At 39.8% G+C, this 57,671-nt stretch carries 44 protein-coding genes, 3 tRNA genes and 1 riboswitch (1 of these 48 running past the window's edge); of the genes, 23 read left to right on the top strand and 24 right to left on the bottom strand.

The window, feature by feature from the left end:
- The 6 genes from AAC073_RS11535 to AAC073_RS11510 all read left to right on the top strand — a co-directional run.
- On the top strand, window positions 1-189 hold the 3' portion of the coding sequence (locus AAC073_RS11535) for a DUF2357 domain-containing protein (RefSeq protein WP_339923987.1). Its footprint begins 2,094 nt before the window's first position; 189 of the gene's 2,283 nt are visible here — the last part of the coding sequence; its start codon lies off the left edge, out of view; it ends in the stop codon at window positions 187-189.
- 98 nt (window positions 190-287) lie between these two features.
- The gene (locus tag AAC073_RS11530; protein WP_339923986.1) at window positions 288-965 is read left to right on the top strand and encodes a response regulator transcription factor; all 678 of its coding nucleotides are present in this window, start codon (window positions 288-290) and stop codon (window positions 963-965) included.
- Window positions 962-2,275: a HAMP domain-containing sensor histidine kinase gene (locus tag AAC073_RS11525; protein ID WP_339923985.1), complete on the top strand. Its 1,314-nt coding sequence runs from the start codon at window positions 962-964 to the stop codon at window positions 2,273-2,275. The genes AAC073_RS11530 and AAC073_RS11525 overlap by 4 nt, the downstream gene beginning before the upstream one ends.
- Window positions 2,276-2,288: 13 nt before the next feature.
- Window positions 2,289-2,537 carry a transposase gene (locus AAC073_RS11520; protein WP_339923984.1) on the top strand — a complete coding sequence of 83 codons (249 nt, stop codon included), beginning with the start codon at window positions 2,289-2,291 and terminating at the stop codon, window positions 2,535-2,537.
- Between the two features lie 307 nt (window positions 2,538-2,844).
- Window positions 2,845-3,297 carry an IS200/IS605 family transposase gene (gene tnpA, locus AAC073_RS11515; RefSeq protein ID WP_339923983.1) on the top strand — a complete coding sequence of 151 codons (453 nt, stop codon included), beginning with the start codon at window positions 2,845-2,847 and terminating at the stop codon, window positions 3,295-3,297.
- 687 nt (window positions 3,298-3,984) lie between these two features.
- Window positions 3,985-4,617, top strand: a complete 633-nt coding sequence (locus tag AAC073_RS11510) for a hypothetical protein (protein WP_339923982.1) — start codon at window positions 3,985-3,987, stop codon at window positions 4,615-4,617.
- Between the two features lie 528 nt (window positions 4,618-5,145).
- Here AAC073_RS11510 and AAC073_RS11505 read toward each other — a convergent pair.
- The gene (locus AAC073_RS11505) at window positions 5,146-6,387 is read right to left on the bottom strand and encodes a PQQ-binding-like beta-propeller repeat protein (protein ID WP_339923981.1); all 1,242 of its coding nucleotides are present in this window, start codon (window positions 6,385-6,387) and stop codon (window positions 5,146-5,148) included.
- An 84-nt stretch (window positions 6,388-6,471) separates the two neighbouring features.
- Window positions 6,472-8,460: a beta-galactosidase gene (locus AAC073_RS11500; protein ID WP_339923980.1), complete on the bottom strand. Its 1,989-nt coding sequence runs from the start codon at window positions 8,458-8,460 to the stop codon at window positions 6,472-6,474.
- A gap of 294 nt (window positions 8,461-8,754) precedes the next feature.
- On the opposite strand from AAC073_RS11500, the gene AAC073_RS11495 reads away from it, so the two are divergent.
- The 3 genes from AAC073_RS11495 to AAC073_RS11485 all read left to right on the top strand — a co-directional run bounded on the left by AAC073_RS11495 (window position 8,755) and on the right by AAC073_RS11485 (window position 12,182).
- Window positions 8,755-9,054, top strand: a complete 300-nt coding sequence (locus tag AAC073_RS11495; protein ID WP_339923979.1) for a TfoX/Sxy family protein — start codon at window positions 8,755-8,757, stop codon at window positions 9,052-9,054.
- Between the two features lie 106 nt (window positions 9,055-9,160).
- On the top strand, window positions 9,161-10,288 hold the full coding sequence (locus tag AAC073_RS11490; RefSeq protein WP_339923978.1) for a DUF922 domain-containing protein: 1,128 nt from the start codon (window positions 9,161-9,163) through the stop codon (window positions 10,286-10,288).
- 109 nt (window positions 10,289-10,397) lie between these two features.
- Complete coding sequence (locus AAC073_RS11485) at window positions 10,398-12,182, top strand: alpha-L-rhamnosidase C-terminal domain-containing protein (protein ID WP_339923977.1); 1,785 nt, start codon at window positions 10,398-10,400, stop codon at window positions 12,180-12,182.
- A gap of 88 nt (window positions 12,183-12,270) precedes the next feature.
- Here the strand turns inward: AAC073_RS11485 and AAC073_RS11480 are convergent, their stop codons facing one another.
- Both AAC073_RS11480 and AAC073_RS11475 read right to left on the bottom strand, forming a co-directional pair.
- Window positions 12,271-14,670: a ribonucleoside-diphosphate reductase subunit alpha gene (locus AAC073_RS11480; RefSeq protein WP_339923976.1), complete on the bottom strand. Its 2,400-nt coding sequence runs from the start codon at window positions 14,668-14,670 to the stop codon at window positions 12,271-12,273.
- 30 nt (window positions 14,671-14,700) lie between these two features.
- The gene (locus tag AAC073_RS11475) at window positions 14,701-15,681 is read right to left on the bottom strand and encodes a ribonucleotide-diphosphate reductase subunit beta (protein WP_339923975.1); all 981 of its coding nucleotides are present in this window, start codon (window positions 15,679-15,681) and stop codon (window positions 14,701-14,703) included.
- Between the two features lie 591 nt (window positions 15,682-16,272).
- Between AAC073_RS11475 and rplU the strand changes: the two genes are divergently transcribed.
- The 3 genes from rplU to raiA all read left to right on the top strand — a co-directional run bounded on the left by rplU (window position 16,273) and on the right by raiA (window position 17,315).
- Complete coding sequence (gene rplU / locus AAC073_RS11470; RefSeq protein ID WP_339923974.1) at window positions 16,273-16,584, top strand: 50S ribosomal protein L21; 312 nt, start codon at window positions 16,273-16,275, stop codon at window positions 16,582-16,584.
- Window positions 16,585-16,618: 34 nt separating this feature from the next.
- On the top strand, window positions 16,619-16,879 hold the full coding sequence (gene rpmA / locus AAC073_RS11465) for a 50S ribosomal protein L27 (RefSeq protein WP_339923973.1): 261 nt from the start codon (window positions 16,619-16,621) through the stop codon (window positions 16,877-16,879).
- Between the two features lie 127 nt (window positions 16,880-17,006).
- Window positions 17,007-17,315 (top strand): ribosome-associated translation inhibitor RaiA, encoded by a 309-nt coding sequence (gene raiA, locus AAC073_RS11460; RefSeq protein ID WP_339923972.1) that lies wholly within the window; start codon window positions 17,007-17,009, stop codon window positions 17,313-17,315.
- 15 nt (window positions 17,316-17,330) lie between these two features.
- On the opposite strand, the gene AAC073_RS11455 is transcribed toward raiA, so the two are convergent.
- The 6 genes from AAC073_RS11455 to lipB form a co-directional block, all read right to left on the bottom strand.
- On the bottom strand, window positions 17,331-17,960 hold the full coding sequence (locus AAC073_RS11455; RefSeq protein WP_339923971.1) for a rhomboid family intramembrane serine protease: 630 nt from the start codon (window positions 17,958-17,960) through the stop codon (window positions 17,331-17,333).
- Between the two features lie 4 nt (window positions 17,961-17,964).
- A complete protein-coding gene (locus AAC073_RS11450) occupies window positions 17,965-18,951 on the bottom strand; it encodes a polyprenyl synthetase family protein (RefSeq protein ID WP_339923970.1) in 987 nt (328 codons plus the stop codon).
- Window positions 18,941-21,118 (bottom strand): ribonuclease R, encoded by a 2,178-nt coding sequence (gene rnr / locus AAC073_RS11445; RefSeq protein WP_339923969.1) that lies wholly within the window; start codon window positions 21,116-21,118, stop codon window positions 18,941-18,943. The genes AAC073_RS11450 and rnr overlap by 11 nt, the downstream gene beginning before the upstream one ends.
- A 70-nt stretch (window positions 21,119-21,188) precedes the next feature.
- Window positions 21,189-21,923: a 3'-5' exonuclease gene (locus tag AAC073_RS11440; protein ID WP_339923968.1), complete on the bottom strand. Its 735-nt coding sequence runs from the start codon at window positions 21,921-21,923 to the stop codon at window positions 21,189-21,191.
- A gap of 5 nt (window positions 21,924-21,928) precedes the next feature.
- Window positions 21,929-22,330 carry a hypothetical protein gene (locus AAC073_RS11435; RefSeq protein WP_339923967.1) on the bottom strand — a complete coding sequence of 134 codons (402 nt, stop codon included), beginning with the start codon at window positions 22,328-22,330 and terminating at the stop codon, window positions 21,929-21,931.
- Window positions 22,327-23,061, bottom strand: a complete 735-nt coding sequence (gene lipB / locus AAC073_RS11430) for a lipoyl(octanoyl) transferase LipB (protein WP_339923966.1) — start codon at window positions 23,059-23,061, stop codon at window positions 22,327-22,329. The genes AAC073_RS11435 and lipB overlap by 4 nt, the downstream gene beginning before the upstream one ends.
- A gap of 41 nt (window positions 23,062-23,102) precedes the next feature.
- Between lipB and AAC073_RS11425 the strand changes: the two genes are divergently transcribed.
- On the top strand, window positions 23,103-23,459 hold the full coding sequence (locus AAC073_RS11425; RefSeq protein ID WP_339923965.1) for a YraN family protein: 357 nt from the start codon (window positions 23,103-23,105) through the stop codon (window positions 23,457-23,459).
- Here AAC073_RS11425 and AAC073_RS11420 read toward each other — a convergent pair.
- A complete protein-coding gene (locus tag AAC073_RS11420) occupies window positions 23,453-24,307 on the bottom strand; it encodes a hypothetical protein (protein WP_339923964.1) in 855 nt (284 codons plus the stop codon). The two genes, AAC073_RS11425 and AAC073_RS11420, sit on opposite strands and share 7 nt — an antisense overlap.
- 244 nt (window positions 24,308-24,551) lie before the next feature.
- On the opposite strand from AAC073_RS11420, the gene AAC073_RS11415 reads away from it, so the two are divergent.
- From AAC073_RS11415 to AAC073_RS11390, 6 genes are all read left to right on the top strand, one after another.
- A complete protein-coding gene (locus AAC073_RS11415) occupies window positions 24,552-25,754 on the top strand; it encodes a pyridoxal phosphate-dependent aminotransferase (RefSeq protein ID WP_339923963.1) in 1,203 nt (400 codons plus the stop codon).
- Window positions 25,755-25,808: 54 nt separating this feature from the next.
- Window positions 25,809-26,519 (top strand): glycosyltransferase, encoded by a 711-nt coding sequence (locus AAC073_RS11410; RefSeq protein ID WP_339923962.1) that lies wholly within the window; start codon window positions 25,809-25,811, stop codon window positions 26,517-26,519.
- Window positions 26,520-27,312: 793 nt separating this feature from the next.
- Window positions 27,313-28,329, top strand: a complete 1,017-nt coding sequence (locus AAC073_RS11405; RefSeq protein WP_339923961.1) for a DUF4421 domain-containing protein — start codon at window positions 27,313-27,315, stop codon at window positions 28,327-28,329.
- 345 nt (window positions 28,330-28,674) lie between these two features.
- Complete coding sequence (locus AAC073_RS11400; protein WP_339923960.1) at window positions 28,675-32,106, top strand: SusC/RagA family TonB-linked outer membrane protein; 3,432 nt, start codon at window positions 28,675-28,677, stop codon at window positions 32,104-32,106.
- Window positions 32,107-32,138: 32 nt separating this feature from the next.
- Window positions 32,139-33,797, top strand: a complete 1,659-nt coding sequence (locus tag AAC073_RS11395; RefSeq protein WP_339923959.1) for a SusD/RagB family nutrient-binding outer membrane lipoprotein — start codon at window positions 32,139-32,141, stop codon at window positions 33,795-33,797.
- Window positions 33,798-33,922: 125 nt separating this feature from the next.
- The gene (locus tag AAC073_RS11390) at window positions 33,923-34,999 is read left to right on the top strand and encodes a DUF6340 family protein (protein ID WP_339923958.1); all 1,077 of its coding nucleotides are present in this window, start codon (window positions 33,923-33,925) and stop codon (window positions 34,997-34,999) included.
- Window positions 35,000-35,066: 67 nt separating this feature from the next.
- Here the strand turns inward: AAC073_RS11390 and metE are convergent, their stop codons facing one another.
- The 7 genes from metE to AAC073_RS11355 all read right to left on the bottom strand — a co-directional run bounded on the left by metE (window position 35,067) and on the right by AAC073_RS11355 (window position 47,931).
- The gene (metE, locus tag AAC073_RS11385; protein WP_339923957.1) at window positions 35,067-37,388 is read right to left on the bottom strand and encodes a 5-methyltetrahydropteroyltriglutamate--homocysteine S-methyltransferase; all 2,322 of its coding nucleotides are present in this window, start codon (window positions 37,386-37,388) and stop codon (window positions 35,067-35,069) included.
- 183 nt (window positions 37,389-37,571) lie between these two features.
- Window positions 37,572-37,764, bottom strand: a riboswitch (cobalamin riboswitch).
- Between the two features lie 296 nt (window positions 37,765-38,060).
- On the bottom strand, window positions 38,061-39,128 hold the full coding sequence (locus tag AAC073_RS11380; RefSeq protein WP_339923956.1) for a 6-bladed beta-propeller: 1,068 nt from the start codon (window positions 39,126-39,128) through the stop codon (window positions 38,061-38,063).
- A 9-nt stretch (window positions 39,129-39,137) separates the two neighbouring features.
- Window positions 39,138-40,601, bottom strand: a complete 1,464-nt coding sequence (locus AAC073_RS11375) for a DUF1501 domain-containing protein (RefSeq protein WP_339923955.1) — start codon at window positions 40,599-40,601, stop codon at window positions 39,138-39,140.
- 8 nt (window positions 40,602-40,609) lie between these two features.
- A complete protein-coding gene (locus tag AAC073_RS11370) occupies window positions 40,610-43,876 on the bottom strand; it encodes a DUF1553 domain-containing protein (protein ID WP_339923954.1) in 3,267 nt (1,088 codons plus the stop codon).
- A 389-nt stretch (window positions 43,877-44,265) separates the two neighbouring features.
- Window positions 44,266-45,420 (bottom strand): DUF4221 family protein, encoded by a 1,155-nt coding sequence (locus AAC073_RS11365; RefSeq protein ID WP_339923953.1) that lies wholly within the window; start codon window positions 45,418-45,420, stop codon window positions 44,266-44,268.
- A gap of 101 nt (window positions 45,421-45,521) precedes the next feature.
- Window positions 45,522-46,679: a DUF4221 family protein gene (locus AAC073_RS11360; RefSeq protein WP_339923952.1), complete on the bottom strand. Its 1,158-nt coding sequence runs from the start codon at window positions 46,677-46,679 to the stop codon at window positions 45,522-45,524.
- Window positions 46,680-46,782: 103 nt separating this feature from the next.
- A complete protein-coding gene (locus tag AAC073_RS11355) occupies window positions 46,783-47,931 on the bottom strand; it encodes a DUF4221 family protein (protein WP_339923951.1) in 1,149 nt (382 codons plus the stop codon).
- 263 nt (window positions 47,932-48,194) lie between these two features.
- Between AAC073_RS11355 and AAC073_RS11350 the strand changes: the two genes are divergently transcribed.
- Window positions 48,195-49,292, top strand: a complete 1,098-nt coding sequence (locus AAC073_RS11350; protein WP_339923950.1) for a transporter substrate-binding domain-containing protein — start codon at window positions 48,195-48,197, stop codon at window positions 49,290-49,292.
- An 81-nt stretch (window positions 49,293-49,373) separates the two neighbouring features.
- Here AAC073_RS11350 and AAC073_RS11345 read toward each other — a convergent pair whose 3' ends face one another.
- Window positions 49,374-49,916: an RNA methyltransferase gene (locus AAC073_RS11345; RefSeq protein ID WP_339923949.1), complete on the bottom strand. Its 543-nt coding sequence runs from the start codon at window positions 49,914-49,916 to the stop codon at window positions 49,374-49,376.
- Between the two features lie 186 nt (window positions 49,917-50,102).
- On the opposite strand from AAC073_RS11345, the gene mutS reads away from it, so the two are divergent.
- From mutS to AAC073_RS11330, 3 genes are all read left to right on the top strand, one after another.
- Entirely contained in the window at window positions 50,103-52,703 is a 2,601-nt protein-coding gene (gene mutS / locus AAC073_RS11340) for a DNA mismatch repair protein MutS (protein ID WP_339923948.1), read from the top strand.
- A 134-nt stretch (window positions 52,704-52,837) separates the two neighbouring features.
- A tRNA-Gly gene (locus tag AAC073_RS11335) sits at window positions 52,838-52,910 on the top strand.
- 93 nt (window positions 52,911-53,003) lie between these two features.
- Window positions 53,004-53,087, top strand: a tRNA-Leu gene (locus tag AAC073_RS11330).
- 90 nt (window positions 53,088-53,177) lie between these two features.
- Here the strand turns inward: AAC073_RS11330 and AAC073_RS11325 are convergent.
- The 5 genes from AAC073_RS11325 to AAC073_RS11305 all read right to left on the bottom strand — a co-directional run bounded on the left by AAC073_RS11325 (window position 53,178) and on the right by AAC073_RS11305 (window position 57,549).
- Window positions 53,178-55,334 (bottom strand): transcriptional regulator, encoded by a 2,157-nt coding sequence (locus AAC073_RS11325; RefSeq protein WP_339923947.1) that lies wholly within the window; start codon window positions 55,332-55,334, stop codon window positions 53,178-53,180.
- 390 nt (window positions 55,335-55,724) lie between these two features.
- Complete coding sequence (locus AAC073_RS11320) at window positions 55,725-56,033, bottom strand: hypothetical protein (RefSeq protein WP_339923946.1); 309 nt, start codon at window positions 56,031-56,033, stop codon at window positions 55,725-55,727.
- Between the two features lie 269 nt (window positions 56,034-56,302).
- Window positions 56,303-56,686 carry a hypothetical protein gene (locus AAC073_RS11315; protein ID WP_339923945.1) on the bottom strand — a complete coding sequence of 128 codons (384 nt, stop codon included), beginning with the start codon at window positions 56,684-56,686 and terminating at the stop codon, window positions 56,303-56,305.
- Window positions 56,687-57,171: 485 nt separating this feature from the next.
- Window positions 57,172-57,438, bottom strand: coding sequence for a GIY-YIG nuclease family protein (locus AAC073_RS11310; RefSeq protein WP_339923944.1), 267 nt, complete (start codon window positions 57,436-57,438; stop codon window positions 57,172-57,174).
- Window positions 57,439-57,475: 37 nt separating this feature from the next.
- Window positions 57,476-57,549: transfer RNA gene (locus tag AAC073_RS11305), tRNA-Asn, on the bottom strand.
- Window positions 57,550-57,671: the final 122 nt, after the last annotated feature.

Genomic DNA, 57,671 nt, shown 5'->3' with positions numbered 1-57,671 from the left:
GAAAAGAAAGCCTACCCATCTCCTAAAGGAGATTTTTACCTGGTTTTTGAAATAGAATCTGTCTCGGATCAGGAATTCGAAAATGTAAAATGGGATTTTAGAAAGTTAAAGAACTATGTTTCTGGTCGAGCTTCGGCGGTTCCCTTTACAGCAAGCTTGACAGAGTTAATGAAAAGCAAAATTAAGTAGAACAGAATCATATTAAATGGAGGAGTTTAACTTATGCTTACCAGTAAAAAACCCACCAATTCCCATTTCTTTCCCAAATCTTAAAGCATATTTAGGGCGTGAAAATTTTAGTAATTGAAGACGAAATAGAACTGCAAAACAGCATTGTGGCATCCTTAGAGAAGGAGGATTTTTTGGTGGAAACGGCGGCGGACTATCATTCGGCCATTGAAAAAGTATTTGTCTATCAGTACGACTGCATACTATTGGACATTATGCTGCCCAATGGGAGTGGCTTGGATATATTGAACGAACTCAAAAAAGCAGGGAAGGCTGAGAATATTATCATTATTTCGGCCAAAGATTCGCTGGATGACAAACTTAAAGGATTGGAACTTGGGGCAGACGATTACCTGACCAAACCCTTTCACCTGGCGGAACTTAATGCACGTATCAAAGCGGTGCTCCGTAGGAAAAACCAAGGGGGTAAAAACACCATCGAATTCAAAAACATCGTTCTGGATTTAAATGAACGACAGTTTTTCGTCAATGACAAAAATATTCCCCTCAACAGAAAGGAGTTTGACATACTCAATTATTTCCTGCTCAATAAAAAACGGTTGGTCACCAAAACAGGTCTAGCAGAACATGTCTGGGGAGACAATTCTGACCAGGCGGACAACCTGGATTTTGTGTACTACCAGATCAAAAATTTGCGCAAAAAACTGCAAGAAGCCCAAGCCGAAATTGAAATAGAATCTACCTATGGGATAGGCTATAAATTGATTGAAAAATGAAGCTCCTCAACCAGTCACTGAAATACCTGTCCATTTCCATTTTGGGAATTGTTACTGTTTGGTCAGTGGTATTTTACATGAACATGCTCAACGAAATAAAGGGCAGTATTGACGAGGGGCTGGAAAACTACAAGCGCATCATCATACGGAAAGCCCAGGTGGATTCCTCCATTTTGACGAAAACTTATTTTGACGAAAGTTTCTTTACCCTTCGCAAAATAGGCACTGATAAAGCCCTAGGTATGAGGGACAGCTATATTGATACGGAAATCTACATGCAGGATGCCGATGACCAAGCTCCCGAGCCCGAGCCGGTAAGGATGTTGACGACGGCCTTTGAAAACAATGGGCAATATTATGAGCTCAAAGTGGCCAATTCAATGGTGGAGGAAGACGACTTGATAAATGAGCTCTTTTGGGACGTGGTATGGCTTTACATTCTCCTTATTGCCGGCATAATGGTTGTCAATAATATTGTACTGAAAAAGCTTTGGAAGCCATTTTATGATTTTCTCAAAGAACTGAAAAGTTACCGCCTCGGAAGTACCCAGAAGCTTCCCGCAACAAATACCCAAACCAAAGAATTTTTGGATTTGCAGCAGGCGGTCAGTACCCTTTTGCAACACAGCCTGGCCGCATTTGAACAACAAAAGGAGTTTATCGGAAATGCTTCCCACGAGCTTCAAACTCCATTGGCCATGGTCACCAATAAACTGGAACTGCTGTTTGAGCAGGATGACCTAAAGGAGGGAACTGCGGAAAAGATTGCTGAAGTTTTTCAAATCATCGAACGCTTGACTCGGTTGAATAAATCCTTGCTCTTGCTTTCGAAGATTGACAACAAGCAGTTTCTTGACAACCGAGAAATTTCCTTGAACGATATCGTGCGGCAGACGGTGAGTGAATTGGAGGAAATTTCCTCCTTTAAAGCCTTGACAACAACTGTTGATGAGCAGGATAAATTGCTCATTAACATTGACCCTACCCTAGCCAATATTATCGTTTCCAATCTGCTTAAAAATGCCATTTTTCACAATGCTAAAAAGGGAAGGGTAGCGATAATTCTTTCGAAAGACACCCTTCGGGTCAGCAATACAGGTGCTACTGAACCCCTAGACAGTGCAAAGGTGTTCAACCGATTTCATAAAACAGAAGCCCAGGTGAATGGGACAGGTCTGGGGCTTTCCATTGTAAAAGCGATTGCAGACTTGTACGGTTTTGCCATTTCTTACCATTTTGACAATGGAATACCAGCCAATCATAGTTGGAGGGTTCACAGACCATGTGCATATCTTATGCAATCTTTCTAAAAAAATTGCACTTATGAAACTTGTAGAGAGTGTAAAATCGCATTCTTCCAAGTGGATAAAAACCAAGGGGGAAGACTATAAGGATTTTTATTGGCAAGATGGATATGGCTCTTTTTCAATAAATCCAACACAAGTTGAGGCAGTGAAGACTTATATAGCCAACCAACATGAACATCATGCAAAAAAGACTTTTCAGGAAGAATACTTAGGGTTTTTAAAGAAATATGGAGTAGAATATGATGAACGTTATATTTGGGATTAAAACTGTTTTTTTATGTCACCCTTTCAGGGCTTGGAGTTTAGGGATTGCAATTAATCACAGGGCTGACACCCTGTGCTAATATATATCGCCCTTTCAGGGCTGGGAAATAGCTAGCTATAAAAAATGAAAGCGATGTTAAAGTATATAGGTTTCAATAATCTTTTTATTAGAGTTATACTGTAAAAAAATCAATTGAGGATTTCGAAAAACCAAGCCCTGAAAGGGCGGTGTAAAATAGGGATGGGTGTTAGCCCATCCACAATCGGCAAAAACGAAACCTTAAAGCCCTGGAAGGGTGTAGTAAATTATGGGACAGTCACTAGTACAAAACTTCATTCACATAATATTCAGCACAAAAAATAGGACGCCAAAGATACTGCCACCTATTGATAAGGAATTACATGCCTACTTGGGAGGTGTTTGTAATAAGATGGATTGTCAGTCAATCATAGTTGGGGGGGGTACAGATCATGTACATATTTTATGCAATCTTTCTAAAAAAATTGCACTTATGAAACTTGTAGAAAGTGTAAAATCGCATTCTTCCAAGTGGATAAAAACTAGGGGAGAAGACTATAAGGATTTTTATTGGCAAGATGGATATGGTTCTTTTTCAATAAATCCAACACAAGTGGAGGCAGTGAAGATTTATATAGCCAACCAACATGAACACCATAAAAAAAAGACTTTTAAAGAGGAATATGTTGGTTTTTTAAAGAAATACGGAGTAGAATATGATGAACGTTATGTTTGGGATTAAAACTGTTTTTTTATGTCACCCTTTCAGGGCTTGGAGATGGGGATTGGACTTAATCACAGGGCTGCCACCCTGTGCTGAGATATATCGCCCTTTCAGGGCTAGGAATGGATAACTATAAAAATTGGAGCCCTGACGGGGCGGTGTAAAATAGGGATGGGTATCAGCCCATCAACAATCGGTAAAAACAAAACCTTAAAAGCCCTGGAAGGGAGTGGTAAATTATGGGAGCACTTCATTTTAGCATAATTTTTCGCAAATCAAGGTGAGAGCAATATGTCACCCATTCAGGGCTTGGAGGATGGGGATTGGACTTAATCACAGGGCTGCCACCCTGTGCTGAGATATATCGCCCTTTCAGGGCTAGGAATGGATAATCTGGAAAAATTGGAGCCCTGAATGGGCGGTGTAAAATAGGGATGGGTGTTGGCCCATCCACAATCGGCAAAAACGAAACCTTAAAGCCCTGGAAGGGTGTAGTAAAATTATGGGATCATTCCATTTTAGAATAAAATTAAGGCCTTAACAAGATGTTGCCCTTCAACCCAGCAAGGGATTGTTCAATTATTGACCTCCTTTAAAGAATTAAAAAAAAACAACTTTAAGGTATAATGGAAATGATTTGGCTATAGGTTTTAATTGCGTCTATAATATGTTTAAATTTGGCAAGATTTTTAAAATAAAAAAACCATGAAGAACTTAAAACTAATTGCCTTAAGCCTTTTGTTGCTTGCTAATTTTAGTTGTAATAATGCCAATAAAAGCGCTGAAACTGAAACAGAGGCCGTTGCGGAAAGCAACTTTACTTTGGTAGAGGATTCTACTAAAGTAAGCTTTGTGGCCTATAAGACCACAGACAAAGCGCCTGTTGGTGGACAATTCACTAAAATTAATATCACCAACTACGGTGAAGGAGCGACCGCTCTTGAAGCCATGAATGGTACCAAGTTCAGCATTCCTGTAAGTAGCTTATTCACCAATGACGCTACAGGAACTAGAGACCCTAAAATCTTGGAATTTTTCTTCGGTGTAATGGAAAACACGGAATTGATCTCAGGTGTGTTTAAAGTGGAAGGTGGTAACAAGTGTTCTATCGATGTAACATTGAATGGATCTACGCAAAACATTCCTTTGGAGTATTCTACTGTCAATGACACCCAATTCATTTTTGACGGTGTAATGGAATTAGGAGACTGGGATGCTTTAGATGCTGTGGCTTCTATCAATAAGGCTTGTGAAGCATTACATACTGGTAAAGACGGTGTGAGCAAAACATGGAGCGAAGTAGCAGTACATGCAGAAGTATTGTTGGAGGAAAAATAAATTTCTTACCCTATACAGTAAAAGCCCCACAACAAATTTTGATTTGTTGTGGGGCTTTTTGTTTGGCTCGGGTTTGAGAGACGTTGAGATTTTGTCAGCATTGTTGCAGAAAAAAAGCAACAATACCGCCAAAATCAATTGAGGTTCGCCTATTTGACCACGGGCTTATGCCCATGGCTACAAAAATATCACCCCTGCCGGGGTTGCGCTTAATTCTATAATATGGCATTAGCTTAAGAATAGAAAGCGAAAGTTGTGTATTTCAAGGTCCGATAAAAGTTGGATTCTATTGCCATCTTCAGTCGTGATTTTGTCAGCATTGTTGCAGAAAAAAAGCAACAATACCGCCAAAATCAATTGAGGTTCGCCTATTTGACCACGGGCTTATGCCCATGGCTACAAAAATATCACCCCTGCCGGGCTTGCGCTTAATTAATTATCATCAATAAACTTAGGGCAGGTTTTAACGGGTAAAATAGTTTTCTAAGCATTACCTTCGACAAGCTCAGGAGAGGCGTCAGGTTAATGTTAATCTAACCTGGCTGAAACCAGAAGGCTTTGTTCGGTGGTATAATAGATTTCATCTCCATAAATTTTGAAATATTTTTCACCAAAATGATCTTCAAGACGATTGACGGCAAAGGAAATGGTGGCTATCTCAAACGGATAGAGTTCCTTTATTTCTCGTTCAGATATGGTCTGCCCATTTTCAACATCGATCTCATAAAGGAAATTGTTTTTTGTATAAAGAAAGAGCCTATCCTTTACCAGAAATAATTGGCCCACATCCCTATTCTGAAGCTGAGACTCCCATGTTTTGGAATGAGAGGGCCAATTAAAGGCCACGACTTTTCCAGTTTCATTGTCATGGTAGATCAGGGACTTCTTGCTTTCCAGGTGAAGCATATGAGAGAGGTCCAGTGAATTGTCATTGAAACCTTCGGGGTATTTCCATTCCGCTTCTCCTGTAGTGGAGGAGCGCAATAGGAAATTATCCAGGCTTACACTCAGGATTTTACTCCCAAGGTCCACAGCAAAAGAATTGTGGATGAGGTGACCATAATTGGGTTCATCATAATTGAAAACTTCCCAATATTCATTGCAGGTATTGGGATCAATGGATAGCAAATTCCTGCCCCCACGGATCACCATAAGGACGAGCTGCTCATCCTTGATGAGAAAGTTTCGAATATTGTCTACTATTAAGTCCCCACAAGCTACTTCGTCATTTCCCGTTTCCAAACTTACCTTATAAAGAGATGTTTCCCTTTTTCTTAAACCAAACCAGTTACCATCTACCTGCCCGGAAGGAAATGTTCCAGAAGGCTTTTCAAATAGTACATTGCCATCTGAAGGATCCACTTTAATTACAGTGGGGTTGTTGATGTCATAGGTCATGGCCCATAGGTGATCCCCGATTGTTTTCATGGTATAGGGAACCCCAATACTTTCTTTGGTAATGTTCCAGTTGGTTTCTTGAGCGCTTTTGTTCATGGAAACAATGCCTTTGCCACTGTAGGGGCTATAAATGTAAAGGTCAGTTTCTCCCACATGCAAAAAAGGAGAAAATGAGCCCCCAATTTCATCACCTTCTTTGTTGATGGACCATTCTACCGTAAATGGCAAGTCGGTGGGATCTTCCAATACTACCTCTTCCTCTTCTTCCTCCTCTTCGTCATCTATTATTTTTTTAGTGTCTTCAGGAAAAATGCAAAATTGGAAAATCAATAGTAAGAATAATGGGAAGAAAGTGCGTAGCAAAAGTTTCATGTCGGTTTTTATTTTGTGTCCGAAATAGCGTTATAATTGCAAATTATGAAAATGACCCTAAAATTCAGATAAACAAATGGTTAATTAAAACGGATTGACCCGGAAGATGACTGTTGATATTGCATCCATTTTTATATTGATCTGGTTGGTGGAATCTGACAAGACCTTGTTTGTCAATGGGTCAATTACCTGTGCATAATAGGGGAGTTGGATGTTTTTTTCTCCACCATCCACGGAATGTAAGCTCAGCCAATTTCTGCCTACATAACAGATGTCTTCCGAACTGATGTATTGGTGAACGCCAGCTTCCGTCCAGATTTTCTTCAGCTCAGAAGGCTTCCATTGCAATTTCCCAGGTAGAAATTCGGCTGCTTTTTTTGGGTAGTTGAGCTTGGTTCCTTTATTGCTGGTCCACATAACTGTTTTTCCCATTTTCTGCCATCGCTTGATCAGGGCAGTTTCTTTATCGGTTAATTGTAGCAATCCCATAAGCCAGATTACCTGGTATTGACTGTGGGCAATCTCTTGTAAATCCGTCCTTAGATAAAGGTCATAAGCGCTTCCTGTTTTGGCTATCGGATATCGGTTAGACAGTATTTTCTCTGCTAGCCTGCCATAACTCTTGTCCCAAAAGGAAAGTTCTTCATCTACAATCACCAATACAGAAGGCTTCATTATTTCTGGATTTTCAGACGGGTAGTCTTGGTGAAATTGCTGGGTTTTTTCCAATACCTGAAGCATTTCAGGATCGCTAAACCACCCTCCCCACATGTCAAACCACCAGCCCCCATAGCCATAAGTAAGCATTCTTGCTGCATTTTTCCATAGTAGAGCCACAGAAGTTTGAAGACTGTTTGGGCCAAGCCATACGCCATCTTCATATTGTCCGGAAGGGGCTATCCCGTCAGATTGATCTTTTAATAGGGTGGTTTTCGAAGTCCGTGTATCGTTCTCCGCTAACCAGAGCTTGCCATGCTTGTGAACTGAGTTTACCGCCACCATGGGAGGCCAGTCTTCGCCGATGGCGCGGTTGTATACATTTGGGCTAGAAAGGTAATCCAAGTCTGGACAATTCAATAACTTCGCCAAGGAACCATGCCCCCTCCTTGGGTCGGTGACAAAATAATGGTAGCCATAGAAAGCACCTGTTAACAATTTACCGTCACTTTTCTCTTTGACAATTTTGCAGAAATAAGCAATATTGTCCACCATGACCTCAGTATGAAAGCGATAGGTGTCGATGTAGTTTTGGTCTTTATTAGGGTCTCTCCATTCAATTTTATTGACAGGTTCATCTATGTTTGTCAATTGAGCCTTGTCAAAAGTGACGGATGAATTATGCCATGCTGTCCTTAGTGCTGAAACAGTAATGTATTTATTCTTTAACCAGTCACGGAAGGCTTGCAGTCGCACAGGGTTTTGGTCCTGGTACTGTTTAGGATGGTAAAACCATTCTTCTGTAAATCCACTGGCCACATGAATTCCCGCCAGATGGTTTCGGTATTTGGATTTGAGCAACCAATCCAGGCAATCCTCAAAAGCGACGCTGGTCTTTTCTCGCCACTCCGCTGAAGCAAAACTTTGGCGAAATAATGTGCCATCTGGTAGTTGTGCTGCTGCAGAGGGATTTGCTAAAGTCCACCAGCGAGGAGGGTCCAGATAGAAACGGATGACCACTTTTGCTTTTGGATCAGCATTGAGTATTTTTTCAAAATCTACTTCTATGCTTGAGAAGTCATATTCATTTTCACCTCTCCATATTGAATTTCTAAAAGCACCAATACCTGAGATGGTATTTATTCCCCCCTCTCCCAGGTAGACAGGAAGGTTGTAAAGATGTAGGCCGGTTGCAGCGATTTCTTCATAGTATTCTTCCTCCCCTAAGTAGGACATGTAGGCAAATGGAGGGTAATGCTCTCCATCAATAATCAAAGAAGGACGCCCCTTTTCCCAGTGAACTTCCGATCTTATTTGAGCACTTACTGAATGAGCTATGAGTTGGGGAAAAAGTAGGAGGACAAAAAGGTGAAATCTTTGAAAACTTTTGGTCTGTAAAATTTGGTCAATTATCATGAAAAGGGAGGTATGGCGCTTGTCAAAATTATAATGGCTCAGTTCATTAAATCAAATAGTCAGATAGAAATGAATTGCTTATCTGTTTTAAGACATTCTTTCCTTAAAAGTAACTGGAATAGCCATGCAATTCTAGATTTTCCCATCAAAAAATTCGCCTATTGGTATATTGCAAAAATTATTATAGTTGATAATAACCTTATTACTTAGGCAAGCCTTTTAAAATTACTTTCACAGAATATACCAATAGCAGTGTTTATTTGGTATTTTGAGGTTCAGCTAACGAAAATAAAAATGGCATATGACGAAAGGCTTGCAGATAGGGTTCGGGAATACCTCTTTGAAGTGGGACAATTGGAAGTAGAAGAAAAGGCGATGTTTGGTGGCCTGGCTTTTATGGTCAATGAAAAAATGTGTGTAAATGTAAGCGGCACAAAGCTGATGTGTAGGTTTGATCCTGAATTATTGGAAGAGGTGGCTGAAGTAAATGGTTTCCAAACCATGGTAATGAAAGGGCGGGTGTACAAGGGGTATTGTTATGTAAGTGCTGAGGCCATCACAACAAAAAGAGATCTGGTAGTGGCTTTGCGTTGAAAGTAAAAAGGAACAACTAATATATATTTTTATCCGTTATTTTTCTTGATTTGGCAAGAACCCAATAGTGGCCAAACGGGTTAAAGATACCATAGCTGATTTTCTAATGATAACTTCAACATTCTATAAAAGATATTTTTCGCACATTATTGCCGCGCCCATTGTTGTGTTGGCAATGTTGTCACCTATAGGGAATGTTTTTTCTCAGAAAGTTAGCCTGGAACCCATACCGTTAAGGGTAACTTCACAGGTTTTTAGTCCTGATGAATATTTTATCTCCAAAGTTGTAGATGAGAGAAAGGATCTTAACCCTACTGCATTTCTGGTTCCGGATGTTAAAAGCGGCAGCAATCTGCTAACCGTAAACTTGGAGGGGGGAACCATAGCAGCCTTGGAACAGTATATTTTTGGTGCTTATCCTAGCAGTCAGAAACTTCGTTCTATAGTGATCAAAATTAAGGATGTCAAAATAATTGAAAACATTAAGGATGCCCGAAAAGGTGTAGTAGAAGGAGATATTCACTTGGACTTTACCTTTGCTTTGGAAAGGGGGGATGAATTGGTTGATTTGCTAGGTTTTCAGGGAGGCATAAGTTACCAAAGAGGCGTAGGACAGTTTTACCTACTGGAACCTTTTCTCAGGCGGTCGGTGAATTTGGCCATGAAATATTTTGATGATTGGATAGAGAAAGATGCGCCGAATAACAATCTACTTGCACAATCGGTACGGTTGAAAATGAGGGACTATACACGTTCAAGTGAAAGCGATACTGTTTTCTATGCTACCGAGAGACCGCTAACTTGGAAAGATTTCACTGGTAGGCCTGCTTTCAATAATTATGCGGCATCAATCTTTGCAAGCATAGGTTATGAGTTGAATAGCAGCATGGAAAATGGTGAATTGATTGTTGACTTGGTGTTTAAAACCTACATGTTGAAGCATTCTTCCTGGGTGAGGTCAACCAATAATAGTTATGGCTTAAATCACGAGCAAAGGCATTTTGATATCGCTAAAATAATTATTGAGCGACTTAAAAATACCCTTCAGGAGTTGGAGCTTGATCCCAGCAACTATGAGCGAAAGGTTTCTCATCATTACCTGGAAGCCTTCAGAGAAATGAATCGGATGCAAGAAGCCTACGATGGGCAGACTTCCAATGGGTCTAATTCCTCGGCTCAAGAGAGGTGGAACAAAAAAATTGATGCCGAATTAAATCAGTTAGGTGTTGAATAAACTGCTTGAAAAAATATATCATTGAAAAATCACTTGGAGCAGGTACGCACAGGACAGGTATCTGTGCAAATAATTTTATCTTGGTTGATTAACCAAAATGACTATCCAAATGAGTTTCATCCAAAAGGCTATAAGGCCAGTTTTTACCGTAATCCTTTTTATAGCGATGTGTTCCCACGCCTTTGCCCAATTGCCACCCGCTTTTAACAATGGCAGGGACTATAAAGTGGCCGATGATTCCCGAACGCGTAAATACATAGCTCCGGTAAAAATATTTTGGAAATCAACTGAAAATCCTGATTTAATAAAAAATGAAAATCATCTCCTAAACCAACCAATTGGGCAAGCTATCCTTACCAATAAGCAGGATTTTTTGGTCATGAAAAGTACTGAAACTGAAAAGCCTGGCATTCTGTTGGATTTTGGAGTCAACCTGCATGGAGGGATTCAATTGGTAACAGGCATGATAGGATCCAAAGATCCTGTTCGTGTTCGTATAAGATTTGGAGAGTCCGTTACTGAAGCCATGTCTTCGATTGACACCATTCATGGGGCAACCAACGATCACGCCATGCGTGATTTTATCGTCTCCTTACCATGGCTTGGAAAGCTGGAAATTGGCAACTCTGGATTCAGGTATGCACGCATTGATTTGGTCGACCCCAATAAAGAGTTGCTGCTAAAAGAAGCCAATGCCCTATTGGTATATAGAGACATTCCGTACTTGGGTAGTTTTAAGAGCAATGATGATCGTTTGAATAAAATATGGGACATGGGAGCCTATACGGTTCACATGAACATGCAAGAATACCTTTGGGATGGCATCAAAAGAGACCGTTTGGTATGGGTAGGGGATCTGCATCCTGAGGTATCTACGATCAGTGCAGTCTTTGGATACAATGAAGTGGTGCCTAGAAGCCTAGACCTGATCCGTGACATTACCCCTATGCCCGAATGGATGAATGGGATCAGTACGTATTCAATGTGGTGGATCATTATCCACCGGGATTGGTACCTGCATTACGGGGATAAAACTTATTTGAAAGAACAAGAAAACTATTTGAAACTACTTACCCGACACATGGCAAGTAGGGTAGAGGGCAATAAAGAAAAGTTAGATGGCACTCGTTTTCTGGATTGGCCATCAAGCGAAAATCCTGAAGCCATACATGCAGGTCTGCAGTCTATGTTGATTTGGGCTTTTGATGCTTCTGAAGAAATATATACGGTTTTGGACAATCAGGAAATGGCCAAAGAAGCCAAGGACATGGCGGCAAAGTTAAGAACCTACCGTCCTGATGCTGCAGGGTCAAAGCAAGCGGCATCTTTAATGTCCCTGACAGGTATTATGGACCCCACCAAGGCCAATCGTCAGGTGATAGCAAAAAATGGCGTAGCAGATTTCTCTACTTTCTATGGCTATTATATGCTGGAAGCCAAGGCAAAGGCTGGAGACTATCAGGGAGCGATTGAAAATATCAGAGAATATTGGGGGGCTATGATTGATTTAGGAGCCACTACTTTCTGGGAAGATTTCAATATTGATTGGTTGGAAAATGCTGCTAGAATTGATGGTTTTGTGCCTGATGATAAAGTGGATGTTCATGCCAGCTATGGAGGCTATAGCTATGACAAGCTCCGTCATAACCTAAGTCATGGCTGGGCGTCTGGCCCTACCGCTTGGATGACTAAGCATGTCCTTGGTGTTCAGGTATTGGAATCAGGATCAAAGACCATACTTATTGATCCGCATTTAGGTGATTTGAAATGGGTGGAAGGCACCTTCCCAACACCTTATGGGATATTGTACATCAGGCATGAAAAACAAGGCGATGGTTCTGTTATGACGGAAGTATCAGGCCCTAAAAATGTAAACATCGTTTATTCAAAATGAGGGAAGTGTTTATTTCTTGACCTTACTAAAAGCAAAAAAGCAACTGCCCTAAGGACAGTTGCTTTTTTATGCATTTTATACCTGTTGATCAACTACCACAAGCCTCACACTCATCTGGATTGTCCAGTGAGCAAATAATGGCTTCTTGTTGTAATTTTTTGCTGTCAACATCTTCAATTGCTGCTTCAGGCTTGTCACCGTTCAATTGGGATTTGTCAACTGTAAACTGAATCGCACTACTAGCCGCTTTAGATCTTAGGTAGTAGATACCTGTTTTCAAGCCTTTTTTCCAGGCGTAGAAATGCATTGAGGTTAATTTCCCAAAATTAGGCTCTTGCAAGAAGAGGTTCATGCTTTGAGACTGACATACGTAAGCACCTCTGTCAGCAGCCAAATCAATGATCACTTTTTGAGAAATCTCCCAAACCGTTTTGTAAAGGTCTTTCAAGTTTTGAGGGATATCAGGCATGTTTTGAATTGAACCGTTGGCAGCGATCAGCCTGTTTTTCATTCCATCAGTCCAAATCCCTAACCTGATCAAATCTTTCATTAGGTGTTTGTTGACCACTACAAATTCGCCAGATAGCGTTCTCCTTGTATATATATTGGTAGTATAGGGTTCGAAGCACTCATTGTTGCCAAGAATTTGAGAAGTAGAAGCTGTTGGCATAGGAGCTACCAAAAGTGAGTTCCTTACTCCATACTTGTTTACTTTCTCTTTCAGTTCTTTCCAATTCCAACGACCTGATTTTGGAGTAACCCCCCACATATCGAACTGAAATAGTCCCTTAGATACTGGGGATCCTTCATAAGTTTCATAAGTACCATTGACTTTGGCCAGTTCCATGGAAGTCTCCATAGAAGCAAAATAAATGGTCTCAAAGATGTCTTCATTAAGTCCTTTGGCTTCTGGTGAATCAAAAGGCATTCTCAATAGGATGAAAGTATCCGCCAACCCTTGGATACCTAATCCAACAGGTCTGTGTCTAAAATTGGATTTTCTGGCTTCAGGAACAGGGTAATAATTGACATCAATTACCTTGTTAAGGTTTCTGGTAACCACCTTGGTCACTTCGTAAAGCTTGTCATGGTCAAAATATTTTTTACCATCTTTACCTGTAGAGATAAACTTCGGAAGAGCAAGGGAAGCAAGATTACAAACGGCTACCTCATCTGGTGAAGTGTACTCCATAATTTCAGTACACAGATTGGATGATTTGATGGTCCCCAAGTTTTTCTGATTGGATTTGCCATTGGCTGCATCTTTGTACAAAATGTAAGGGGTACCCGTTTCGATTTGGGATTCCAAAATCTCAAACCAAAGCTCTTGTGCTTTTATTACCTCACGAGCACGTCCTTCTTTTTCGTATTTCTCATAAAGTCTTTCAAACTCTTCGCCATAACAATCTGCAAGACCTGGTGCTTCATGAGGACAGAATAGAGACCATTCTTCATTGGCTTCCACCCTTTTCATAAATAAATCAGAAGCCCAAACTGCGTAGAATAAATCTCTCGCACGGAGTTCGTCTTTACCATGATTTTTCTTAAGGTCAAGGAAATCCTTGATGTCTGCATGCCATGGTTCAAGATATATAGCAAAGCTACCTTTTCTCTTTCCACCACCTTGATCCACATACCTAGCGGTCATGTCAAAGTTTCTCAACATTGGTACAATTCCATTAGATACGCCATTTGTACCACGTATGTAGGAGCCTTTGGCTCTCACATTGTGAATAGAAAGACCGATGCCTCCAGCTGATTGAGAGATTTTAGCACATTGTTTTAATGTATCGTATATCCCATCAATACTGTCGTCTTTCATTGTGAGTAGGAAACAAGAAGACAACTGAGGTTTTGGTGTACCAGCATTAAAGAGGGTAGGAGTAGCATGCGTAAACCATTTTTGAGACAGTAGGTGGTAGGTTTCAATAGCCGCATCTATGTCTTCTTTGTGGATGCCAATGGACACCCTCATAAGCATGTGTTGCGGCCTTTCCACAACTTTGCCATCCAATTTTATAAGGTAACTTCTTTCTAAGGTTTTGAATCCGAAGAAGTCGTAATCAAAATCTCTGGAGTATTCTATTACCTGGTCGAGCTTAGCAGCATGTTTTTTTACAATTCCATAAACATCTGGAGCTATCAGTGCTGCATTCTCATTTGTTATTGGATTGATATAGGTATACAGTCGTTTCATAGTATTGGAAAACGACTGACTTGTAGTCTTATGAAGATTTGATATAGATATTCTTGCAGCAAGAACGGCATATTCTGGGTGCTTCACCGTCAAAGAAGCACATACTTCAGCAGCGAGATTGTCCAGCTCTGTGGTAGTTACGCCATCGTATAGTCCATCAATCACTTTTTTAGCGATTTCAATTGGGTGGATGTAGCGCGCATCCAATTCATAGCAAAGATTTTCTATTCTGGCTGTGATCTTGTCAAACCTGACAGACTCTCTTCTACCGTCTCTTTTTATTACTAACATAACTACTGATAATTAATGGTTAAAAAATGATTAAAAGTCCTCTTCAACAGAAAATTTATCTGAGGAAGTTTCGTCTTTATTTTTCATTACCCCGGCTTTTTGATAATCTCCAACACGCTTTTCGAAGAAGTTGGTTTTTCCTTCTAAAGAGATCATGTCCATAAAATCAAACGGGTTTTTACTGTTCCATACTTTAGAACATCCCAGTTCAAGTAGCAATCTGTCTGCCACAAATTCAATGTATTGGCACATCAACTCAGAATTCATACCAATAAGTCTTACAGGCAATGCGTCTGTAACAAATTCTTTTTCAATTTCTACCGCATCCTTGATGATCTCTGTAACCTGTTCTTCAGGTAATTTATTAACCAAGTGTTTAGTATAAAGGTGGCAAGCAAAATCGCAATGTAATCCTTCATCTCTTGAGATCAATTCATTGGAAAAAGTCAAGCCAGGCATCAAACCTCTTTTCTTCAACCAGAATATGGAACAAAAGGATCCGGAAAAGAATATTCCTTCCACTGCAGCAAAAGCGACTAATCGCTCCATGAAATTGCCATTGTCAATCCAGCGTAAAGCCCACTCCGCTTTCTTTTTTATGCAGTCCATATGTTCTATGGCATTGAACAGGTGGTCTCTTTCCTCAGCATTCTTTATATAGGTGTCTATTAATAGACTGTAGGTTTCACTGTGGATGTTTTCCATGGCAATTTGAAAACCATAAAAGAACTTTGCCTCTGTATATTGTACTTCTGAGACAAAGTTTTCTGCAAGATTTTCATTAACTATTCCATCACTTGCCGCAAAAAATGCCAGTACATGTGATATGAAATGACGTTCCCCATCACTTAAGTTTTTCCAATCGTTAAGGTCTTGCCCTAAATCTATCTCTTCCGCTGTCCAAAAGCTTGCTTCCGCCATTTTGTAATATTCCCATATGTCATCATGTTGGATGGGGAATAATACAAATCGACTGTTATCTCCCTGTTCTAATATTGGCTCTGACTTCATTAGTAGAAATGGTTTTATCTGAATAAAAATTAATTGCTAGCCCGTACCGTATTTCTTCTTACTGTCTAGACAAAAGGCTTTTAGACTGAATTGGTAACAAAGACTTAACAAATATGGGCAAGAAAATTGAAAAAGTAAAGCCGGAATCTGCTAAAAACCCTAAAAAGTTGAATCTCGGTCAACAGACCATAATAAACTTAAAAACAGTATATTAAAATATTCTATGTTAAGTAAAGATTTAATCTAAATGGTCTTAATATGCAAGGTTAACTTTTTTTAAATAATTTTGAAATATTTAAAAACGGCCTAAAACAGCTGTTTTTTTGACTCCTGGTCAAATTTATGGTTTAAACGCTGGATTCATATGCTTTCTAAATTGCTGTCACTCAATATTATACTGCTCAATTGTTGGTGTTTATTGCTAAAATTGGCGTTTGGATACAATTAATTGGGTTTGGGCAGCGTGAATCACCTTTGTTTTTGGCCTTAAAGTGTATAAACTAAAATTAATATTGGATATTTATTTTAACTATTTGGTATATTTTCTTATATTTGCACCTCATTTTGATAATTGAATTATATCAAACCATTATGTACGCAATAGTTAACATTTCCGGTAAGCAGTTCAAAGTAACAAAAGATCAACACATCTTTGCACCAAAAATGCAAGGCGAAGTTGACGCTTCCGTAGAATTCGATCAAGTGCTTTTGGCAGATGACAATGGCACTGTATCGATAGGGGCGCCATTATTATCAGGCGCTAAGGTATCAGGGAAAATCCTTGAACATGTGAAAGGTGACAAAGTAATCGTCTTCAAAAAGAAAAGAAGAAAAGGTTACAAAAAGAAAAACGGTCACCGTCAGCAATTCACGAAATTAATAATCGAAAATATCACACTGTAATCCTTCGGGTTGCAACCTTAAATAATAATAAGTTATGGCACATAAGAAAGGTGTAGGTAGTTCTAGAAACGGTAGAGAGTCTGAAAGTAAGAGACTTGGTGTAAAGAAATTTGGTGGTGAATCAGTTATCGCTGGTAACATTATTGTAAGACAAAGAGGTACTAAACACCATCCTGGCGTTAACGTCGGATTGGGTAAAGACCATACAATTTTTGCTTTGGTTCCTGGTAAAGTTGCTTTTACTAAAAAGCACGATGGTAAATCTTTTGTAGGAGTCATTCCAGCAGAAGCTTAAGCTTACTAAGAAATTAATTATTTAAAGGTCATTCTAGCGGATGACCTTTTTTTTGTTCCTCAGTTTTAAGATATTCGTAGGATCAACTATCACTACTCCGGATTGATGGAGTTAAACTATTTAGAAAATGAATTTCACAGAAAACTACAATGGAATTAAGATTGATGTGCAATCAGTCAATATTGAAATCAATAATGCTGTACAAGAAGAAATAAGGTCTTCTATAGACAAACTCTCAAAATTTACTCAAAACATCAATGCTGTTGATGTGTATTTCAAGACTGAAGGAAGTGGTGGCAATGCTACAAGCATCGTTGGTATGCGCGTAGGAATCCCTGGTCCGGACGTATTTGCCGAAGAAAAGGGAGAACATTGGATTCCATTACTAAAAGAAGTGGTGGACAAACTGGTGAGGCAGTTGAAAAAAGCGAAATAATATAAAAGCTTCAGTCTAAAAAAGGCTGAAGCTTTTTATTTGTTCCCAGAATTGCAAACCATTCTCAGGGGAAATCAATACGATCACTACAATTCCAAACACGGCACCATAGAAATGCGCATCATGGTTGATATTGTCTCCTCCGGCTCGGCCTTTGTAAAAAGCATAGCCTAAAAAGAGTATTCCTAAAATGAATCCTGGCAGGCAAAATATGCCAAAGATGCAAATATCAGAAAGGGGCATCAAAATTATACTCGCAAAGACAGTTGCGGAAGTGCCACCTGAGGCACCTAGCGCATGGTATGCAGGGTTGTCTTGTTCTTTAAGATACGTAGGGATATCCGCAATCACAATGGCCAAAAGGTAAAAAGCCAAATAGGCAACTACACCCATTTCAAATCCAAACATATAGGTAAGGTAGGACTCTACTACATTGCCAAAGAAAAAAAAGGTAAACATGTTGAACAAGAGGTGGGTACCATCCTTGTGTATGAAGCCAGAAAACAGAAACCGGCCGTAGCTTCCCTCCCTTTTGATAAGGTAAGGAGTGAACAATTGTTTGTTTATAAATTCAGGGTTTTTCCAGCCATAATAAGAAATAAGACAAGTGATGATGATTATAATTAATGTCAATGATAATTCCATGTTTTTATTTTTCCCTGTTGGCTAGGTTTTGGGTTAAGTTTTGAAGTAACTGTAGTCCGGCTGAGTTTTTAACTTGAAGACTTGATAACTGCTTGAATCCTTTTTCGAAATAATCATCCATCAACACCATTGTTTTCTCCTTGATTTGAAGTTGGTCATATATAGCGGTTACAGCCTCGACTTTTTCTTCAGGATTGTAGGCATCTGCCTTAAGCCACTTCTGTAGGCTTTCATTTGGTGTTCCCGTCGCTAATTCATTGGCTTTAACCAAAAGATAAGTTTTCTTATTGGCTAAAATATCTCCTCCGACCTGTTTGCCAAATTTCTCCTTGTCTGCATAGACATCAAGTAAGTCGTCTTTTAGTTGAAAGGCAATCCCAATGTTTACGCCAAAATCGTATAAATGCGTTGCATCCTCCTTTGATGCACCTGCCAATACGGCTCCAAGCTGTAAGGCGAAACCCAGCAAGACTGCAGTTTTCAAACGTATCATATTTAGGTATTCTGCTTCGCTCACAGAATCCCTTTTTTCATAATTCATGTCCAACTGCTGTCCTTCACAAACCTCTGCTGCCGTTTTGCTAAATAACTGAAGGCTTTCCTTAAGATGCTCAGGTGTTATAGAGAAAAATAGGTCATAGGCTTTTACCAACATCACATCACCCGATAGGATGGCTGTGTTGTCGTCCCATTTCTCATGCACAGTGGCTTTACCTCTACGCAATGGCGCATTGTCCATGATATCATCATGCATGAGTGTGAAGTTGTGAAAAACCTCAATGCCAGCTGCTGGGGAAAGCACCTTTTTGTAATCTTCCTTGTACAAATTGTAAGCAAGTAAGGTCAATAGTGGTCTTATTCTTTTTCCTCCTAAACCCATCAGGTAGGTTATTGGGTCGTAGAGTTCGGATGGATTTCCCTTTAAGTCTAGTGCTTGGATGTGTTGCTCAAGGGTAGTTTTAATTTCCTCGAGCTGGTTGTCATTTATCATTGCTTACAAATTCCAAATCTATCGTTCTCCTATCGATATCAGTACGTGTTACCCTAACCTGTACCTTATCTCCTAAGGTTATTATTTTTTTGTTTTTGGCACCTACCAATCGCATGTTCTTATTGTCAAAGTCGTAGTAGTCATCTGTCAAATCCTGAACCTTGACCATCCCTTCACATTTGGTTTCAGAAATCTCTACATACACACCCCACTCAGTAACTCCGGTAACTATACCAGCGTAATCTTTGTCTTCAGCAAGTTTCATGTATTCAACCTGCTTGTATTTGATGCTGGCTCTTTCTGCATCGGCAGCTCTCTTCTCCCGCTCTGAGGAATGCAGACACTTTTCTTCCCATACCTGATTTTCTGGTGGTTTGCCTCCATCCAGGTAATGTTGGAGAAGCCTATGTACCATCATATCAGGATACCTTCTGATAGGAGATGTGAAATGCGTGTAATGGTCAAATGCAAGGCCGAAATGTTGCTTAGGCTCTGTCGTATACTTTGCCTTTGCCATACTTCGGATGGCTAGTTGCTCCAGGATATTTTGCTCTGGCTTACCAACTATCTCGTCCATAAGTTTGTTCAAGCTATTGGATACTTTCTTTTCATCCATAAACTTGACATCATGGCCAAATTTCGTTGCGAAACTGGCAAATGTGGCCAGCTTTTCAAGGTCTGGATAATCGTGAACCCTGTAGACGAAAGTACTTTTACCTTTGTTTTTATTATAAATATAAGTGGCGACCGTTTTATTGGCCAGCAACATGAATTCTTCGATCAACTTGTGAACGTCCTTTCGCTCTTTGATGATGAGTCCAACGGGAGTTCCAGCTTCATCCAAATTGAATTTCACCTCAACTGTCTCAAAGTTGATGGCTCCTTTCTTAAATCTTGCTCCTCGAAGTATTTTTGCCAAGGAGTTGATTTTCAATAAATCTTTGGCATAATCTCCCGCTTCTGCATCCATGTTTTCCTGTGCTTCCTCATAGCTAAAGCGCCTGTTGGAGTGAATAACCGTTCTGCCAATCCAAAAATCCTTGATTTCAGCCTGGTCAGTTATCTCAAATACACATGAGAAGGTGAGTTTGTCTTCATTAGGACGCAATGAACACAGTCCGTTGCTGAGTCGCTCAGGCAACATTGGGATGGTCCTGTCTACAAGATACACGGAAGTAGCCCTGTCAAAGGCTTCCTTTTCCATCAAAGTCTTGGGCGTTACATAATGCGTAACATCAGCGATATGTACCCCTATTTCCATGTTGCCATTTTCCAAATAGCGGAACGAGATGGCATCATCAAAATCCTTGGCATCTGCCGGGTCAATGGTGAAGGTTTCTACATTTCTAAAGTCTTTTCTTTTTTTGATTTCAGCTTCCGGGATGCGGTCAGAAATGGTCTCCGCTTCAGCTTCGATTTCTTCTGGGTAATCGAATGGGAGTCCGAATTCAGCCATGATAGAGTGAATTTCTACCTCATGGTCTCCGGCCGTACCCAGAACATGGATGATTTTCCCTGTAGGGTTTTTATCTCCTTCCTTCCAATCGGTAAGCTTTACGACTACTTTTTGGTTATGTTGAGCCCCTTCGAGATCAGATTTCTTAACAAAGATATCATGATGCATTTTTTTAAAGTCAGGAACAACAAAAGCAAATCGAGGGGAGATTTCTATCCGTCCCACAAATTCATCTCTGCTTCGCTCTAAAATTTCCAGCACCTTACCTTCTCTGCGGTTTCCTCTTCCTCTTTTTGGTAAGATCATTACCCTAACCTTGTCACCATCTAGTGCAGATTTTAAATCTGCTTCTTTGACCATGATATCGTCTTCTTTCTTTGCATGATCATCAGGGATCACGAATGCAAACCTGGCATTGACGAAATCTACTTCTCCTACGATGAAATCGGGATCTGCTGCTGAAGAATAAAGGTTTCTAGGGCTACAGCTTATCCTGCCTTCTTTCACTAGTGCCTGAAGGGATGGGCTTAAAAGTTTTTTAGTAGCTGCGTCCCGCAGTACTAGTTTTTTGATGAGTTGTTTTTCAGCGAAAGCTTCGCCGAAATTATTGTCAAAAAATTGCGTTAATTTTGATTTAAGTTGTTCTAAATCTGTGGCCGTGTTGCCCTTGCTTTTAAATCCTGATTTTTTTCTTCCTGAATTTCTTCCCATAAAAATATAATGTAATTATAAAGGTAAGGATATTTATTCTAAAATATTGGCCTTCCTTATGTTGTGATGTTTATTCTGCAGCTGTGTCTAGGTTGATGATTTCGAACGATAAGTCACCGGGCAAACCTTGGTAGGCAAGATAAATCCTGGCTGTAACCTCTACATCTCTTAGGCAGTATTTGCGAATGTTATCGAGGTCCTCTTCTTTGTAAAAAACAGTGTTGACCATGCTGCCGTCAATGCCTTCCTTTGAGCTGGGGATGTCAAAGATTGTCGCTAGCAAATCCAACCGGGTGTAATGTTTATAATCCCCAAACTTCCATAATTCTAAGGTATCTAGATGTCTTATTTCCCATGGCTTCTTTCCTGAAAGCTGCAATATTTCAGGAAGAGGAAGTTTGTTGATAAGCATCCTTCTACAAATATAAGGGATGTCAAATTCCTTGCCATTGTGGGCACAAAGCATCCAGTCCCGTTTTTCTAATAAGCCTCGGAATTCAAGCAAAGTTTCATGTTCCGTTAATCCTGCATAAGATTTGGTCCTATAAATAAGTTCGTCTTCCTCTATTTTATAGGTGAAATAACCTACTCCAATACAAATGATTTTACCGAACTCTGCGTAGATTCCTGCCTTTTCGAAATAGAGTTCATCTGCTTCCCTTTCGTCAGTTCTTTGTAATTGTAGGGCTTTTTTCTTCCACTCGTCTTGCATCCTAAGTGGTAAATCCTCAAGTTTTTCCGCTCCAGAGATCGTCTCAATGTCCAGAAAAAGGATGTCATTCAGATGTTCGAAAAAATCGGCCATAAGCTTTAGGTATGTAAGATGCCCTGCATGTCCAGTTCAGGAATGTAGGTCATGTGTTTTTCTTGAACGCTGCCTGCTACAAATATAAACTTTTTGTCAAATATTTGGTCTAGAATATAATAACTTACCCAGAACTCATTGTTTAAAAGAAATAAAGCTGGATCAATTGCTTCTACTCTGGCTATACTCGTTGCTTCTAACTTTTCTATCATGTGTCGCATGACAGAGGTTTTTTTTGCTTCTCCAGCTACCTCTCCGTAGCCCTTAGCCGTGATCATTAAGGTTTCCAACTCAATAAGGTTTTTATTGATTAAGTATACTGCCCAGCTTTCATCTGTTGCCTTACCTTCCTTTACGATGGCCATTTTTACCCCAGTCACAGGGTGGAATTTTATGTCTTTTTTCATTTTTGTTCTTCACTTATCAATAGCTCCATCTCGAATAATCGTCCAATATGAAACTTTACCTTATCCTTCACTTCTGAAAGGAGTACTTCTTTTCCAAGTTCCAATTGCATTGAAGTGACAGCTTTGTCGCTTATCCCGCAAGGAATAATATGATTGAAGTAGCTGAGATCAGTGTTTACATTGAATGCAAAACCATGCATGGTTACCCATCTGCTTGATTTTACACCTAAAGCACAGATTTTTCTCGGGTTTTTTTGTTCGATATGATCTATCCATACTCCTGTTAATCCTTCAATCCTTCCTGCCGCTATTCCATAGTCTTCAAGGGTAGCGATTACTGCTTCCTCGAGGAAGCGGAGGTATTTGTGAATATCCGTAAAAAAGTTGTCCAAATCAAGAATAGGGTAGCCTACAAGTTGTCCTGGCCCATGATAAGTTATGTCTCCACCTCGGTTGATAGGGTAATAACTTGCCGCATATTGTTTTAATCCAGCTTCGTCTAAAAGAAGGTTTTCCGGGCGACCACTTTTTCCTAAAGTATAAACATGTGGGTGCTCTACAAACAAGAGGTAATTGTCGGTGATTTGCTCCTGATCAGGGGTCGCTTTGCGATTAGAGATCTTAATATCAACCGTTTGTGCAAATAATTTTTCCTGATAATCCCAGGATTCCTGGTAATCTTTGGTGCCTAAATCCCGGAAAATAACTTTTTTATTTATAAATTGATTCACCTTATGCAATGGTTTTTTTCAAATATAGTCAATATCATACAATGGCTGAACACAATGACAAAGGAACGAGGGCTGAACAGCTCGCCAAAGATTGGCTGATAGCAAACGGTTATGTTTTTGTTACGGCCAACTACAGGTACAAACATGCTGAAATAGATCTAATTCTCGAGCAAAGGGGAATATTAGTCTTCGTTGAAGTTAAATTCCGCAGCGGAACTGGTTTTGGTTACGCTGAAGAATTTGTGGATTTTCGAAAAAGACAATTGATAATTAGAGCTGCTGACAATTACCTATACGAAAAAGACTGGAAGAAAGATATCCGATTTGACATAGTAGGGGTGTACCAAGACAAAACGGGGGCTATAGCTTTCAAGCACTTTGAGGATGCCTTTTATTGAACGTGGCTGTAAATTAGATTGCCTTCTTTGTCCCATTCACCCCTGATATAAGGTTTGAAGACATTGTTTAAAGCTTCATTCTGGTACTGAATTTCGCGCTTCTTCACCGTTTTGTTATTTTCTCTGGGCCAATATTCTGTCCATATGCCTATTCGCTCTCCAAATTTATATTCCCCAGCTACAGCAACTTGTCCGTCCGGGTAAAAATGGAAGAAATTACCCTCCTCGAGATCGTATTCAATAGGAGTTATCTTTTCTATCTTTCGCTCCCCTCGATTGTAATAGGTGATCCTTGAGGCTTTTGGCCATCCTTCTGAATATTTCCGTTTGTCTATAAGAATGTTTTTAGCATCGAAACTCATCCATCTGCCATGCTTTGTACCGTAAAAGTACATGCCAGTTTCAACTACATTCTCGCCAATTCTTTTTTCATATGGTCCATGTAACAAATAGCCTTGAGATGGGTTGAAGTTCCCGGTCTTGATGGCTTTGTTTTTACTGTCATACCAAAATATGTCCCTGATATAGGTGTCTATTTTTTTATTTCTAGAAGTGTAATTAAAATACTGATAAGTTACCTGATCCCTAAAGCTATTTTTTATTAACCCTTTACTGGTTTTTTCACCAAAGTGAAAGTTCTTTTTCTTTTTCTTCCTCTTCTTCTTTTTTTCTTCCTTGAGATTGTCTTCTGCATCGGAAAAGAGGAGTACAGGCGTAGAGGTGGGAAGGAGTATATTCTCTTCTACACCTGATGAGTCTACCTCAACCCTGGTAGAATCTTCTTGGCTAAATCCAGCTGAAGTGATAAAAAAAAGCCCTACAAATAATAAGTAAATGAGTTTTTTCATAACAAGTTTAAAACGAATATAAAGGCCCAGTTGTTGTACTTAGGTGTAAAAAACCAAAAGATCCAGCCTAATTAACCAAGATAACATTTCTCAAAACTAGTCAAAGATTTAGGAATCGTTGTCATTATGCTTATTTTTGCAAAATTAAAAAGGGGCGGAAAGGCCATCATTCATTACCAAATAATTTACTTGGACAAAAGGTCCTACTAATCTGATTATCAAACGTAATTTAAATAAAATATAAATGAATTCCATCCTATCTGATCGTATAAACAATATGGAAGAGTCAGCTACGCTGGCTATGGCCAAAAAGGCCAGGGAATTAAAGACTCAAGGAATAGACATTATAGGCCTGAGTCTTGGAGAGCCTGATTTTAAAACGCCTAAACACATTCAAGAGGCGGCAAAAGATGCCATCGACGAAGGAAAATATTTTTCCTACCCTCCAGTAGCTGGTTATCAAGATCTTAGAGAAGCGATTGCTAAAAAGCTAAGGGATCAAAACAATATATCAGAAGCGAAGGCTGAAAATATAGTGGTTTCTACAGGAGCTAAGCATTCTATTGCCAATATCTTCATGTGCCTTATCAATGAAGGTGATGAAGTGATCATTTTTTCTCCTTATTGGGTTTCTTATTCTGAAGTAATCAAATTGGCTGGTGGTGTACCCGTGCTTATTCAAGGTAGCTTGGAAAACAACTTTAAAGCTACCGCTAAGCAATTAGAGGAAGCCATTACGGACAAGACTAAAGCGGTGATTTATTCTTCACCTTGTAATCCTTCAGGTTCAGTTTTTAGTGCGTCCGAATTGGAAGCCATTGCTGATGTTATCAAAAGCAAAGAAAACCTTTTGGTAATAGCCGATGAAATCTATGAATTGATCAATTTCACTGGCTCTCACGCGAGTATAGCTTCTTTCCCTGGAATGTTTGAACGTACGATCACCGTAAATGGATTTTCTAAAGGGTATGCGATGACCGGATGGAGAGTTGGTTATATCTGTGCTCCTTTGTTCATTGCGAAAGCTTGTGAGAAAATTCAAGGCCAGTTTACTTCTGGTGGGACAGGTATTGCTCAGCGTGCAGCCTTAGCGGGTCTGGTTGGGGACCAAAAACCAACTGAAGAAATGGCGGCAGCCTACCTTCAAAGAAGAGACTTGGTATTGGACTTATTGCGCGATATACCTGGAATCAAAACACACGTTCCTGAAGGTGCATTTTACTTTTTCCCTGATGTTTCTGCCTTTTTTGGTAAATCAGCAGGTGATCAGAAAATTGAAAATGCAGATGATTTTTGCCTATATGTACTTAAAGAAGCTAATGTTTCATTGGTAACAGGAGCGGCTTTTGGCGCACCCGATTCCATAAGGCTTTCTTATGCAGCGTCTGAGGCTGAATTGAAAGAAGCGTTGAAGCGTTTAAAAGAAGTGCTAGCAAAATTGAATTAACAATAAATTTTATCCCTGGGAATTTTCCCAGGGATTTTTTCTTACATTTCCAAGATGCAGGCAATTGTAATCACACCCGTAAAAGACGCTCTGGAGGCTACTCTGGAAACCATTCAGGCCATTTCAGATGCCAATGGCCTATATGACTATTGGGTTTTTAACGATTACTCTACTGATCAAACCAAAAAGGCCTTGGAAACGGCAAGTAGCAGTAAAGACTTTAAGCTAATAAACTTGGAGGAGATAACTTCAAATCCTTCCCCCAATTATAAGACTGTCCTTCAGCTTGCCCAAAAAACAGCCTTGGAAGCTAGCTTGCCCCTGATCATTGTAGAATCTGATGTTAAAGTAAATCAAGATACGCTAGAAAATTTAGTGAATTTTGCGAATGATAATACTAAGGTGGGGTTGGTTGGAGCCATTACCCATGATGGGGAGGGAAAGGTAAATTTTCCCTACCTTAAGTTCAAACAATTAAAAACCAAAGATCCGACAAAAACTACAAGAAGCCTTAGTTTTTGCTGTACCCTGATTAATATTGACTTTTTAAAGGAATACGATTTTGCCGATCTGGACAACAGTAAGGACTGGTACGACACCCACATAAGTCAAAAATCTCTTGCCTTAGGTTTTGACAATTACATACTCCCTGATTTGCCTGTATGGCACAGGCCACACGGCAGCCGTCCCTGGAAGCAACTCAAATACAAGAATCCAGTGCTTTATTACTTCCGTAAGTGGTTTTTAGGCAAGGATAAAATTTAGAATAATTTCTTAATTAGAGAGCATTTTGCATTTGCTAACAATGAATACTTGGGTGCTTTCTATTGCTGGGGTGTCAATTAATTGAACAGACAATCCAATAGTGTCTGCTTTAAAACCCAAAGACCAAGCGATACTTAATAGCACGATTAGGTTTTGTTTTTTTAAGTTCTTTATGAATATGGGGTTTAATGAACACATCCGTTGAATTCCCATCAATTACCAATTTTGGTAAGGACCGGACCTACTTATGTGAAAGCCTACATAGCTAGATTAATTAATTGGATTATTTGAATAAATAATTTTTTTTTCCGCTCTTCCTTTTTATTGTATTCGAACCCGATCTCATTGGTCAGGATTTCAAGTTTATTAAGCTGTCCCAGTTGAGTTGCTATAATTATGCCTCTGAATTCTTGAAATGTAATTATTTGAGGTATTTTAAGCCTAAATTAAACTAAAAAAGACCCATTTTTGTCTAAATTTTGAATTTATTCTCCATTTATTGTTTGTAATCTTTTGAGAAAAGTGATGAGTTTTTTTTAAATCGAATTTTTTAATTTGTGATTATTTCTTTAAAATATCGAAGTATACTAAGAAGATTTTTTTGCTTTACTGGACGAAAATTCCGTATATTTGTTATGGGTGATTAAGCAACTTTTTATACTTATTCTTTTTTTAATAATTAAATGGAGGTTATTTCGAATTAATTTTTCCTAACCTCCCTTTCCTAAATGAGTTACGTTTTAATCTTGCGAACGAGTTGGTTTCATTTATTATGGGTAATTTAATTGTCTTTATGAAATATATCTTTGCCTTAGCCCTTCCCTTTCTTTTTTTTCATGCCACTGTAGTAGCGCAGGAGTCTTCCGATTCAACTGAATACTATAAAACCTTCCCCGACAAACTTGTGCTAAGAACCTATTTGTCTAGAAAATATACAGGAGTTGGTTTAAAAGTAGGCGGTGAAAATTATTGGTACCGGCCAAACTCCACTTTGAATATGGGAGTTGGCGCTACCTATAATGGGTTAACCTTGAACCTTGCCTACGGTTTTGGGTTTTTAAATCCAGATAAAAATCGAGGTGAATCCAAGTACTTAGATTTGCAGGCCCATGCCTACCCGGAAAATTGGGTAATAGATTTTTTTGGTCAATTTTATAATGGCTATTATTTAGAGAGGGGGAGTACTTCATCGTATACCAATGAATCAAGGATGTTCCCTGAGATGAAGCTCAGGATTTTAGGTGCTTCCGTTCAGTATTTGTTTAATGGGGATGAATTTTCTTATAGAGCAGCCTTTTTACAGAATGAGTGGCAAAAAAAGTCAGCAGGTTCTTTTATGGCAGGAATGGAAATCTATGGTGGGCAAGTGAGAAATGCCATGGGTATCCTGCATGCACAATCTGCTGCCAAAAATTTTGAACAGATAAAGTATTTTGAAGTAGGGCCGAATTTTGGTTACGCCTATTCCTGGATTATAAAGCAGCACTTTTTCATTACATTATCTGCAGCCTCCAGCTTGTCATTGGGCAGGACTTATTTGAGCTTTGAAGATGGTACTGAAAATAGTAACTGGTCTATTCGTCCAAATTATTTAGTAAGAGGGTTTACCGGATACAATTCCGATAGATGGTCTCTTAATGTCAATTATGTATACAATCAGGTTAATTTAACTCCGGTCAGTGGATATAAAATCAATTTGGGTACAGGAAATTATCGGTTAAATCTTATTTATCGCATTAGTCCTGGTCCCCGGCTGCAGAAAAAGTTAGGTCTAATTGATAAGTTAAAGGAAAAATTAGGCTCAAAATAGGCCGCAATTCTCATTATTTTAATCATTCTATTTTTTTGAAGTATCGGCAGGAGTTAAAATCCCCCTTTTTTCAATTCCTTTTAAACGCTTTAGCTTTTAGGTTAAAAAATAGTATAATCATTTGATCTATAAGGTATTTGGTAATACTTATTTTTAGGCGTAAAAATCAGAATAAACTCTTTAATAATCTACTGTTAACAAAATAGAAACATACATATAATACAATATGAGTTGTTAGATTTTTGATAATTTACCTATTTGCCAATATATATTGCGGAGATAATGGTATCTTTTTGATGTATTGTAGTATAATAAGAAATAGAGTTTAAACTATAAAAATAATTTATGGTGCAGAGGTTTACAAAAATCAGACACTGGTATTGTTTCGTAATGTTATGTATCCTGATAGGATCCATAGTTCCAGAAGCTTTGGCCCAAAGTAGAAGGGTCACAGGTAAAGTTATCTCTCAAGAAGATGGCTTAGGTATTCCCGGTGTGAATGTACTTATTCAAGGAGGTCAATCCGGTACAGCCACAGATGTTAATGGGGATTATTCCATATCCGTCGCAGACAACAGCGCGGTTTTGATATTTTCATTTATCGGTTTTGAGCCATTAAGTGAAGTGGTAGGCAACCGCTCAGTAATTAATGTCACCCTCAATGAAGATGCTTCAGAAATGAAGGAAGTCGTAGTTACTGCACTTGGTATAAAAAGGGAAGAGATTTCTTTAGGTTATTCTATAGAGCGCGTGGGTGGTGAAGAGCTTACCAGGGTAGTCCAGGAAAGTTTTCTTAATGGAATGGCTGGTAAGGTTGCGGGTGTATCTATTAATTCTACCGGAGGTACTGGTTCATCTGTAAGCATGGTCATTAGAGGTGCCTCTTCTTTAAGTAGCGATAATCAGCCACTGTTTGTTGTAGATGGTGTGCCGATTGCCAATACACTTAACAATGTGTCTTCGGTAGGCTCAGAAAATAGAGTGGATTATGGAAATGCAATCTCAGGCCTAAATCCTGATGATATTGCAGATATATCTATACTTAAAGGCCCAAGTGCAGCAGCACTTTATGGCTCTCGGGCAGGGAATGGCGTGGTTATCATTACTACTAAAGGTGGGAATGTAGATCGCCTAACCGTAAATGTATCCACCAATACTGTATTTGATGTTCCTTTTAAATTCCTGAAATGGCACAGCAAATTTGGCGCAGGGCAATTTTCTGCCATTCCACCAGAAATAAGTGGTACGCCATTGTCCAATCCATTTGGTAGCCTGGTACAGGAAAATGTGAATGCTGCCTTTGGTGCCGAATTGGATAAAGGTTACGAGCAGGTGCAATGGAACAGCCCTTTGGATGAGAATGGCAATCCTATTGCTATGCCTTTGGTTTCCTACCCGAATAACGTTCAAAATTTTGTCCAAACGGGAGTTACCACATCCAATAGTTTTTCAGTAGCCAATAGTAGTGAATCAATGAATTATAGGGTGTCTTATTCCAACATGAGGAATAAAGGTATCATACCTAATTCAGATTTATTTAGAAATACCTTAAACATCAATTCCAACCTAAAACTTAATGATAAATTAAGCATTAGCACCAATATAGATGTTAGTCGTAACAATTCGAACAATAGACCTGCAGGTGAGCGCGGAACAAACCCATTGCAATGGGCCTACGAAACATCTCCTCATGTCAATGTTTTGGATCTGAAAGATTACTGGCTACCAGGTCAAGAGGGACTGGAACAAAAAACCATGGATGCTGGTCAGGAAATCAGGGTTACTGATAACCCTTTTTTCCTTGCCAATGAGGTAAACAATAGCTTCAAAAGAGACAGGGTTTTTGGAAATGTAAAAGCCGATTGGCAGATTTCGCCATCGCTTAATTTCTTTGCTCGCTATTCTTTGGACCTTTTCAATGAAACCAGAGAAACCAAGATAAGTAGGAGTTACAGTCAGGAGCCTGAGGGAGCCTATGGTGTTACAGAAATTCAGCGTATGGAAACCAATGCTGATTTCTTACTTACTTATAATAAGGATGTAAATGATTTTGGGATTACGCTTTCTGGAGGAGGAAATATTCGATACCAAAATGGTAGTAATCTGTTTGCCGGCTCCAAATCGGGTGTTGGTTTGATCACTCCAGGTGTGTTTACACTTCAGAATATCTCACCAGATAATATCGAATATTCTAATAGTAGATTTGAAAGAGGTATCAATAGTTTATATGGTTTGGCAAACCTTTCCTACAAGGACATGCTTTACCTGGACCTTACTGCTAGAAATGATTGGTCAAGCACTCTTCCTGACGCAAACCCCTATTTCTATCCCTCTGCTGCCTTAAGTGTATTGGTCAGCGAAATGCTAGATTTACCGGAACCTTTCAGTTTGGTAAAGCTTAGAGGAGGTTTTGCCTCTGTGGGAAATGATGCCAGTCCATACCAGCTTTTAGCTGCATTGTCCAATGCAGGAGCATGGGGGAATATACCAAGGTTGACTTTACCTGGTAACATTTTGAATCCGTTTTTGAAACCGGAAATTGCAACCTCATTTGAAGGGGGCATTGATCTTCATTTTGCTAATGACAGGGTAAGATTTAGTGGTACCTATTACAAAGTAGAGAATGAAAATCAAATTATTGGAATAGGCTTACCTCCATCCACAGGTTATTCTGGAAAACAAATCAATGCTGGTCTTTTACAAAGTGAAGGGGTAGAGCTTTCACTTGGCGCAGATATAATCCAAAGTAAAAACTGGAACTGGACGACCAATTTTAACCTGACCAGGAACAGGACAAAGATTATTGAATTGGCAGATGAATTGCCTTACTATACACTTTGGACAGATGCCAGAGGTGGTGCCTGGACTTATGTAGGGGAGGAAATTGGCGACCTTTATGATGCTCAAGTGGTGACTGTAGAGGATCCGGAATCTCCTTATTTCGGTTTTCCGCTTTTGGATCAGACAGGAAAATGGCAAAGTATAGACGCTGTAAGTACCAGAAATAAAATAGGTAATTTTAATCCTAAATTTATTTTGGGTATGCAAACCTCACTGTCTTACAAAAACTTTCATTTGAACCTGACCTTTGATTGGAGAAATGGCGGAGATTTTGTTTCTCAAACGTATAGATTTGGAGAGGAGCATGGTAGGTCTTCAATCTTCTTAGACAAATTGATCAATCCAGGAGAAATGGAAGGCAGTGAATTGAAAGACTACCTGATCGATAACAAGGAATCCATGATCTTGATCAATGGCAATAACTTCCCATTGGTTGGAGGACCTACGCCTGAATACGGAGGTTACCCTTTCACATTTGGCCCATTTACTCTGCCCCATGGAGGCGTATTTATTCCTGGTGTATATGCAACAGAATTTGATGACGATGGCAATCCTACAGCCTACGCTGAAAACTTGGGCGAGAATATTGGACAGCCTGGAGGAACGCTAACCTTGCCTTATGCAGGTAGTACAGCCTGGAGCTTTTCAAGGGCCTTCTTGTATGATGCTTCATTTGTCAAGTTAAGAGAAGTTTCCTTTGGATACGACTTGCCTAAACGTTATGCCTCGGTTTTAAAGATGCAGAATTTGAGTTTATCTGTTTATAGCAGGAATATTATCCTGTGGACAGCTGCGAAAATCAATATAGACCCAGAGATGGCATTTCAACCATCTGGGAGCACCCAAGCAGGATCTCAATTCAAACAAGGGATAGAGCGATGGAACGTAATGCCTTGGGTGATGCCGATAGGATTTAAAGTCAATGCTACTTTTTAAGTATTAGTTTTCAACTGATAAACGAAAATATTATGATTATCAAGAATAAATTATTATTCGGTTGGGCACTTTTATTACTGTGTACCTTTTCCTGTAAGGAAGATCTCATAGAAATGAATATTAACCCAAATGGAGCAAGTCCAGAAACGGCGAATCCTAACTTGGTACTTTCGACGGTGCTGACAGAGGCGGGGAAATCTGTGCTAAATCTTGGGTATCAAGACATCGCAGGAGTCATGCAGCATACCCAAAAAGATGGATGGTCAGGAGCTCATAATTCCTATGACTGGAACCGAAGTAATAGCTGGTCGGGTTATTATGGCATCCTTAGAAACAACCAATTTGTATATGACAGGGCGGTAGAACTGGATCAGGAACTTCACCAAGGGGTAACTTTGGTAATAAGAGGGATGATGTTTGGTTTAATTACGGACCTCTGGGGAGATGCGCCTTATTCATTAGCCCTTAAAGGAAACGAAGTAACTCCTGAGACTACTTTTCCTGCCTATGATACCCAAGAGAATATTTATAGAGGTATACTCGACGAATTGGAGGTGGCCAACCAACTGCTTTCCCGACCAAAAGGAGATTACAACAGCTCAATCGATGGAGCGGATGTTTACTATAATGGAGACCCTTCAAAATGGCGAAAGATGGCGAACTCGCTTAAGCTAAGGTACTATATGAGAATTTCCGAGAAGTTGCCAGATTTTGCGAAACAAGGAATAGAAACCATTCTTGGGAACCCTGGCATGTACCCAATCATTACTAATCCTGGGGATGATGCCACAATGGCTTTTGAAAGTATAAGTAAGGAAAGTAGCTGGCCAAACAATACCAAGTTTGATGTAGATGCAAGCAATTACCGTAGATTGAAAATGTGCCAAACCCTGGTAGAAGCCATGAGAAGCAAAAATGACCCTAGACTTGGAGTATGGGCCAATCCTGTTGAAATCCCTCTTGTAGTGGATGCTAGTCTACCTGAAGGAACAGATAAGATAGAAGGTGGTAAAAGATACCTTTCACCCGATGTATTGGAAAGCAGAAGTATTGCGCTAGAAGACATCAGTCAGAATGCTGATTATGTTGGGATTCCTCCAGGTATAGCTGGTGCGCAGGTTTATAACATGAGCCCAGATGCCAATCAAGCGGCATTTAATCCACATGTTTCTTGGCTTAATGACAGGTATAGAGAGCCTACTGGACCTTTATTGAAAGCAAGATTGATTTCGGCATCAGAGGTTAATTTTATTTTGGCTGAAGCCGCTTTAAAAGGCTGGGCCGTAGGAGGTACTGCTGAAGAATATTATAACAAAGCCATTCAGTCTTCTTTTACTACTTGGGGATTGTCTGGTTCGGTAGACAGCTACCTCACACAGGAGAATGTGAAATTTGATGGTACTGTCAAACAATTAATAGAACAGAAGTGGATAGCCTCTTGGACGGCTGCAGCAGAGTCTTGGTTTGATTATCGTAGAACAGGTTACCCTGAATTGGAAGCTGGGCCTTTTACTATTCGATCTGTATTGCCAGTTCGCCTGTATTATATGGTGGAGGAACGAAATCTTAATGAAGCAAATGTGGAGGTAGCCATGAGCCGTTTGGAGACAACCAATTTCTCTGAGGTAGATGGAGCCAATAGTGCTTGGTCCAAACCTTGGGTAATTCAAGGCACAGGCAAGCCTTGGTAAGTATGTAATTAATATAAATATTTTAGATTTAGGGGGCTTTTCGAAGGAGAAGCCCCTTTTTTAGTATTTAATGGCCGATAACTTTTGTCTATTTTGAGCTAAATTGCAGAAAATTACTCAAGCTTATGAAATTTCCCAATTCAGAGATTGTTAAATGTTTGCTTTTTGTTTTGATCCTGATGGCATTTGGCTCCTGCACAAAGAATGTCTCCATCACGAGATTGATGCCTGCAGAGATTAATGTGCCAAATAAAATACAGCGTTTACTCATCGTAGACAGAACAAAACCTGAAAGTCAGGGGGTCGCTATTATTGAAGGGATACTTACTGGTGAAATGCCTTTTGAAGTGAAAAATGCCATTGATTGCACAGTGGCGTCCATACATCAAGAACTTAATACTTCTCCCAGGTATGAAATTATACGTGCAAATGAAAGACTGATAGGAGGACTTTTTTCACAAACTTTCCCTGCACCTCTCAACCGAGAAATAGTTAGAAACCTTTGCATGCGTTATGAAACAGATGCGGTATTGACTTTGGAGAAATTCAGTTCGGATTTTGTAATCACAGATAAAAAGATCACCATCAAGAAAAAAATTGGTAAAGATGAGAATGCCAAAACCATAGAAGTACCTGGAATAATGGTGGAAGGGGTGGCATCAGTTCAGGTTGGCTTTAGGTTGTATGACCCTGAAAGTGGTAATATTTTAGACCAGCATGATATGGGGAAAACCAATGCTTGGTCAGCTGAAGCCGAGACAAGAGCTCAAGCAATGGTGCTACTGATCGAAAAAGCACAAGCCACCAGATTTGTGGGGCAAATGGCTGGTGCCACTTATGCAAGAAGAATTGCCCCTATGTACATAGACATAAACCGTACTTTTTATTCGAAATCAAAGAAATACCCAGCTTTAGAAAAGGGAGGGCGCTATGCAGAAGTTGATGAATGGGAAAATGCGATCAGTAATTGGGAAGAAGGTTTATCTCTTCCTGGAGATGACAAAACCTATGGAAAGCTTTGTTACAATATTTCTTTGGGCCATGAAGTGCTAGGTGATTTATACTTGGCTAAAGATTGGGCCGCAAGGGCTTATACGCAGTACGGTTTTAAGCCGGGAAGAACTTATGCCAAGGAACTCGAACAAAGAATGATGGAAGATGAAATACTCGAGCAGCAACTGAGTAATTCTGCAGCGCAATAAATGGCCAATGTAAAAACCCGGATTAGATAGAATTGGATTACCCAACCCGGGTCTAAATTGATTTAAGCTAGATTATGGGAGCTTTCTCTATTTCTCTCAACTCTTTGGCAGCATCAACCATAAGTTTCAAGGCCTTTTCTGTTTCCTCCCATTGTCTGGTTTTTAAGCCACAGTCCGGATTCACCCAAAGTTGGGCGGTAGGAATTACATCTTGTGCTTTTTTTATCAATTGTACCATTTCCTGTTGACTAGGTACTCTTGGCGCATGGATGTCGTAGACTCCAGGCCCTATTTCATTAGGGTATTTGAAGTCCGCAAAAGCATCCAAAAGCTCCATTTGTGAGCGCGAACATTCGATGGTAATCACATCCGCATCCATGGCGGCAATGCTTGGCATGATGTCATTGAACTCCGAATAACACATGTGGGTGTGAATTTGGGTAGTATCGCTTACACCAGAAGAGGCCAATCTAAAGGCCTCAACAGCCCAGGCGAGATAGGTTTCCCATTCCGATTTCCGCAAGGGAAGTCCTTCCCTTATGGCAGGTTCATCTATCTGTATGATTTTGATACCTGCTTTTTCAAGATCCGATACTTCATCCCTTATTGCTAATGCAATCTGTCGGCAGGTTTGAGAGCGAGGTTGATCGTTGCGGACAAATGACCATTGTAGAATAGTAACAGGCCCTGTCAACATCCCTTTCACATGTTTTTTGGTCAAGGACTGGGCATAAGCTGACCAGAAGACCGTCATTTGCTCAGGCCGGAAAACATCCCCATAAATGATAGGTGGTTTTACGCATCGGCTACCATAGCTTTGTACCCAGCCAAATTGGCTAAAGGTGAACCCTGCTAATTGTTCGCCGAAATATTCCACCATGTCGTTTCTTTCATACTCACCATGGACCAATACATCCAACCCAATTTCTTCTTGTTTTCGGATGACCTTTTCGGTAGCCTCCTTTAACAAGTTTTCATAAGTCTTCGAGTCAATAAAACCTTTCCTAAACTGAGACCTCCATTTTCTTACCTCTCCTGTTTGCGGAAAAGAGCCAATGGTGGTAGTTGGTAAAGAAGGTAGTTTTAGCAATTTTTGCTGCAAGGTTCTTCTCGACGCATAACCGCTGTCTCTTTTATCATCTGAAGGCGAAATGGCAGTTTCCTTTAATTTCACGGTTTCATTGTGGATCAGACTTGAGTTTTCGCGACTAGCAATAGCTGCCTGGTTTGCTTTAAGCTTCAGAAGGCTGTCTCTATGAGGATTTGGCAAAGACAATTCCTGAAGTAATACCACCTCTGTCAATTTTTGTTTTGCAAAAGCCATCCATTGTTTGATCTCCGGTAAAAGAATTTCTTCTTGGGTTTCAGCATCCAAATCATAAGGGACATGCAATAAGGAACATGAAGGCGCAAGCATCACCCTTTCTTTGCCTAATATGTGACTGACTTTGTTGATGACTTTAAGTGAGTTGTTAAAGTCGTTTTTCCATATGTTTCGACCGTCCACAAGTCCCAAGGATAGGCTTAACTTTTCCGGGAATTGCGGCAATACCGCCTCTAATTGAGCCGGGTTCCGAACCAAATCCAGGTGTAGAGCACAGATAGGAAGGGACAAGGCCAGGTTAATGTTGTCATTTAGGCCCTCGAAATAAGTGGCAAGAAGAATTTTCAGCTTTGGGAAAGCCTTTCTTATGGTTTGGTATACCATTTCAAAAGCATCTTTTTCTTTTTCGCTGAGGTCAAGACCCAAAAATGGCTCATCAAATTGAATCCACTCTGCACCATTATTTTCCAGGTCTTTTAAAATTTCCAGGTAGACAGGGAGTAAATCATGGATAAGGTCAATTTTATCAAATCCGCTTGTCTTTTCTTTTCCAAGCAATAAATAGGTGACCAGACCGATAAGTACCGGCTTGGCATTAATGCCTTGGCTTTTGGCTTCTTTAAACTCCTCCACAACTTTGGATGAGCGGTATTTAAAGCGTTGTTTTTCGGTAAATTCAGGTACCAAATAATGATAATTTGTATCAAACCATTTGGTCATTTCCATGGCGGTGATGTCTAAGCCATCTTTTTGGTAGCCCCTTGCCATGGCAAAATAATGGTCCAACGGACTAAGGTTTGTTTTTTCTAGAAGAGGCAGATACCTATCAGGAATAGCCCCTACAGTGAGCGACATGTCAAGTACTTGGTCGTAGAATGAAAAATCATTGACCGGAATAAGATTAATTCCGATCTCTTGCTGGGTTTTCCAATTCTGGAATCGAATCTCTCTTCCTGCCTCGGCAAGTTCTTGTGGTGAAATTTTGCCTGACCAATATTGCTCGCAGGCTTTTTTGAGTTCTCTTTTGCTACCAATTCGCGGATAGCCAAGAATGTGCGTTTGCATGTTCTTTTAACTTTTAAATGAATAAAATGTGTTAAAAGCCCTTTGCGTTATTTCGGAATTGCTTGGAGAAAGAAGAGGAGGTAGATCTGGGGAATTACCAAAAAAGACACAATTATCCCTGGGAAAACAATTGACCTTGAGAGGGTAACACCGAACCTGACATCACGCTTCGAATCGCGAAAGCATTGTCAATTCGAAACAGGCAGGTCTCCTGACTTGTAACATTTTTACCTTCCTTCCCATTCTCAATTCAAGAACAGTGGATTTGCTAAGGGTAAAAACCTTTGTGGTTACTTACAGTTGCGCGACAGTTCGTGATTTTCACACGATTCCCTTTTAATTCACGTTAAGTAAAGCCTTTTTCGGTTGATGAAGAAATAATAAAAGAACTTATTGACCTCAAATGTAGGACAGATAAATCACATTTCCTGCAACAATAGTAAAATGGGAGTAAAAAAATGGCTTTTGATGTGTTTTAAGAAAAGAATATTATCGAAAAAAATAAATGCTGGAGACTAACTACTGGGCTTTATAAATTTGATTTTCAGAGGATGCTACAAGAAAAATTAAAGCCCTCAGATAGGTCATGCAATAGCTGTCTATTGCATGATCTAAGTGAAGGTAATTTAGAGCTGATTCAACATTTGGCACCTCAGATGAGAAATAGATTACCTACACTCGATGTAATTTATAAGGATAAACGCCATCAGCATTCCATTGACAAACATATAAATTCTTGTCCCTGTCCAGACAGACATCATGGCAATGTTTGAAGACAGGTAGTTCCTGAAGCATCAATTCTAATTTACCATTATTATAGACAGGGGCCGTTCCTCCCGGATTGGAAACCACCTTGTTGTCTTTGTCCAGAATGGTTACAAAACCTCTGTTTAGGCGCATGTTATAATTGCCTTCTTCCATTCCAAAACACACCCCTGAATACAAGTTTTCACCATCCAAAACTGGACGGCTTATAAATGCACCTGGTAGGTAGTGATCTTCCAAATACTCACCAGCTAAAGTAAATCTTTTGAAAGTATTCTTTATCCTTGCTGAGCAAAGTAGGGTAGGATTTTGAGGGTCTCGATAATCAATGGCTACCCCATGCGCTTGTTTGAATTTGTCTGGCTGAAGAAAACTATCCCCTCCAAATTTTCGAATAAATTGGCCCGTCCGGTCGTACTGTAAGATAAATTGAGAACCATAACCATCGGCTACATAGATATCTCCATTTGGGCCAATAGCTGTCTCTGTAGGTCGGTAATAAGCATGTTCAGAATAGGCCCCTATCTTAGAAGGGTGGTCTAGCTCCATTAGAATTTTACCATCTAAGGTGCACTTAACAACCTTTCCTAAGCCAGTATCTGTAATAAATAAAAATTCTTCACCCCCTTCTTCTGAAATAGACAAGCCATGGGCTCCTGAAAAATTCAAGGTCCAGGTGTCAAGTAAATTACCCGAGGTGTCGTAGATCAAGACATTGTTTTTCGGATGGTCAGTCAATAAAATCAGTCTATTGTTTTTATCCAAGACCATTTCATGACAGTTGTTTACAGGGTGGCTGTTGCTATTGGCTTTGCTCCAGTCACTTTCTACCTTGTATTTGAAGTCACCATGCCCCAAAATATCCTCTTGGATTTGCGCTGAATTTGAATTGATATTGAAAAGGGGCATTCCGGAAGTGAATACTGCGCCGCCACTTGTGATAGATGTTTGAATGAATTTTCTTCTTGAATACATGAATTAATATTATGACAAAAGTTGATTGATTACCTGTCCGTGAACATCTGTAAGTCTAAATCTTCTGCCTTGATGTTTGAATGTAAGCTTCTCATGGTCAATGCCCAATAAATGCAGCAAGGTGGCCTGGAAGTCATGGACATGAACGGGGTCTTTAGCCACATTATAGCTAAACTCATCCGTTTCTCCGTACACCATTCCTTTTTTTACTCCAGCCCCAGCCATCCACATGGTAAAGCATCCAGGATGATGGTCTCTGCCATAATTGTCCGCAGTGAGTCTTCCTTGAGAGAAGCTGGTTCTCCCAAATTCTCCACCCCATACAACCAAGGTGTCTTCCAGAAGTCCCCTTTGCTTGAGGTCTTGGATCAAACCTGCCGTGGCCTGGTCTGTACTCAATGCTTGTCGTTTGATACCGCTCGGTAAGCTGCCGTGTTGGTCCCAGCCCATATGGTACAATTGGATGAATTTCACATCACGTTCGGCCAGTTTTCTTGCTTGCAGGCAATTGGAAGCATAGGTGCCAGGAATTCTTGCATCTTCTCCATAAAGCTCGTAGATATAATCAGGTTCTTTACTGGTATCCACTGCTTCAGGGACGGAGTTTTGCATTTTATAGGCCATCTCATATTGGCTGATCTTGGACTGAATTTCAGGATCCTGCCACAGGTCAAACTGGTGCTGATTTAACTTGCCGATATGGTCCAATGCACGACGCCTGTCGTGGTCATGTACCCCATGCGGATTGTTCAGGTAGAGAACAGGATCTTTTCCTGATCGGAACTGAATGCCTTGGTGGTGGGAAGGAAGAAATCCATTGCCCCATGCGGTGGAATTTAATGGCTGTGATCCTGGACTTTTAGATAGTAAAACCACAAAATTGGGTAAATTCTCATTGTCACTTCCCAAGCCATAACTCAACCAGGATCCTATAGATGGTCTACCACTTAGCTGGGAACCTGTTTGCATGAACATGACTGCAGGTTCATGGTTGATGGCTTCGGTGATCATAGATTTGACTATGCAAAGCTCATCCACCACCTTGGCAGTATGTGGGAATATCTCACTTACCCAGGCACCTGATTGTCCGTATTGCTTAAAATCATAAATTGATTTCACCAATGGAAAAGTAGATTGATCTGCTACCATTCCAGAATTTCGCTGGGTTCCCTGTACGGAAGGTGGTATTTCTTTCCCATGCCATTTTTCCAATGAGGGTTTGTAGTCAAAAGTTTCAATCTGTGAAGGTCCTCCAGATTGGAAAAGATAAATCACTCTTTTGGCCTTTGCTGGAAAGTGCGTACCGGTAGAGAGCCCTTGTGGTTTGTATAGTCCAGAGCTATCTGGTACTCCGGCAAATCCAGCCTTTTGACCAATAAGGCTGGAAAGCGCAATGGCTCCAAAGCCCAGAGAAGTCTTTTTCAAAAAACCACGTCTTGTCTCTCCGAATTTATTTATGTCATTTTCATTCATGGCGTTTATTATCTTATGGTATACCCTTCTGTCGTATTCATTATACCATTTATTACGGTAGCCAAAGAGGCTACCCGAACTGGATCAAGCGTACTGTCCACAGGTTTGCTGCCTGTGCTTAGGTAAGCCATGGCATCCCTTTTATTCAGACCAAAACGTTCCTCTTCTTCTTGGTAAAATTGTTGAATGATCTCCAATTCTTGGGCATCAGCCTGTCTGCCTGTACTTAATTTAAAGGCCTTGGCAAGTTGCTCTTCTGGGCGATATTCTTTCATTAGTCTTTCTGCAGTCACCCTTGCTGCTTCTACATATTGCGGGTCATTTAATAACACCAATGCTTGCAAAGGCGTGCTGGTTTCTGTTCTTCTCACTTTACACTCTGACCTGTCACTAACATCGAAGATCATCATAGAGGGTGGACCAGAGGTTCTTTTCCATATGGTGTAGAGGCTCCTTCTATAAAGGCCCTCTCCAGGTTCCTGTAAATACCGGTACCTCCAAGATTTGGTAGAGATTTCATCCCAAAGCCCTTCAGGTTGGTAGGGGTACGCACTTTCGCTTTCCCTGTTTTGTGCGAGCAATCCACTTATAGAAAGAGCATTGTCACGGACCATTTCTGCGGTCATTCTAAAACTGGGTCCTCTAGCCAAAAGCAAGTTGTCAGGATCTGCTTCCAGAAGGTCAGGAGTGTTTTTTGAAGATTGCTGGTAGGTGGCAGACATCACGATGAGTTTGTGCATCTTTTTGATGTCCCAGCCAGATTCCAGAAAAGTAACCGCTAACCAGTCCAGTAGCTCAGGATGAGAAGGCATGCTGCCTTGGTTTCCAAAGTCATCAGAAGTAACCACTAGTCCTTTTCCAAAGTGCATTTGCCAGATTCTATTGATAAATACCCTGGCAGTCAATGGATTTTCAGGATCAAAAAACCACTTGGTCAATCCCAACCGGTTTTTTGGCCATTTTTCATTGTAGTGTAAAACAGTTTCAGGAATGCCTGGTTCAACTTGTTCAGTGGGCGCATTGTACATTCCCCGGTCTAGAATATATGTAGGTCTGGGTTTCTCTAAGTCCCCCATCACCATTATTTCTTTAATATCTGTAGTCGTTTTGGCTCGGTCTTTTCGTAAATCTACCATTGATTTTCTAAGGCCCTTGGCTTCAGGATGCTCGGATTCGAATAGGTAGTCGGCTACTAATTCTTTGGTCTCTTGATCTCCTTTTATTGAAATAGCGACTTTGGCTTTTTCTGGTTTGGCATCATAAAATACTTCCAAAGCAGTTAACTCCTGATCATATATTTTTAATTCATCCAGTCCACCTTTTAGAAAGGTTTTCATCTTATCCCTGACGCCCAAAACAAAGCCTCGGAATCCGTAGGTATGAATGTCTGGCTTAAATAGGATGGATTTATAAATATTGTCAGCAGAAACGGTCACTGGCACCTTTTCCCCATTGAGGTAAATACCGACGCCATCAGCCTTGCCCAATCCATTGTAAGTAATGGTGAGGTCTGTCCATTCTTTTGCAGGGATCGCAGCAACCGTCTTTACCTGTATAGCATTGTCCGGCCAGCTGTAGGCCATGATAAAGTTAAGTTTATTGTCTTCCAGAAATAAGGAATAACCTTTTAGTCCTAAGCGAATATCTTCACAGTGAGTAAACAATACGGCTTCATTATAAAGTGTGTCAGGAAATACCGAAAGACTTACAGAGAAAGGATCTGTCTGGTCAAACCAGCCTACCTTGTCCGGTAAGCTCAATGTGGTATAGTCATTGATGAAAACACCCTTTCCGGCAGCACCATCTTTTATTACTGGTTCTTTTATCTCCGCAGATCCATGATTATTTGTCTTTCCAGGGCTTTTAAAAGTGGTTTTATTGCCTCCTGGAAGCATGGTTTCAAAACTGTATGCTGCTACAAGTTTTGAGGAAAGACTTTTTTGGATTTTACTTGGTAAACCGGCCTCTAAGAGAGGCAGCTGTTTCACCTTTTTATTGGCTACTTTTCGCAAATCGGCCAAATGGGTTTCCTTGGACTTTATCTGATTGTCTATGTAATTTAAAATTTTGTCTTGTTCTTCATTTGTGAGTAATAATGCAGGCCCTGGTACTTGGCCTGGTCCATATACTGCAGTTCCCAATTCATTTGTACTGTTAAAAAAGGCTGACAATTGGTAGAAGGACTTTTGACTGACCGGATCATATTTATGGTCATGGCAGCGGGCACATTCCATACTTAGGCCCATAATGGCTTTTCCTACTGTGGAGGTACGGTCGGCAACGTATTCTGCCCTGTACTCTTCGAAAACGATACCGGCCTCAGAATTCTTTTTGTGAAGGCGATTAAAGGCCGTTGCCAAAATACTTTCTTGCGTTGGGTCTTCAATTAGATCTCCGGCCAATTGCCAGGTGATGAACTGCTCGTAGGACATGTTTTTGTTAAAAGCCCGGATCACCCAGTCCCGATAAGGACTAAAATCCCGGTGCTTGTCGTCCAGGTAGCCATCAGAATCGGCATATCTTGCCACATCCATCCAGTCTGCAGCCATTCGCTCACCATAGGCAGCCGAAGCAAGGAGTCTGTCGACTAATTTTTCATAAGCCAAAGGGTCATCGCTGTTAACAAATTCTTCAATTTCTTCTAACGATGGAGGAAGACCTGTTAGGTCAAAACTTACCCTTCGGATCAGGGTTTCCTTGCTTGCCTTTTCTGAGGGATTACGGTTTACAGTTTTTAATTTGGCAGCAACAAATTTGTCAATTTCATTATTGGCCCAGTCTTTATTCTCAAGTTTAGGAATTCTAGGTGTTTCAGGAGGAATAAATGACCAATGAGGTTTGTATTTTGCTCCTTGTTCAATCCATTTTGTCAGCGTGGCAATTTCTGCTATGCTTAGACTTAAGTTTGATTCAGGAGGTGGCATCATCAGCTCCTTGTCTTCGGTCAGAATTCGGTTTACTACCTCACTTTTTCCTGGCTTTCCTGGGACGATGGCATAATGACTTGAATTGCTTTTCAGTGCTGCAAAAGCAAACTCTTCCAAGTCAAGTCTTAAATCTGCTTCCTGATTGGCAGCATCGGGCCCATGACAGGCAAAGCACTTGTCTGAGAGAATAGGCTTAACATGGTAATTAAAATCTATGGCTTCCGGCAGGTCCATATAGGCCTGTTGGATGGCTTCAGGTTTCTCCCATCCACAGCCAACCAAGAAAGGGAGCAGCAAGGTGAAAGGAAAGGTTAACCTGTGTATTACTTTGGGTATGACTTGTGTCATTTATTGAAAATTGAAAATTTTAAAAGGTCCTTCTTTACCCAATTGTAATTGGGAACTATTGATATTTAACGGGTAATTTTTACCAATAGTTAACCTTAAAGTTATTGAATATCTTTAAGAAATAAAATTTCAATTTTACGGAAGTAGTAATAGCAAATTATGTCTGGTAAAATTGGTTCAATGGGATCAATTTCCATGCTTACATGGGTTTTAGTTGTGTATTCGATGGTCGCCCAATAAATGAGTGGTGCAATAGGGGTACTTAAAACCTAAAGTAAGGACCTATGACGCTATCAACTAAAAATGCAAGCTGAATTTATAGGGGAAAGTATTGGGTGAGTTTAATTAGTTTACCATTATGAGGTAAAGTCTGCGAAAAAAGAATTTCTTTACCAGGAAATGTCAAATCTCACAAAACCCATTTCATCCTCAATGTTTTCAAATAGCCATAATTTGCCGTCTTTGGCAAAATTAAGTCCTGGCATTCGACTTAATTGCGGAAAATTCCCTTCTGTAATAAGGTTGAAGTCTTTATCTAACACGGTTAAATAAGCTTCCACACCACTAGGTTGGGAATACAACGCTCCTTCTGGAATTTCTGCATTTTCGTCAAATTTCATATGAAATGAAATTCGGTAATACACTTGTTTTTTTTCATCCCAAACAGGATCCATGAAATTAATATCCCCCATAATTTTTTTGCGATAATTCCTAAATTCAGCCAAATCTGAAACTTCCGCAGGATAAGTGCCCGTTTTTTGATTAGGCGATAACTCACTTTGGTAGGACAGGAGTTCCAGAGCGTCTCTTTTTTGATTCAGTACGTAAAGTTCATTGCTTACCCCGGTGCCTAGAATTATATTGTCTCCTTCGTTTTTAAAAAAGCGATAGGAGCTCAAACCAAATGCAGTTTTGCCATCATTTAGAAACACTTCAAAGTTTTTGGCTTTATCAACAGCTGGAATAGCAAGCATTTTAAATGTTTTGAGTTCTCGGTCAATTATGGCTAGAGAACTTGTTTTTTCTTGGTAATTTGTGATCAAAGCAGCAAATTTATCAGCTTCAGGTGATAAACTTAATATTTTATAAGCCCTATCAGTTTCTTCCAGCAGCTCTTGTTCCTTACCCAATCCCGCTAAATCAAAGCTTTCGAGCTTATTGCCTTGCCAATCAAAAATACCCTCACCTTTAAAAGTCCTAAAAAAAATCTGATCATTGCCAATAAGTGAAAGACCCATTAAATACTCCCCGACACCATTGGGACCTTCTTTTTCGAAAGGGTATTTTTTTTCAAATTTGAGGCTGTTTAAATTGATTTGTTCAATGGCGAAATCCTGGTTGTTGAAGTTATAAAGGTATTTCTTATCCTCACTTAGTGTACTAAGCCCTAATTGCCAAGTGAGAAATAAAATTTCCTGACCCGGATCTACAATGACAGTGTCCATTGTTATTTGTAAGCCCTGAAGGTCACTATCTGTTTCTTTATTTGATCCATTGCAAGCGAAGATCACGGCAAAAATAATGCAGTAAAAGCTAGATTTCATTGACTTAAAGTTTAAGAGTATAAATTAGCGGATAGTGTTTAGTTTTCAAAAGAAATATGGGAATACTTAGAAATGGGAATTATAGATGAACTTAAAATTGATCACCAATTTATATCCAACCTTACAAAGCCCATTTCATCCTCAATGTTTTCAAATAGCCATAATTTGCCGTCTTTGGCAAAGTGAAAAGAGGGATTTCGATCTAGTTCAGGGACAGCTCCTTCTGCCACCAAATTAAAATCCTTATCCAAGACACTTAGGTACACTGTTGCTCCGATAGGCCGTAGGAAGAGTTGATTCTCTTTTGGTATGGCGTTTTCATCAAAAATATATTGAAAAGAAAATCGATAGTAGACCTTTCTTTTATCATCCCAAACTGGTGCCTTGTAACTGATGTCTTTCTGTATTTTTAGAGCATAGGTTAAAAACTGATTCTTACTTGAAACTTCTGGTGGATAAGTGCCTGACTTTTCATTGGGAATAAGCCGGCTATTAAAAGTTATATGTCTTAGCGAGTCTGCGTTTTTGTCTAACACATAGAGTTCACTACTTGCCTCGGTTCCTAGTATCGCTTTTCCTTCTTCAATGTTTAAATAACGTTGAGGACCAACAATGGCAAGTGTCCTCTCTTCTACCAATGCAACATCATAATTTTTGGCTTTCTCAATGGCTGGAATTGGGAGTTCTTTAATTGTATTATTGGCTGGTTCTATTAAAATGAATGAACGTCTTTTATCTTCAAAATTGTGAATTAGAGAAGCAAATTTACTACCATCTGAAGCTATACTTACCGTTTTATAGGGCCTGTCCCCTTCTTCTAATATGCCTAATCCAATACCTATTTCTTTAATACCAAAGCTTTCTAGTTTTTCTCCTTGCCAGTTAAAAATACCATCGTTATAAAAAGTGCTAATAAAAAGCTTGTCTTCGTTGATGAGTGAAAATGAATGTATACTATGGCCTACTTCATTCGGGCCTTCCTTTTCTAAGCGGTACTTTTTTTCAAATGCTAAGGTATTTAGGTTGATTTGCTCAATGGTATATTCATTGGAGTTGATGTTGTATAGGTATTTTTTATCCTCACTTAGTGCACTTAAGCTCAAATTGCTATTAAGGAATAGTAATTCTTCACCTGGATCTATCACGACAGTTTCTAATGATATTTCTAAGGAAGGTAGTTCGTCCCCATCACTGGCCGGTTTTTGATTGTTGCACGCAAAAAATATAAATAAAGTGATGCAGTAAAAGCTGGATTTCATTGGCCTATAGTTTAGGGAGTAAAAATTAGCCGATTGTTTTTAAGTTTCCTAAGGAATTAGGGGATATTTAAAAATGGTATTTATTATTTGAAATAAAAATTGATCACCAATTAATATCCAACCTTACAAAGCTCATTTCATCCCCGATATTTTTAAATAGCCATATTTTGCCATCTTTGGAAAAATATATATTTGGATAGGTGTCAATGGTTAGGAAATGGTCTTCAGCGATTAAATTAAGGTTCTTGTCCAAAACACTTAAATAAAATTCTGAGCCGGTGGGAAGGAATGGCTGTACTTCTTTGGTAGTAGCATTTTCATCAAATATCGATCGATAAGACATACGGTAATAAACCTGCTTATTTTCATCCCAGACAGGTTCCATGAAGTTTATATCTTCCGCTATTTTTTGATAGTAGCTATCAAATTGCGCCTGATTTCCAACTTCCGAGGGATAAGTGCCACTTTTTTCATTTGGGTTCAGTTGACTGTTGAAGGTGATGTGTACGAGGGAGTCATTTGTTGCGTCCAGCACATAGAGTTCATTACTTACGTTGGTTCCTAATATTATTTTTCCTCCCTCCTTTACTAAATAGCGGTGAGACTCCAGGCTGAAACCTCTTCCTCCATTATTGAATGATATTTCAAAATTTCTGGCTTTATCAATGGCTGGGATTGGAAATTTCTTAAAGGTTTTGTCTTCAATATTGGTTAATGCAAAGAACATGTCTTTTTTTTCATGATCGGAGATTAAAGACGCAAATTGCTTACCGTCTGAGGCTATACTTATCGTTTTATGAACCTTATATTCTTCTTCCATGTGGCCTAATTCTTTGCCTATTTCAGTCATGTTGAAACTTTCGAGCTTTTCCGCTTGCCAGTTGAATACATGTTCATTCGTACTATTGTTTATGTGTAGCTTGTCATCACCAATTAAAGAAATTGCCCAGATAGCTTCGGTGCCATTTGGTCCCTCCCTTTCGAAGGTGTGTTTTTTTTCTAGGGCTAGTTTATTGAGGTTGATTTGCTCAATACTGCGTTTCAGGGGATCAACATTGTAAAGGTATTTTTTATCCTCACTTATTGCATTTACCCTAACTCTCCTTTGGAGGTATAATATTTCCTGACCCGGGTCTATTATGACAGTGTCCATGGTGATTTCTAAGGAAGGTGGTACGCCTTCGGATTCATTTTTCTGTCCGTTACATGCAAGGAATAAAGCGAAAACGATATAGAAAATATTGTCTTTCATGCGATTAGGGTTTATAGACTAAAAATTTAGCAGATATTTTTTAGCTTTCCTAAAAATTGAAACACTACTTTAGTTTTAATCCAGTCCAAGACCAATTACCTCTATAATTATCTAAGAAAATTTTTCCTGACTTGAAAAATTTTTTCATTTTGTGAAGAAGTTTCTTTACCCTTTTAAAGGGTTCTCCATTATTGGAAGCTGTTTAGAATCAATTTATTAATTAAATTCAATAAATTGGGTAGTCTTTAACAAAACAAACGCCCATGTTTCAGCAAGGTCACAGGTCAATCCTTTTTTTCTTTATACTAGGTCTCCTTCTCCTAACGACTAACCTACAAGCCCGCCAATTGCGTTTAGACATTGATACCTTGCTTGTGGGGGTGGCAGGGAGTGAGCCTTTTGTATATGGTGAAGGACAGGATGTCAGTGGCATCTCCGTGGAAATCTGGGAAGAATTGGCAGCCAAACAAGGGTGGAATTATTATTTTAAGTCTTTTAATACGGTGGATGATGCTTTACATTCATTGGAACAGGGAGCTTTAGATATCGTAATTGGTCCTATCAGTATAACTTCAAATAGAGTAGAAAAATACAGGTTCTCACAGCCTTTTTACAATTCAAGCCTGGCCATCGTGTCCCGTTCTGAAAAGCAAGGGTATTGGGACAAGATCAAGCCGTTTTTTAGTATTAAATTGTTGATTGCTGTGTTTGTTTTTTTATTCATTCTTGCCATAGTGGGTACCATGTTGTGGTTGGCAGAGAGAAACCATTCCAAAGATCAATTTCCAAATGACCCAATTGATGGGATAGGGAATGGGATGTGGCTTGCCATCGTTACCATGAGCACTACAGGGTATGGAGACAAAGCACCGATCACCCTGACGGGAAGAATCATCGCAGGAAGTTGGATGATTATCTCTATTATTTTTGCCACTTCTATGGTAGCGGGCATAGCCAGTACCCTTACTTTGTCCTCTTTGGGCAAATCCCCAGTTTCGAATATTGAGCAATTGGTAAATAAAAATGTAGCCACTATTTCAAACTCTCCTTCCCAAATATTTTTGAAAGAACGCTATGCCAAACCTGTGGAAGTATTTTCATTGGAAGAGGCCATTTCTAAGTTAAAGAAAAAGGAGGTAGCGGCTGTGGTCTATGATCGCCCACAGTTGTTGTTTTATCTTAAAAATCATGGGGACGAAGATTTATTTATGGCAGAGGCGGAATATTACAAACAAGGATATGGCTTTGCTTTTCCATTACAGAGTAACCTGGTGTATGAAGTCAACAGGGCTTTACTTGAACTGGCGGAGGATCAGGATACGGATGAGATAATTGACCGGTACCTGAAGCGTGATGAGTAATTGAATACCCGAAACAGCTTATGTTTTGATAGACAGCATGTTTTTAAAAGATGTGAAATTCACCTATATCTAGGCTATAAGCTAAGCCTTCTTAAAGTCATTGGTTTTACTCACCATGTCCCAAAGGGTTATGCCAATACTTACCGAAATATTAAGGGAATGTTTGGTGCCAAATTGGGGGATTTCCAATACTTGATCTGCTGCCTTTACCACATCCTCTTCTACACCAAATACTTCGTTTCCGAATATAAATACATAAGGCTTGCCCGGTTCTGGTTTGAATTCATTAAGTGGGGTACTGTGAGAGACTTGTTCTAACGCGCAGATAATATAGCCGTCTTTTTTTAAAGCTTTAATTACGTCTAGTGTATTTTCATGATGTTCCCAATCGACTGACTCAGTAGCACCAAGAGCTGTTTTTTGAATTTCTCTGTGGGGAGGTTGACCAGTAATGCCACAGAGGTATATCTTATTTACCCTAAAAGCATCGGAAGTCCTGAAGGCCGCACCTACATTGTTTAGGCTACGAACATTGTCCAAAATCAGGGCGATTGGTTTTTTTTCGACTTCTTTGTAATCCTCAACAGAGAGTCGGTTGAGTTCTGCCATGCTGAGTTTTTTCATCGGGATATAATTTGAATATTTAAAATGCTGATTTATTGAGTGGTAGGATAAATAAAGTCCAAAGGAGTTCAAATTTACTTAATTCCAGACGAAAAAAACAGAAGAGACAATGGCCTTGTAAAAGATTTAGGTTTTGATTCCCTTACATTCTTAATTAAATTCAGGTCCTAAAACAGAAAAATGACAATGGGCAAGACGAAAGCCAAGGAAACCCCTTTAATGAAACAATACAATGCCATCAAGGCAAAGCATCCCGGAGCCATCTTGCTTTTTCGGGTAGGGGATTTTTATGAAACCTTTGGTGAGGATGCGATCAGGGCGAGTAAAATCCTTGACATAGTGCTTACCAAGCGTGCCAATGGTTCTGCCTCTCATATTGAGTTGGCAGGTTTTCCGCATCACTCTTTGGATACTTACCTACCCAAGCTGATAAGAGCAGGTAACAGGGTCGCCATATGCGATCAATTGGAAGACCCAAAAGAAGTAAAAGGAATCGTTAAAAGAGGTGTGACCGAATTGGTTACGCCTGGCTTGGCCTATAACGACAATGTGCTGGACAAGCGACGCAATAATTTTTTGGCCAGTATTCATTTCAGCAACGACCAGTTGGGGATCGCATTTCTGGATCTCTCTACGGGTGAATTTATGTGTGCCGAAGGGCATCAATCTTATATAGAGAAATTGCTTCAGAGTTTTAATCCTTCTGAAATTATTTATTCCAAAGCGGCAAAGGCTGTTGCCGGTACCTTATTAAAAAATGATTTCCACACTTTTCACTGCGAGGATTGGGTGTACCAGCAAGCGTATACCTATGAAAAGCTGACAAGCCATTTTGGAACCAAAAATCTGAAAGGTTTCGGGATAGAAAATATGGAGCTGGGTAGCACAGCCGCTGGGGCCATTTTGTATTATTTAGAAGAAACAGAGCATAAAGAAGTCAAGCATATCGCTTCTATATCCAGAATTGCAGAAGAGAAATATGTCTGGCTGGATAAATTTACGATCAGGAATTTAGAGTTGGTTTACCCTCAGCAAGAAGGAGGCGTGCCACTCATTCAGATTCTGGACCGAACACAGACTCCCATGGGCAGTCGGATGATGAAAAAGTGGTTGGTCTTACCGCTGAAAGAGAAAGGATTGATCGTGGAAAGACAAAAGTCAGTAAGTTTTTTTTATGAGGAGTCAGAATTAAGGGAGGAGTTGTTTTCACATCTCAAACAGGTGGGAGATCTTGAACGGTTGATTTCAAAAGTGGCTGTGGGCAGGATCAATCCCAGGGAGATGAACCATTTAAGAAAAGCCATGCTCAGTACCTTGCCTGTTAAAGAATTGCTAGGGAATCAGCAAAATGGGGCTTTAAAAAAACTGGCAGACCAACTGAATGTTTGTTCCTATCTGTTGGAAAAAATCGAAAAGGAATTGATGGAGGATGCGCCTATGCTTACCCATCAAGGAGGGATTATCAAGAATGGGGTAGATCCTGATCTGGACGAATACCGCAAACTGGCCAACTCTGGAAAAGATTACTTGGTTCAAATTCAGCAAAGGGAAGTTAAACGGACAGGCATCACTTCATTGAAAGTAGCTTTCAACAAGGTTTTTGGCTATTACCTCGAAGTTAGCAATACCCATAAGGACAAAGTACCGCCAGAATGGATCCGAAAACAAACGCTTGTCAATGCTGAACGGTACATTACCGAGGAGCTTAAGGTATATGAGGAAAAAATATTGCATGCAGAAGAGCGCTTAATAGCCTTGGAACAGAAGTATTTTTTATTGTTGGTGCAAGATGCTGGGGATTATGTAGCGCAGATCCAGCAAAATGCAAGGGTTTTGGCTACATTGGATTGTCTGTTGAGTTTTGCAGAAGTGGCTGCTGAGAACAACTATTGTGCACCTAAAATTGCCGATACGGACGCCATTGAAATTAAGGATGGTAGGCATCCCGTAATAGAAAAACAACTGGCAATTGGGGAGGATTATGTGCCGAATGACATCTATCTGGACAATTCTTCGCAACAGGTCATTATCATTACCGGCCCTAATATGGCAGGCAAGTCCGCATTGCTTCGGCAAACGGCTCTGATTGTCTTGATGGCCCAAATGGGGAGTTTTGTGCCGGCCTCATTTGCGAGGATTGGCATAGTGGACAAGGTTTTTACCCGTGTAGGGGCTTCAGACAACCTCTCCAAAGGAGAATCTACCTTTATGGTAGAGATGACTGAGACTGCCAGTATATTGAATAACCTTTCTGACAGGAGTTTGGTACTTATGGATGAGATTGGGAGAGGAACGTCAACCTATGATGGTATATCCATTGCCTGGTCCATTGTGGAGTATTTGCACAACCACCCTAAATGCAAAGCCAAAACCTTGTTTGCGACACATTACCATGAGCTTAATCAACTGGCCAATGATTTCCCCAAAGTGAAAAACTTTAATGTGGCGGTAAAAGAGTTGGGCAATAAAGTGGTCTTTATGCGCAAGTTGCAAGCAGGAGGGAGTGAGCATAGCTTTGGTATCCATGTTGCCCAGATGGCAGGAATGCCAAACCCTGTGGTCTTGCGTGCGGCTGAGATCATGAAATACCTGGAAAAAGACAAGCAGCTTCAACAGCATAAGGAAAACATTAAAGACATGCCAAAAAACAATTACCAATTGAGCATGTTTGAATTGGATCCAAAATTCAAAGAAGCAAAGGATTTATTGGAGGCGCTTGACATCAATACGATTTCTCCTGTGGAGGCATTATTGAAATTAAATGAAGTAAAAAAGATGTTGGAATAATTTAGTGCCTTTATTGTCAGGCAGGTAGCTTTTTCTTGATAAAAATTTCTTTCGTATTATTGGACTTTAAAAATTTAGGCGTAAATTTGCATCACAATCACGGAAATAAAAGTTTTTCTGTGTACAAATGACAAGCGAAAGTAGCTCAGCTGGTAGAGCACGACCTTGCCAAGGTCGGGGTCGCGAGTTCGAATCTCGTCTTTCGCTCATATAAAGCCCTTATTTAAGGGCTTTATTATTTAGATGGCAATAATAGTGGAAATGGTTTTTCCTTTTTCTATATTAGTTGTCGCTAATGTCGCCGGGATGGTGGAATAGGTAGACACGCAAGACTTAAAATCTTGTGGGGGTAACCCCGTGCGGGTTCGATTCCCGCTCCTGGTACAATGCTTATTCTTTAGTTAGGCAAACATTTAAAAGGCCGCTTAAATTAATTTTTAAGTGGCCTTTTCTTTTTGGTGAGTTTTTAGTTCCTCACTCCCAATACCCATAATACCTCCCCATCCAATAGGCAACTAGGTAATAAGTGCCACTTACCTCTGTTTTTCCACCGCCTCCGATGTCCAACTGTTTCGGGTTGGTGTTCCATCTAAAAGCGTTTCCTTCGGGCGAGGGCAATGCGGTATAGGATTGAGGGCTTCTTCCTCTGCCCGGGAACTCATCCACTCTCAAATCCCATCGGTGACTGTTTTCTACCGACCAAGTAATCAAATCCAAAGGGAAAGTCTGTATTTCCCTGAGGGCAATGCTTAAATCCATGTCTTCTTTTAGAAGTGCGCTTGCAAAAACATTCCAAACCGGCATATTGTCTGAACGCACCGCTTTCCAGGATCTACTGAGGCTTTGCAAATATAAGGGGTAAGAAGGATCGTCTTTAGGTGCGTAGTTGAGTAAGTTGTAGTAAGGAAGAAAGTTTAAGATATCATCGGAATGGCTGATATCAAACGGGTCAGTCATTTTGGCTTCGAGGGCATTTTTTGCATAACCTTCTTTCTCGATAAGGTGTTGGTAAACTTTTTTGTATTTCGCCTTTCCTGTAAAATGATAGGCAGTTTGCAAAGAGGATAGGATCTGCAAGGAGTTTAGTCCTTTTTCATACAGCCAATTGGAGGATCTATTCAGGGAGTCTGGCGTCCAAATAGCCCATCTTGTGGGTTTGCCATCGTAATCAATCAACTGCAAATCATTGTCGACAATGTTGCCGACGATACGGTCTATAAGGTCCACTACTCTTTTTTTCTCCCCATCATCAGCTACTAGGTCGTGGTACAAGGACATGGAAAGTAAATGCCCCACGATTTCATCAGAGCTGGTATCATCTAGCCATTGCCATTTGCCATCGGGTGATGGATGCCAATTTTTTGGATGGGGAGACCTGGAAGGGGCCAAAAGGTCTTCAGACCTTACGTAAGACCTGGCAGGGTAGCCCGGTATTCCTGTGACTGTCTCCAGTCTTTCCAGCGCTTCAAAGGTTCGCTTTGCTTTTGCTTTGGCGTCTTCACTTTGGGTTACCGCGTATCTGAATGATTCGGCAATTAGGTAGCAGGAGGTCCAAAGGCCATCATTGTCTTGGTTTTCCAAAAAGCTACTGTTGATGTCTCCTGCTATGGCCAGTTTGGACCTGTTGATTATGCCAATTCGGTTATGTCTATTTTCGATAGTCTCTTCGATTCCATTGGCCTTTTCTTCCAAGGTCATGGATTTTAATCCAATTTCCGAGATGCCATTGGGAGTGGCTACCCATACTTTTCCCGGTTCAATAGGGAGTATATCATTGATCTGGTCATCGGGTAACCATCTTTTACTGGAATAGTACCTCCAGTTTTTTCCTTTGCGAATCAGACCTTTCGGTGTTCCTATCCATAGTAAGCTATCCGTTTCAAGGATTTTAGTTGCAGGGCCATATGGGAGTCCATCCGCACCTCTTTTTAGCCAATGATTGCCATCAGCAGCGAGGGATGCAATTGCTTTTGGTGAGCTAAATAAAATGTCTTTACCATTTAATCCAGTGGTCACTGTCAGGTATTGGCTATCATGTCCAAGTGCCAAACCAATTTTATCCATGTCTAGCCATATTCCTGATTTTTTTCGCCATAGTCCTTCGTCCGCTGCAATCCATATAGTCCCATCATTGCCTTGGGTTATGGCATTGATTTTTATATTAGGGAAGGAGGTGGATTTTACCCAGGTTCCGTTCCATGTATATAGTCCATGGGTTGTTCCGGTCAACAGGGTGTTGTTATCTATCCAATGTGTACTTGTAATGGATTGACGAGCGTCTGTCCGCGGTGGGTTAGGTATTCTATCGCCTTTTTCAGACCAAATGGTCTTGTCATTGTTCATCCATACTGTTTGCGAATTGTCTGCAGTAGCATTGATTATACCTGAAACAAAAGGTTGACCTGTCCATTTGCCCTTTTGCTTGTAAAATATTCCATGAGAAGTGACTGCTTTGATTGTTTGGCCATGCTTGAATAGTTTCACAACGTCTAAACCTGCATTTTTCGGAAGATCAATTTTTTGACTGACTTCCTGGTAATAGGAGCCAGTAGCTAATTTTTGAGAAAAAATCAGGACTGGGCTGAAACATAAACAGACCAATAAGAAAGCAGTAAATTTCAAGACTTTCATGTTATTAGGAATTCAAGCAGATTAGTGAGGGGTTTCATTAGGTGATTTTCACGTATAATTGAAAGCTGAAACCTACTGATTTACTACTTATTTTGGCCTAATTGGGCTATTCATTTCAAAATTGAAAATGAAATTAACATGTTAAGATCTACTGGTTACTTTTTTTCTTGCCTCAAATTAAGATAGAGATGTTTTTTTATTGACTTATACCTGCTCTTGTATATATAGGAGAGGGAGCACATGAAGAGAGCACAATGTCATTGCATGGGGAGGTTATCAATAGTTTCATGCCCTTTTCTCTGTATGCTAAGGTGGAGGAAATAGGGGTATGGACATTGGCTAAGTCTACAGGGGTCAAGTCTTCAAATTCCCCCCAGGGTTTATCATTATCTATAAAAAGAGTTTGGTTAGGCAGAAAGTAATAATGTTGCCGTCCAGTTGGTAGGAGCCAGTTGAGAAAAAATAATAGCCTACTAGTTCTCCTGAGTTTGGCTGTTGGTACGTAATGGTTTTGACAAACGTTCTGTCCTCTTTGATTAAAAGTGTTGTGACGCTATTCAGTCCATAGTCTTCGCGCAAGTTCTCAATTTTCCAGGTATCATAAAGACTGCCATTCGAAAAACTATCCTCCCAATTTACGCAGGAGCTTATACAAGCAGTAAGACCAATCAAGAGAATTAGTAAATTTAGGTGTTTCATGATGGTTAGTGAAGGTATCTAAAGCATTGAATTGTCTATACGATTTGATTTTTACAATTGTCTCAAATCCCTCCACTTTTTATTAATTGAGTGTAAAAACTAGGGAGTTTTATACTTTGAGTATAATAGGTAAAGGCTAGAGAATCTATTTATTTAAATCATGAATCCTGGAAATGTTATGGAAAGACTTAAAAAGTAAGGGATTCTTTTTGGTAGTTTCCATAACCTAATTATAAAAGGAGCAACTTATTTTTAGTTTTATTTTGAGGTCATGAAAAAGTCATGTTGTCAAATATATGCAATTCAATTGTATTGCCATTGTCCATAAAATAGCAGTCCGCTAAATTTTCAAGCGGAAGTTTTGTGTTTGTGGTGTCGTTGTAAATTCCAAGTTTCCCCCTACCGTGATGGTGATAAGGTGTTTTGTAAAAGAACCTCAACTTGTAGTTTTCCGCTCTCTTACTAGCGGTTTCCTTATTCATTCTTCTGTGATTAATGAAGTATTTTGTAAGGTGTTCACGGATTTTGTTTTGAGCTGACTTAGCCAATATAGGGGGTAGAAGGAATCTTGTTGCAATCTTTTCTCCATTGGGATCATTTGTCCCGAAAGGATAATGATGGATATCTAGTAAATCTGCAGTTATCAATCCCATAGTATTTGAATTTTAATCATTATAAAAATTGATGCATCCACCAGTTATAAATGGTTGGTTTCACCATTCCTGGTAGGATAAAGCAATTTTCTAACCCAAAGCGGGTATTTATTTATCAATATAAACATGTAAAACATATAATCAAATGGAAAAACGTTATTTTAAATATAAAAAGTTATAATTTTGATTAAGACAAATGCTTTTTAATAAAACAATTGTCTCAATCATAACTGTTTAAGCCAATGATTTGTGCGTTAGTTTTTTTGCGTTTGTGCAATGGCTAACATGATTTGGGTTGTTCTTGTTTGCTGTCTGTCCGATATAGAACTTATCGATTACTTCAGAATATATGATATAGACAAAAAATTGCTCCATGGCAAAAAAAAAGACCCCGCTATCTGCGTGGTCTTTGCTCCTCCTCTTGGGCTTCCGAATCCCTTCGATCTCGGGACCTTTCCCAGTTGACCGAGATCAGATGCTCTAGCTTATTTTATGTATCCGTTTTGGATAATGTCTAAGATTAATTTTCTAGATTTTTGTTTTTTGATAAATTTTTCAGCTTTAAGCGCATCAGTTCTGGAATTGAAAGGAATGGATGTTTTTAAAACCCAAGGAATACCTCTTTTTGTCCAGATGTTATTTTTTTCAGAATCGTTATGGAATAGTAGCCTATTATCGATGTTTCCGGTCTGTCCGACATAGAATTTATCGATTGCTTCAGAATAAATGATATAGACGAAAAATTGCTCCATGGCAAAAAAAAAGACCCCGCTATCTGCGTGGTCTTTGCTCCTCCTCTTGGGCTCGAACCAAGGACCCTCTGATTAACAGTCAGATGCTCTAACCAACTGAGCTAAGGAGGAATTACAATATTTCAATTTTTAACCTCCAGAACAAAAAGCTTTAAGGACCCTTCCCGGTTGACCGGGATCAGATGCTCTAACCAACTGAGCTAAGGAGGAATTACAATATTTCAATTTTTAAC

Source organism: uncultured Cyclobacterium sp., from assembly GCF_963977555.1.
Classification (GTDB): domain Bacteria; phylum Bacteroidota; class Bacteroidia; order Cytophagales; family Cyclobacteriaceae; genus Cyclobacterium.
Note: the sequence above shows the minus strand (reverse complement) of the source record. Positions and strands in the feature narration are given on the sequence as shown.

Excerpts from the sequence above, each read along its gene's own strand:
- AAC073_RS11525 (WP_339923985.1), top strand. The coding sequence starts at position 962 with ATGAAGCTCCTCAACCAGTCACTGAAATACCTGTCCATTTCCATTTTG.
- AAC073_RS11520 (WP_339923984.1), top strand. The coding sequence starts at position 2,289 with ATGAAACTTGTAGAGAGTGTAAAATCGCATTCTTCCAAGTGGATAAAA.
- tnpA (WP_339923983.1), top strand. The coding sequence starts at position 2,845 with ATGGGACAGTCACTAGTACAAAACTTCATTCACATAATATTCAGCACA.
- AAC073_RS11510 (WP_339923982.1), top strand. The coding sequence starts at position 3,985 with ATGAAGAACTTAAAACTAATTGCCTTAAGCCTTTTGTTGCTTGCTAAT.
- AAC073_RS11505 (WP_339923981.1), bottom strand. The coding sequence starts at position 6,387 with ATGAAACTTTTGCTACGCACTTTCTTCCCATTATTCTTACTATTGATT.
- AAC073_RS11500 (WP_339923980.1), bottom strand. The coding sequence starts at position 8,460 with ATGATAATTGACCAAATTTTACAGACCAAAAGTTTTCAAAGATTTCAC.
- AAC073_RS11495 (WP_339923979.1), top strand. The coding sequence starts at position 8,755 with ATGGCATATGACGAAAGGCTTGCAGATAGGGTTCGGGAATACCTCTTT.
- AAC073_RS11490 (WP_339923978.1), top strand. The coding sequence starts at position 9,161 with ATGATAACTTCAACATTCTATAAAAGATATTTTTCGCACATTATTGCC.
- AAC073_RS11485 (WP_339923977.1), top strand. The coding sequence starts at position 10,398 with ATGAGTTTCATCCAAAAGGCTATAAGGCCAGTTTTTACCGTAATCCTT.
- AAC073_RS11480 (WP_339923976.1), bottom strand. The coding sequence starts at position 14,670 with ATGTTAGTAATAAAAAGAGACGGTAGAAGAGAGTCTGTCAGGTTTGAC.
- AAC073_RS11475 (WP_339923975.1), bottom strand. The coding sequence starts at position 15,681 with ATGAAGTCAGAGCCAATATTAGAACAGGGAGATAACAGTCGATTTGTA.
- rplU (WP_339923974.1), top strand. The coding sequence starts at position 16,273 with ATGTACGCAATAGTTAACATTTCCGGTAAGCAGTTCAAAGTAACAAAA.
- rpmA (WP_339923973.1), top strand. The coding sequence starts at position 16,619 with ATGGCACATAAGAAAGGTGTAGGTAGTTCTAGAAACGGTAGAGAGTCT.
- raiA (WP_339923972.1), top strand. The coding sequence starts at position 17,007 with ATGAATTTCACAGAAAACTACAATGGAATTAAGATTGATGTGCAATCA.
- AAC073_RS11455 (WP_339923971.1), bottom strand. The coding sequence starts at position 17,960 with ATGGAATTATCATTGACATTAATTATAATCATCATCACTTGTCTTATT.
- AAC073_RS11450 (WP_339923970.1), bottom strand. The coding sequence starts at position 18,951 with ATGATAAATGACAACCAGCTCGAGGAAATTAAAACTACCCTTGAGCAA.
- rnr (WP_339923969.1), bottom strand. The coding sequence starts at position 21,118 with ATGGGAAGAAATTCAGGAAGAAAAAAATCAGGATTTAAAAGCAAGGGC.
- AAC073_RS11440 (WP_339923968.1), bottom strand. The coding sequence starts at position 21,923 with ATGGCCGATTTTTTCGAACATCTGAATGACATCCTTTTTCTGGACATT.
- AAC073_RS11435 (WP_339923967.1), bottom strand. The coding sequence starts at position 22,330 with ATGAAAAAAGACATAAAATTCCACCCTGTGACTGGGGTAAAAATGGCC.
- AAC073_RS11425 (WP_339923965.1), top strand. The coding sequence starts at position 23,103 with ATGGCTGAACACAATGACAAAGGAACGAGGGCTGAACAGCTCGCCAAA.
- AAC073_RS11420 (WP_339923964.1), bottom strand. The coding sequence starts at position 24,307 with ATGAAAAAACTCATTTACTTATTATTTGTAGGGCTTTTTTTTATCACT.
- AAC073_RS11415 (WP_339923963.1), top strand. The coding sequence starts at position 24,552 with ATGAATTCCATCCTATCTGATCGTATAAACAATATGGAAGAGTCAGCT.
- AAC073_RS11410 (WP_339923962.1), top strand. The coding sequence starts at position 25,809 with ATGCAGGCAATTGTAATCACACCCGTAAAAGACGCTCTGGAGGCTACT.
- AAC073_RS11405 (WP_339923961.1), top strand. The coding sequence starts at position 27,313 with ATGAAATATATCTTTGCCTTAGCCCTTCCCTTTCTTTTTTTTCATGCC.
- AAC073_RS11400 (WP_339923960.1), top strand. The coding sequence starts at position 28,675 with ATGGTGCAGAGGTTTACAAAAATCAGACACTGGTATTGTTTCGTAATG.
- AAC073_RS11395 (WP_339923959.1), top strand. The coding sequence starts at position 32,139 with ATGATTATCAAGAATAAATTATTATTCGGTTGGGCACTTTTATTACTG.
- AAC073_RS11390 (WP_339923958.1), top strand. The coding sequence starts at position 33,923 with ATGAAATTTCCCAATTCAGAGATTGTTAAATGTTTGCTTTTTGTTTTG.
- metE (WP_339923957.1), bottom strand. The coding sequence starts at position 37,388 with ATGCAAACGCACATTCTTGGCTATCCGCGAATTGGTAGCAAAAGAGAA.
- AAC073_RS11380 (WP_339923956.1), bottom strand. The coding sequence starts at position 39,128 with ATGTATTCAAGAAGAAAATTCATTCAAACATCTATCACAAGTGGCGGC.
- AAC073_RS11375 (WP_339923955.1), bottom strand. The coding sequence starts at position 40,601 with ATGAATGAAAATGACATAAATAAATTCGGAGAGACAAGACGTGGTTTT.
- AAC073_RS11370 (WP_339923954.1), bottom strand. The coding sequence starts at position 43,876 with ATGACACAAGTCATACCCAAAGTAATACACAGGTTAACCTTTCCTTTC.
- AAC073_RS11365 (WP_339923953.1), bottom strand. The coding sequence starts at position 45,420 with ATGAAATCTAGCTTTTACTGCATTATTTTTGCCGTGATCTTCGCTTGC.
- AAC073_RS11360 (WP_339923952.1), bottom strand. The coding sequence starts at position 46,679 with ATGAAATCCAGCTTTTACTGCATCACTTTATTTATATTTTTTGCGTGC.
- AAC073_RS11355 (WP_339923951.1), bottom strand. The coding sequence starts at position 47,931 with ATGAAAGACAATATTTTCTATATCGTTTTCGCTTTATTCCTTGCATGT.
- AAC073_RS11350 (WP_339923950.1), top strand. The coding sequence starts at position 48,195 with ATGTTTCAGCAAGGTCACAGGTCAATCCTTTTTTTCTTTATACTAGGT.
- AAC073_RS11345 (WP_339923949.1), bottom strand. The coding sequence starts at position 49,916 with ATGAAAAAACTCAGCATGGCAGAACTCAACCGACTCTCTGTTGAGGAT.
- mutS (WP_339923948.1), top strand. The coding sequence starts at position 50,103 with ATGGGCAAGACGAAAGCCAAGGAAACCCCTTTAATGAAACAATACAAT.
- AAC073_RS11325 (WP_339923947.1), bottom strand. The coding sequence starts at position 55,334 with ATGAAAGTCTTGAAATTTACTGCTTTCTTATTGGTCTGTTTATGTTTC.
- AAC073_RS11320 (WP_339923946.1), bottom strand. The coding sequence starts at position 56,033 with ATGAAACACCTAAATTTACTAATTCTCTTGATTGGTCTTACTGCTTGT.
- AAC073_RS11315 (WP_339923945.1), bottom strand. The coding sequence starts at position 56,686 with ATGGGATTGATAACTGCAGATTTACTAGATATCCATCATTATCCTTTC.
- AAC073_RS11310 (WP_339923944.1), bottom strand. The coding sequence starts at position 57,438 with ATGGAGCAATTTTTCGTCTATATCATTTATTCTGAAGCAATCGATAAA.